Consider the following 57671-nt stretch of genomic DNA (forward strand, 5'->3'; position numbering starts at 1 on the left):
TGACGGTCACCGGCGTCTGCGCCGGGTTGGTCAGGGTGGCGGTGTAGGTGATCTGGCCGCCTTCGGTGACGCTCGGCCCGGCCGTCAGGGTGACGGTGGTGGTGTCGATGGTGTCGGTGACCTGGGTCGTGGCCGGGGTGGTCGGCGTGGTCACGGTGATGCCGTTGCCGCCGGTGGTGCCGGTGACGGTCACGTCGATCTGTTTCGGGTCGTTGTAGACGGTGTCGTTCGGGGCCAGCGGCACGTTGACGGTGCCGGTGGTGGAGCCGGCCGGAATCACGATCACCGCGCCGTTGGACAGGGTGACGGTCAGGTCGGTCAGCGGCGCCTGGGTCAGGGTCGCGGTGTACACCAGCACGCCGCCGGCTTCGGTGATGGTCGGCGTGGCGCTGAGAGTCAGGGTCGAGTCGCGCAGCGCGTTGGTGGTGGTGTCGGCGGTCTGCCCGCCGGTGGTGTTCTGGGCGGCCTGGCCGGCACCGCCGATGCCTGCGGTCGGGAAGCCGATGGTCGGATCGACGCGGCCTGCGGTCGCATCGAGCATCACGAAACTGTGGCCGCCGCCGGCCGCGCCGCCCGAGCCTGCGGCGCTCGGGCCTGCTGCGGTGGCTTCAAGGGCGGTGGTCGGGTCGGCGCCGGCGGCGATGGCCTGCTGCAGTTCCTCGACGGACGGCGCCGCTTGCGCGGTGGCCTCGGCCAGGTCGGTGCTGGAGTCCGGAGCGTTGGCGCTCCACTGCGTGTCGCGGCCCAGATCGAGAGTGCGGCCGTCGGCCAGCTCCAGGGACACCGCGCCGGCGACGCCGGTGTCGACCTGATCGCCGGCGAACAGCCGGTCGCCTTCAACGAGCACGCGGCGCACGCCTTCCGGCGACACCACGAATACCTGACCGACAATGCTTTTGACGATGGCAACAACACTGCTCATTGAAGACTCTCCGGGTGTCACGTTCAGTTGACTTCCATAGACCTGATGGTTCTTAGCCGATTCAGTCTGGACGTACTTTCAAATAAATGTGGTGAAACATGTTTGACGCTGATCTATGTCAATATTTTGGCTAGATTCTTTCGCTATTAACTTTATGCCAAACTATTGACCTTCTGGGAGCCATCCTAAACAATCGTCCCGGTAATGTCACATTGATATTTATGCGGCGACCCGTCCGTCAGCGTGTGACCCAGTTCCGGTTTTCAACTTTCCGACATACGGTCATCACGGTTGCCATCTTCCGACGCAGCACCCCGTTTTGCTGTGATTCAAGACAAGAAGTCCTGGGAAACATTCACCATGCGTTCGTACCTGTTCAAGGCACTACCCTTCGCCCTCGCCGCCTCTTTCGCACAAGCCCAAACCCTGCCGCAAGCCATGCAGCAGGCGCTGGATGTCCATCCGGAGATCCAGGCAGGGGTCAATAGTCGATTGGCTGCGGATTATCAATTAAAGGCGGCAAAAGGTGGATACCTGCCCAAGGTCGATCTGCTCGGCGGTTACGGCCGTGAAGGCACCGACAGCGTCACCACCCGCGCCAACGGCGGCGGCAACCACTGGGAAACCCTGAACCGCAGCGAGTCAAGTTTGCGTCTTTCGCAGATGGTCTTCGACGGTTTTGCGACGTCCAGCGAAGTCGGGCGTCAACAAGCCACCGTCAATTCCCGCGCCTATGCCTTGCTCGGCACCTCCGAGCGCACCGCGCTGACCGTGGCCCAGGTGTACCTGGACGTGCTGACCCGCCGCGAGTTCGTGCGCCTGGCCGAGGAAAACCTCAAGAGCCACCAGCGCATCTACGACCAGATCCAGCTGCGCACCCAGCGCGGCGTCGGCAGCGGCGCCGACTTGGACCAGGCCGAGGCGCGGATGGCCCAGGCGCGCAACAACCTGATCACCGAGCAGACCAACCTCGCCGACTCGGAGACCAACTACCTCAGCGCCGTCGGCCAGATGCCCGACCAGCTGGAGCGTCCGGCGCCGTTCATGGCGATGCTGCCGGCCAACCTCAACGAAGCCCGCGCGCAGATGCTGGAGAACAGCCCGATCCTGCGTTCGGCCGAGTCCGACATCGCCGCGGCCGAGAAGCAGTACGAAACCGCCAAGTCGACCTTCTACCCGCGCTTCGACGCCGAGCTGGGCCGCACCGCCGACAACGATCTCGACGGCCAGAACGGCCACAACAACGAATGGCAGGCCATGCTGCGCATGCGCTTCAACCTCTATTCGGGCGGCAGCAACAAGGCTGACCTGGAATCCAAGGCCTACCTGTCGAACCAGGCGCTGGACATCCGCAACAACGCCCTGCGCCAGTTGAACGAAGAACTGGGCCTGGCCTGGAACGCCCTGAACAACGCCAACGCCCAGGTGCCGATCGCCCAGCAGTACGTCGATCACAGCACCGCCGTGCGCACCGCCTACCAGCGCCAGTTCAGCCTCGGCGAGCGCACCCTGCTGGATCTGCTCGACAGCGAGAACGAATTGTTCACCGCTTCGCGCCGTCTGGCCGAGATCAAGAACATTCAGTTATTTACTCAATACCGAATCAAGGCGACCATGGGCGAGTTGCTCAAGAGCCAGGGAGTGGTCGCACCGATGGCGTCCGTCGTGCAGAACGACGTGAAGCCCAAGGTCCAACTGCCCGGGATGAATTGAGTTGTCCCTTTTCAATCGTTAAAGAGTGTCGAGCGTGGAATCAGAAGTCAGTCGAGTTCAACTCAGCCATGATCCACGCGCGATGCACGACGACCCGTTGCTGGACGGTCTGCTCGCCCTGTGCGTGCTGCACCAGAAGCCCGCCAGCGCGGCGATGCTCACCACCGGCCTGCCGCTGCCCAAGCAGCGCCTGAGCGTCGAGCTGCTGCCCCGCGCGGCGGCCCGCGCCGGCCTGCAGGGGCGGGTGCTGCAACGCAAGCTGGAGGAGATCCCGGCCATCGCCATGCCGGCGCTGCTGCTGCTCAAGGACGGCCGCAGCGCCGTCCTGCTCGGCTGGCAGGGCGAAGGCCAGGCCCGGGTGCTGCTCAGCGAAAGCGACGGCGGCGAATCCCTGGTGGACCGCGACCTGCTGGCCGACGACTACACCGGCAAGGTCTTCTTCGCCCAGCCCCAGCACAAGTTCGACGTCAACCACGGCACGCTGATCCCGCGGGCGCGCTCCTGGTTCCGCGACACCCTCAAGCGCTCGCGCTGGCTGTACGCCGACGCCATCGCCGCCAGCCTGCTGATCAACATCATCGCGATGGCCGCACCGCTGTTCGTGATGAACGTCTACGACCGCGTGGTGCCGAACCAGGCCGAGGCGACCCTGTGGGTGCTCGCGCTGGGCATCACCGGGGCCTACATTTTCGACCTGATCCTCAAGAGCCTGCGCAGCCTGTGCCTGGACCTGGCCGGCAAGAAAACCGACCTGATCATCTCCGCCACGCTGTTCGAGCGGATCGTCGGCATGGCCATGAAATACCGGCCGGCGCGGGTCGGCAGCTTCGCCCAGAACATCCATGAGTTCCAGAGCCTGCGCGACTTCCTCGCCTCGCTGACGCTGACCAGCGTGATCGACCTGCCGTTCACGATCCTGATCTTCATCGTGATCGCCATCCTCGGCGGGCACCTGGTGTGGATTCCGGTGTTGGCCTTCCCGATCGCCCTGGCCATCGGCTACGCCTTGCAGAAGCCGCTGGTGGCGACCATGGAGCGCACCATGGCGCTGGGCGCCGAGCGCCAGTCGAGCCTGATCGAGACCCTCGCCGGCCTCGACGCGGTGAAAGTCAACAACGCCGAGAGCGAACGCCAGTACCAGTGGGAGCAGACCATCGGCACCCTCAGCCGCCTCGAACTGCGGGTGAAGATGCTCTCGGGCCTGGCGATGAACATCACCCTGCTGATCCAGCAGCTGGCGGGCGTGGTCATGATCGTCTTCGGCGTGTACCAGATCATCGCCGGCAACCTGAGCATGGGCGGCCTGATCGCCTGCTACATGCTCAGCGGCCGGGCGCTCAGCCCGCTGGCGTCGCTGTCGGGCCTGCTGACCCGCTACCAGCAGGCGCGGGTGACCATGACCTCGGTCGACCAGATGATGGAGCTGCCCCAGGAGCGCAATTTCGAGGAGCGTCCGCTGAGCCGCAAGGTGCTGCAGGGCGCCATCGAGTGCCGCCAGCTCAACTTCACCTACCCGGAGCAGCAGAACCCGGCGCTCAAGGGCATCAACCTGGTGGTCCGCCCCGGCGAGAAGATCGGCATCATCGGCCGCAGCGGTTCGGGCAAGAGTTCGCTGGCCAAGCTGCTGGTGGGCCTGTACCAGCCGGACGACGGCGCCTTGCTGGTGGACGGCGTGGACATCCGCCAGATCGACGTCAGCGAGCTGCGCTACAACATCGGCTACGTGCCCCAGGACATCCAGCTGCTGGCCGGCACCCTGCGCGACAACCTGATTTCCGGCGCCCGCTACGTCGAGGATGAACTGGTGCTGCAAGCGGCCGAGCTGGCCGGCGTCCATGAGTTCGCCAGATTGCACCCCAAAGGCTACGAACTGCAGGTCGGCGAACGCGGGCAGAACCTGTCCGGCGGCCAGCGCCAGAACGTGGCCCTGGCCCGTGCGCTGCTGCTCAACCCGCCGATCCTGCTGCTCGACGAGCCCACCAGCGCCATGGACAACACCGGCGAGGAGCGCCTCAAGCAACGCCTGGCGGCGGTGATTGAAAACAAGACCGTGGTGCTGGTGACGCACCGGGCGTCGCTGCTGTCGCTGGTGGATCGCCTGCTGGTGGTCGACCGTGGCCAGATTCTCGCCGACGGCCCGAAGGCCGCGGTGATGGAAGCGTTGAAGAAGGGGCAGATCAGTGTTGCTTAAGTCGGGTGTCAAGGAGTCGATCCGCCGCTACTTCAAAGGCTCCGCGTCGTTGCAGGGCCAGCCGCTGCCGGAGGTCAACAAGGCGCTCATCGAGGACGCGCCGAGGGTGGTGCGCCTGACGATCTGGGCGATCATCGGCTTCTTCCTGTTCCTGCTGCTGTGGGCCAACTTCGCGGTCATCGACGAAGTGACCAAGGGCGACGGCAAGGCGATTCCGTCGTCGAAGATCCAGAAGATCCAGAACCTCGAGGGCGGGATCGTCTCCGAGCTGTTCGTCAAGGAAGGGCAGATCGTCGAGGCCGGCGCGCCGCTGATCCGCCTGGACGACACGCGGTTCGCCTCTAACGTCGGCGAGACGGAGGCCGACCGGCTGTCGATGCTGCTGCGGGTCGAGCGCCTGAGCGCCGAGGTCGAGGACCGTGCGCTGAACTTCCCCGAGGACGTGCTCAAGGCCGTGCCGGGCCAGGCCAAGAGCGAGGAGTCGCTGTACCTGAGCCGCCGTCAGCAGCTGCATGACGAGATCGGCGGGTTGCAGGAGCAACTGATCCAGCGCCAGCAAGAGCTGCGCGAGTTCACCTCCAAGCAGGCGCAGTACCGTCAGCAGCTGGGCCTGCAACGCCAGGAAATCAACATGTCCGAGCCGCTGGTGGCCCAGGGCGCGGTGTCGCCGGTCGAAGTGCTGCGGCTCAAGCGCGCCGAAGTGGAGACCCGAGGTCAGCTCGACGCCACCACGCTGGCGATTCCGCGGGCCGAATCGGCGATCAAGGAAGTGCAGCGCAAGATCGACGAGACCCGCGGCAAGTTCCGCAGCGAGGCGCTGACCCAGCTCAACGAGGCGCGCACCGACCTGAACAAGGCCCAGGCCACCGGCAAGGCGCTGGAGGACCGGGTCAGCCGGACGCTGGTCACCTCGCCGGTGCGCGGCATCGTCAACAAGATGCTGGTCAACACCATCGGCGGCGTGATCCAGCCGGGCAGCGACCTGGTGGAGATCGTGCCGCTGGACGACACCCTGCTGGTGGAGGCCAAGATCCGTCCGCAGGACATCGCCTTCCTGCATCCGGGGCAGGACGCAACGGTGAAGTTCACCGCCTACGACTACACCATCTACGGCGGCCTGAAGGCCAAGCTGGAGCAGATCGGCGCGGACACCATCACCGACGAAGACAAGAAAACCACCTACTACGTGATCAAGCTGCGCACCGAGCGCAGCCACCTCGGCACCGACGAGAAGCCGCTGCTGATCATTCCGGGGATGGTGGCGTCGGTGGATATCATCACCGGCAAGAAGACCGTGCTGAGCTACCTGCTCAAGCCGATCATCCGCGCGCGGGCCGAGGCGCTGCACGAGCGGTAGGCCTCTGCCGCAGGGTCGGCGCACGACGCCGATCCCCTGTGGGAGCAGGCCTGCTCGCGAAGGCGTCCGCCCGGCCGACGCAGCGCTGCGCCACAATCCCCATCGCCAGCAGGCTGGCTCCCACAGTGGTGTCCGGCCACATCCCCTGTGGGAGCGAGCCTGCTCGCGAAGGCGTCTGTCCAGGCACCGCATCCGGTTGGCCTGTGACAAGAACCGCCGCTGTCCCCAATCGCCATATCGTTATTCATTAATGGTATTTAAATTTCAATTTTTATACCTATAAAGTCACACCCCTGCGTACCTGCCGACCAATCGGCGCGCCGCACGACACGAACGAACACGCAATCCAGCGTGAGTTTCTTGATCGACGCGCGCGCCCTTGAGCGTGCCGCATGTGGGAGTGATCCATGTCCGCCGCCACCGCCTCACCCGGCATCGCGCCGCAAACCTTTGAAGTCCGCCCGTTCGAGGGCGCCGTCGGCGCCGAAATCATCGGCCTGGACCTGGCCCGTCCGGTCAACGACCAAGACTTCGCCCGCATTCACCGCGCCCACCTCGATCACCACGTGGTGGTGTTCCGCGACCAGCGCATCACCCCGCAGCAACAGATCGACTTCAGCCGCCGCTTCGGCGTGCTGCAGATCCATGTGCTCAAGCAGTTCCTGTTGGCCGGCCACCCGGAAATCCTCATCGTTTCCAACATCGTCGAGAACGGCCAGAACGTCGGCCTGGGCGATGCCGGCAAGTTCTGGCACTCCGACCTCTCCTACAAAGAGCTGCCGAGCCTCGGTTCGATGCTGCATGCCCAGGAGCTGCCGTCCGAAGGCGGCGACACCTTGTTCGCCGACATGCACAAAGCCTGGGACAGCCTGCCGCAAGCGCTGCGCAACGCGGTCGAGGGCCGTTCGGCGGCGCATTCCTACACCGCCCGCTACAGCGAAACCAAGTTCGAAGGCAACTGGCGCCCGACCCTGACCCCGGAGCAACTGGCCCAGGTCGCGGAAGTGGTGCACCCGGTGGTGCGCACCCACCCGGAAAACGGCCGCAAGGCGTTGTTCGTCAGCGAAGGCTTCACCACCCGCATCGTCGGCCTGCCGGAGGACGAGAGCCGACAGCTGCTGGCCGAGCTCTACGCCCACAGCGTCCTGCCGCAGAACATCTATCGCCACCGCTGGCAGCCCCACGACCTGGTGTTCTGGGACAACCGCTCGCTGATCCACCTGGCCGCCGGCTGCCCCGCGCACCTGCGCCGCAAGCTCTATCGCACCACCATCCAGGGCGACGCGCCTTTCTGAATTGCCGGAGAACCGATCATGTCCAAACGTCTTCCATTCGCGCCGCTGGCCGCCGCCGTCGGCCTGGGTTTCAGCCTGATCGCCGGCAGCCTGGCGGCGCCGTCCGCGGCCCATGCCGAAGGTGAAATCCGCATCGCCGAACAGTTCGGCATCGTTTACCTTTTGCTCAACGTCGTGCGCGATCAGGGACTGATCGAGAAGTACGGCAAGCAGGAAGGGATCGACATCAAGGTCGACTGGACGCAGCTGTCCGGCGGCGCGGCGGTCAACGATGCGTTGCTGTCCGGTTCCATCGACATTGCCGGTGCCGGCGTCGGCCCGCTGCTGACCATCTGGGACCGCACCCACGGCAAGCAGAACGTCAAGGCCGTGGCCTCGCTGGGCAACTTCCCGTATTACCTCGTGAGCAACAATCCCAAGGTCAAGACCATCGCCGACTTCACCGAAAAGGACCGCATCGCGGTGCCGGCGGTCGGGGTTTCGGTGCAGTCGCGGTTCCTGCAGTACGCGGCGGCCAAGCAGTGGGGCGACAAGGAATTCAACCGCCTCGACAAGTACACCATCGCCGTTCCGCACCCGGACGCGACCGCTGCGCTGATCGCCGGCGGCACCGAGCTGACCGGGCATTTCTCCAACCCGCCGTTCCAGGATCAAGCCCTGGAAAACCCCAACGTCCACGTCGTGCTCAATTCCTATGACGTGCTCGGCCCGAACTCGCCGACCGTGCTGTTCGCCACCGAGAAATTCCGCAACGACAACCCGAAGACCTACAAAGCCTTCGTCGAGGCCCTGACCGAAGCCGCGCAGTTCGCCCAGAACGACAAGGGCGCGGCGGCGGACACTTACCTGCGCGTGACCAAGGCCAAGATCGACCGCGCCGCGCTGCTGAAGATCATCGACAACCCGCAGTTCGAGTTCAGCGTCACGCCGAAGAACACCTACCCGCTGGCCGAATTCCTCTACCGCGTCGGCGCGATCAAGAACAAGCCGGATTCGTGGAAGGACTACTTCTTCCAGGACGCCAAGCCGCTGCAGGGGAGCTGACCGCCATGAACGCCCCTTTGCAAGGCCACACGGCCAGCAACCCCGCCGCCGGCACCGAAGCGCTGCTGGCGGTCGATCAGGTCAGCCTCGAATACCGCACGCCGCAACGGGTGGTGCGGGCTACCCACCAGGTCAGTTTCGAGGTCGATCCGGCGGATCGCTTCGTACTGCTCGGCCCCTCCGGCTGCGGCAAATCCACGCTGCTCAAGGCGGTGGCCGGGTTCATTGCGCCGCGCGAAGGCGAGATCCGCCTGCAAGGCCGGCGCGTGGAGGCGCCGGGGCCGGACCGGATCGTGGTGTTCCAGGAATTCGATCAGCTGCCGCCGTGGAAAACCGTGAAACAGAACGTGATGTTCCCGCTTTTGGCCTCACGCACGCTGAAGAAAAGGGAAGCGCAAGAGCGTGCCTTGCATTACCTGGAGAAGGTCGGCCTGGCGGCGTTCGCCGATGCCTATCCGCACACCCTGTCCGGCGGCATGAAGGCGCGGGTGGCGATTGCCCGGGCGCTGGCGATGCAGCCGAAGATCCTGCTGATGGACGAACCCTTCGCCGCGCTGGATGCGCTGACCCGGCGCAAGATGCAGGAAGAGCTGCTGCGGCTCTGGGAAGAGGTGCGCTTCACGCTGCTGTTCGTCACCCACTCCATCGAGGAGGCGCTGGTGGTCGGCAACCGCATCCTGCTGCTGTCGCCGCATCCGGGCAGGGTGCGGGCCGAGGTGCACAGCCATCAGTACGATCTGCACAGCCTGGGCGGCATCGCGTTCCAGGAGTCGGCGCGGCGCATCCACCGCCTGCTGTTCGACGAAGGCCAGTCGCCGGAGACCGCGCAGGCCTTGGACTTCACCGACATCCGCATCGCCTATTGAGCGGCCAGGAGCATTGCCCGATGAACCCTTCATCTTCTTCGCGTCATGAGTTCGAAACGGTGCTGGAGCCGCTGACCCGTGTGCCGGTCGAGCGCGAACTGGCGCTCGGCCAGCGGTTGTGGCAACAGGGTTGGCTGCGCAAGAGCCTCATCCTGCTGGTGCTGGCGGTGCTTTGGGAGGCGGTCGCGCGGGTGCAGAACAACGATCTGCTGCTGCCGGGCTTCCTCCAGACCGCCCACGCCCTGTACGACGGCCTGCTCAGCGGCGAGCTGCCGGGCAAGGTGTGGATTTCCCTGCTGGTGCTGCTCAAAGGCTACCTGATCGGCATCGTGCTGGCCTTTGCCCTGACCACCCTGGCGGTCTCGACCCAGCTGGGGCGGGATCTGTTGAGCACGCTGACCTCGATGTTCAACCCGCTGCCGGCCATCGCCCTGCTGCCGCTGGCGTTGCTGTGGTTCGGCCTGGGCCAGAACAGCCTGATCTTCGTGCTGGTGCATTCGGTGCTGTGGGCGCTGGCGCTGAACACCTACGCCGGGTTCCTTGGCGTGTCGGAAACCCTGCGCATGGCCGGGCGCAACTACGGCCTCAAAGGCATGCGTTTTGTGCTGTCCATCCTGATCCCGGCGGCGCTGCCGTCGATCCTCGCCGGCCTGAAGATCGGCTGGGCGTTCGCCTGGCGCACACTGATCGCCGCCGAACTGGTGTTCGGCGCCACCAGCGGCAAGGGCGGCCTGGGCTGGTACATCTTCCAGAACCGCAACGAGCTGTACACCGACAAGGTGTTCGCCGGGCTTGCGGTGGTGATCCTGATCGGGCTGCTGGTGGAGAACCTGGTGTTCGACACCCTGGAGCGGGTGACCGTGAAGAAGTGGGGCATGCAGCGGTAGGCTCAGGGTGCCTGGACTGGGCCCATCGCCAGCAGGCTGGCTCCCACAGGGTTCCGCTCCGACGCAAACCCATTGTGGGAGCTAGCCTGCTGGTGATGGCGCCTGTGGAGCCGCCGCCGGCCCTGAAGGATGTCTGCTAGCATTGCGCCCGAATCAATCCTGATCAGCCATGAGTGCTTGCGATGCAACTCCCGGACATGAACCTGCTGGTCGCCCTCGACGCCCTGCTCAACGAAGGCAGCGTGGTCGGCGCGGCGCGGCGGATGAACCTCAGCCCGGCGGCCATGAGCCGCACCCTCACGCGGATCCGCGAGGCCATCGGCGACCCGATCCTGGTGCGCGCCGGCCGGGGCCTGGTGCCGACGCCCAAGGCGCTGGAGCTGCGCGAACAGGTGCGCGACGTGGTCGAACAGGCCGCGCTGCTGTTCCGCTCGGCGGATGCCGTGGAGCTGGGCACCTTGCGCCGGCGCTTCAGCATCCGCGCCAACGATTTCTTTGTCGGCGTCTATGGCGGCAAGCTGTTCGACACCCTCGACCGGCAGGCGCCGCACTGCGAACTGCGCTTCGTCCCCGAAGGCGACGGCGATGATGAGGCGCTGCGCGAAGGGCGGATCGACCTGAGCGTGAGCAACACCCGGCCGGTGACGCCGGAGGTGAAGGTGCAGAACCTGTTCTCCACCCACTTCGTCGGCCTGGTGCGCGAAGACCACCCCTTGTTCGACGCCGAAATCACCGCCGAGCGCTACGCCGGGTTCTCCCACATCAGCATGTCCCGCCGGGGCATCGCCCGCGGCCCCATCGACACGGCGCTCAACGCCTTGGGCCTGGAGCGGCGGGTGGCGGTGATCGCGCCGAGCTTCCATGCGGCGATGTTCGCCTTGCCGGACTCCGACCTGATCCTGCCGGTGCCCAAGGAAGCCTTGCTGAGCGTGCGGCGGCTGGGGCTGAAGCTGCGTTCGTTCGACTTGCCGATTCCGCTGCCGACCCTGATGCTGACCCAGGCCTGGCACCCGCGCTTCGACAAGGATCCGGCCCACCGCTGGCTGCGCGAGACCCTCAAGGCCTGCTGCGACGAGACCTGGCGTGCCGCGCAGTCCTGACCGTTCGGCCTGCCAGCCTGTGGCGAGGGAGCTTGCTCCCGCTGGCCTGCAAAGCAGGCCCTTTTCGGGAGGGGCCGCTGCGTACCCGGCGGGAGCAAGCTCCCTCGCCACAATGATACTAATGGTGCGTCAGATGCACTTATAAGCTGCCGATAAGTCAATTTTCGTCAGCATTAAGCCCCACTACCATGCTCCGGTATCCATTCAACCGGAGTGTGCGTTCATGACATCCCTGACGGTGCCGGCCCCAGCGGCCGCGACCGCTGCGGCGCCGGCCGCCGCGCCGCCGGTGTTCGGGGCGCGGATCGTCATCGGCCTGGTCGGCGTGCTGCTGGCGGTGCTGGTGTCGGGCCTCAACGAAATGGTGACCAAGGTCGCCCTGGCCGACATCCGCGGCGCCCTGGGCATCGGCTACGACGAAGGCACCTGGCTCGTCGCCAGCTACACCGCGACCTCGGTGGCGGCGATGGCGTTCGCGCCGTGGTGCTCGGTGACGTTCTCGCTGCGGCGCTTCACCCTGTGCGCCATCGCTGTGTTCACCCTGCTCGGCGTGCTTTGTCCGTTCGCCCCCAACTACGAAAGCCTGCTGCTGATGCGCACCCTGCAAGGACTGGCCGGCGGCGCGTTGCCGCCGATGCTCATGACGGTGGCGCTGCGCTTTCTGCCGCCTAGCATCAAGCTCTACGGCCTGGCCGGCTACGCGTTGACCGCCACGTTCGGCCCGGGCCTGGGCACGCCGCTGGCCGGGCTGTGGACCGAGCACGTCGGCTGGCAGTGGACGTTCTGGCAGATCATCGTGCCGTGCCTGATCGCCATGGCCGCCGTGGCCTACGGCTTGCCGCAGGATCCGCTGCGCCTGGAGCGCCTCAAGGCATTCAACTGGAAGGGCCTGCTGCTGGGGTTCCCGGCGATCTGCATGCTGGTGATCGGGCTGCTGCAGGGCAACCGGCTGGACTGGTTCGAGTCCGATCTGATCTGCGGCCTGCTCGGCGCCGGCGCGCTGCTGCTGGTGGCGTTCCTGGTCAACGAGTGGTCGCAGCCGATCCCGTTCTTCAAACTGCAGATGCTGGGCATCCGCAACCTGTCGTTCGCCCTGCTGACCCTGGCCGGGGTGCTGGTGATCCTGCTGGCGGTGATCCTGATTCCTTCCAGTTACCTGGCCCAGGTGCAGGGTTACCGCCCGGTGCAGACCGCGCCGATCATGCTGCTGGCGGCGTTGCCGCAACTGATCGCGCTGCCGCTGGTGGCGGCGCTGTGCAACCTGCGCTGGGTCGATTGCCGCTGGGTGCTGGGGCTCGGCCTGAGCATGCTGGCGCTGTCGTGCCTGGGCGGCTCGCAGCTGACGTCGGCGTGGATCCGCGACGACTTCTACGTCCTGCAATGGCTGCAGATCTTCGGGCAACCGATGGCGGTGCTGCCGCTGCTGATGCTGTCCACCGGCAGCATCACGCCGCTGGACGGGCCGTTCGCCTCGGCCTGGTTCAACACCGTGAAAGGCCTGGCGGCGGTGATCGCCACCGGGGTGATCGACGCGCTGACCACCGCGCGGCTGCATTTCCACTCGACGATGCTGGTCGACCGCCTCGGCAACTCGCCCCTGGCCGAGCGCGACGGCGCCGGCCTTGCCCACCGCTTGCACGAGCAGGCGGTGGTGCTGACCTCCTCGGATCTTTACCTGTGCATGGCCGGCGTCGCGGCGGCGCTGATCCTGCTGATTTTCTGGCTGCCGACGCGGATCTTTCCGCCCCGTGCGCCGACCTGACTGGAACTGAAGGTTTTTATGACGACTCAAGCAAAGCAAAAACTCGCGGTCGCCGTGGCGGCCGCACTGGCCGTCGGCGTGCTGCTGCATCTGGCGGCGCCGGGCCTGTTCGGCAAACGCACCCAGCAGAACACCAACGACGCCTACGTGTCCGCCGACTACACCCTGGTGGTGCCGCGGGTGGCGGGGTTCATCAAGCAAGTGCTGGTGGAGGACAACCAGCAGGTCAAGGCCGGGCAACTGCTGGCGCTGATCGACGACCGCGACCTGCGCGCCGCCGCCGAAGCCGCCGATGCGCAGACCCAGGTCGCCCGTGCGCAGCTGCAGAACGCCAAGGCCACCCTGGAGCGTCAGGTGTCGGTGATCGCCCAGGCCCAGGCCTCGGTGGTGGCGGCCAAGGCGGAAATGGCTTTCGCCCAGCAGGAACTCAACCGCTACAGCCATCTGGCCGGCGTCGGGGCCGGCACCGTGCAGAACGCGCAGCAGGCGCGCACCCGCATCGATCAGGCCACGGCGCGGCTGGACACCGCCACGGCGGTGCTGGCGGCGGAACGCAAGCAAGTGGAGATCCTCACCGCCCAGCGCGACGCCGCCGACGGTGGCCTGAAACGTGCGCAGGCCGCTCTGGAGATCGCCAGTTTCGACCTCTCGTACACCCGCATCACCGCGCCGCAGGACGGCATGATCGGCGAGCGCGCCGTGCGGGTCGGCGCCTATGTGACGCCGGGCAGCAAGCTGCTGGCGGTGGTGCCGCTGCAGCAGGCCTACGTGGTGGCCAACTTTCAGGAAACCCAGCTGACCGACGTGCAGCCGGGGCAGGACGTGCAAGTGCGGGTCGACAGCCTGGGCGGCGAAGCCCTGAACGGGCGCGTGGAAAGCATCGCCCCGGCCACCGGCGTGACGTTCGCGGCGGTGAAGCCGGACAACGCCACCGGCAACTTCACCAAGGTGGTGCAGCGGATTCCGGTGAAGATCCTGCTGGAGCCTGGCCAACCATTGGCCGAGCGGCTGCGGGTGGGGATGTCCGTGGAGGCGAGCATCGACACCAACAGTTCGGTGACGTCGGTGCGCGAGGTGACCCAGCGATGATGAATGTCGAACCGGCCGGCGCCTGCGCGAACGGCCTTGCACCCATGTCCCTGCGGGAGCGAGCCTGCTTGCGGATCGGCCAGTGGCCGCACCGCCTTTCGAGCGTTCTGCTCGCCGTCAGTCTCAGCGCCTGCACCGTCGGGCCGGACTTTCGCAAACCCGAGGGCGTGCAGATCGGCGAATGGGCCAAACCCGCCCGGAGCGCCCCGAGCCAAGCGGTTGCCGAGCCCCTGACCGAACGCTGGTGGGAGGTCTTCCACGACCCGCAACTGACGGCCCTCACCCAGCGTGCGATGAACAGCAACCTCGACCTGCAGCGTGCCGCCAGCCGTCTGCAACAGAGCCGCGCGGCCCGTCAGGCGATCACCGCCGACCGCTACCCGACCACCGCCGTCACCGGCAGCTATGCACGCAAGCGCAACAGCGGCGAGGGCCTCAACGACCCGTCGGGGCGCAACGGCGATTCCGCCTTCAATTTGTGGGACGCCGGGTTCTCCGCCTCGTGGGAGCTCGACTTCTGGGGCCGCGTGCGCCGGGAGACCGAAGCCGCCGACGCCAATCTGGCGGTGGCGGAAAACGACCGCCGCGGCGTGCTGCTGGCGGTGCTGGCCGACACTGCGCAGAACTACATCCAGTTGCGCGGCGTGCAGAACACCCGCGCGGTCACCGAGCAGAACCTGGACGTCGCCCGGCACAGCCTGAATCTGTCGCAGCTGCGCCTGAACGATGGGGTGGCCACCGACCTGGATGTCGCCGAAGCGGCGGCGCAGGTCGCCGCCATCGAGTCGCGGCTGCCGGCGCTGGAGCAGCGCCAGGCGCAACTGATCAACGCCATCAGCCTGCTGATGGGAGAGCCGCCGCAGGCCCTGTCCAAAGCGTTGTCCGCCGATGCGCCGGTGCCGCAGTCGCCGCCCCAGGTCGCCATCGGCCTGCCGTCGCAACTGGCCGAACGCCGCCCGGACATCCGCCAGGCCGAAGCCCGGCTGCATGCCGCCACCGCCAGCATCGGCGTGGCCGAGGGGGATTTCTATCCGCGCATCACGCTGTCCGGCAACCTCGGCTCCCAGGCCATGCAGTTGAGCGACTTCGGCTCCTGGGGCTCGCGGGCCTTCGCCATCGGCCCGCAGCTGAGCCTGCCGCTGTTCGACGGCGGCCGCCTGCGCGGCGTGCTGCACCTGCGCGAAGCCCAACAGCAGGACGCCGCGATCGCCTACCAGCAGACCGTGCTGCGCGCCTGGCATGAGATCGACGACCAACTGACGGCCTACAACGCCAGCCAGCGCCGCCGCGACAGCCTGGCCGAAGCCGTGCGCCAGAACCGCATCGCCCTGCGCACCGCGCAACGGCAGTACGTCGAAGGCGTGGTCGATTTCGTCAACGTCCTCACCGTGCAGAGCGCGCTGCTGACGACGCAGGAACAATGGGTGGAAAGCTCCGCCGGGGTGTCGCTGGCGATGGTCGGGCTGTACCGGGCGTTGGGCGGGGGGTGGGAGTCGGTGTATCCGGAGGGGGAGGTAGTGCAGCGCTAAGGCTCACGTGATCGGGCAGGGATTGCCTCACCCGGAAGGGCAGCGGATGCGGAACCCGAAAGCCTCGCAGGTTCAATTGAGCCTAGAGGCCTCAACCTGCGAAGTTTTCGATTTTGATCTGCCCGTCGGGAAATGTGGCGATGATTTCGAGCTCGCCGCCCATTGCGCGGATGTAGTTGCGCAAGGTGCTGATGTACATGTCGGTCCGGCGTTCCATTTTCGAGATCGCCGCCTGGTTGACGTGCAGTGTTTCGGCAAGCGTCGCCTGGCTCAGGGCTTTGGCCTGCCGCAACTCATTGAGAGGCATTTCCTTGATGTGTTGTTCGTAGATCGATTCGGCGCGTGCCCGGGCTTCGGGAGTCATGCGCGCTTCGAGTTCGGCAAATTTCTTAGCCATCGTGATAACCCTCTTTGCGCAATGTATCGAGATGCTCGTCGTACAGTCGATCGGCGAGCGGGACATTGACTTCATACCAGCGATCCTGACCGGTTTTGTCTCCGCCGATCAACAGCAATGCGCAGCGCCGCGGATCAAATGCATACAGGATGCGGTAAGGCCGTCCGGCATGTTGAATCCGCAACTCGCGCAGATGGCCATGTCGTGATCCATTGATGGCGCTGCTGTGCGGGAAGCGCAGGCCCGGCCCGAACTGGCCCAGCAGTTTGACGCTTGCGGCCACAGAGCTCTGCTCGCTTTCCGTGAGGTCGTCCCACCAGTTGCCGAACTCGTCGGTGTATTCGATTTCCCAATTCATGGGAGGAAAATATAAGCGTCATGGAATATTCCATAAAGGTTATATTTTCGATGGGTCGACCATAGTCTGTTTCATGGGATTACGCCAGTCTTCGTCGCAATGATGGCCTTTCGCTTGACGCTAAACCCCGCTGTCGTAGACTCCGCACATCCGACAGGGAGTAGCGGTCATGCAGCGTTTTCGTGGTTGGGTTCTCGGAATGTCCCTTGCAGCGAGTGCAGTTCAGGCGCAAACCCCCGCGCCAGACGATCCGCTGTTGGAAAACGGTGTGGCCGCCCAGGCTGTCGCCAGCGGCAGCGAGGCCCGCGGCGTGCTGCGCGCCCGCGATCAGGCGGTGCTGGCCAGCGAGCTGTCCGGGCGCATCGTCGAGCTGCCGTTCAGCGAGGGCGAGTCGTTCAAGAAGGGCGACACCCTGGCGCGATTCGACTGTTCGGCCTACCAGGCCCAGCTCAATGCGGCGCAGGCCGCCAGCCGCGGCGCCGGCGAGGAGCTGGCGCACAACCGGCAACTGGCGGCGCTCAATTCCGTCGGGCGGTTCGAGGTGGCGCGGGCCGAGGCCAAGGTCAGCGAGACCCAGGCGCAATCCCAGGTGTACCAGGTGCAGGTCAAGCGTTGCAGCGTGATCGCGCCGTTCGACGGGCAAGTGGTCGAGCGCAAGGTGCAGCGCTACGAAAGCGTGCCGGCGGGGGCGCCGCTGCTGGATGTGGTCGACAACCGCACCCTGGAGATCCACCTGCTGGTGCCGTCGCGCTGGATGGACAGACTCAAGCCTGGCCAGACCTTCAGCTTCGTCCCCGATGAGACCGGCAAGCCGATCGATGCCACGGTCAAGCGCCTCGGTGCGCGGATCGATGAAGGCAGCCAGACCCTGCTGCTGGTGGCCACGCTGCCGAACGCCACCGGCCTGCTCGCCGGCATGAGCGGCACCGCGCGTTTTGCGGAGCTCAATTGAACGCCCCGGCGGGGGGCGGCGCGGAGCAGGTGTTCGCCCGGTTCCTTGACCTCGAACGGCAGATCCGTGCGGCCCGCGATGTTCCTCAACTGGCCTACAGCCTGGTCAATGACGGGCAGTCGCTGTTCGGCTACCGCCACGCGACCCTGTTGATCGCCGGCAAGGTGCAGGCCGTGACCGGGGTCAGTGCGGTGGAGCCGAACGCGCCGTTCGTGGCGTTCGTCGAGCAGGCGGTGGCCCAGCTGTTCAAGCAGGATGTGCTGAAGCAGGCGCGGGTGATCGCGCCGCAAATGGTCAGCAAACCGGTGCGGGCCGACTGGCAGGGCCTGTCGGCGCTGCAGGTGTTCTGGCTGCCGCTCATCGACCGCCAGGGCGAAGTGTTCGGCGGTTTGTGGCTGGCCCGGGATGTGCCGTGGAACCCCTCCGAACAAGTCCTGCTGTCGCAGTTGGGCGACACCTGCAGCCATGCCTGGCTGGCCTTGCAGCCGCGCAAGCCGTGGCGGTTGCGCTGGACGCGCAAGTGCCAGGCGGCGCTGGCGGCGGTGGTGCTGCTCGGCCTGTTGGTGCCGGTGCGCCAGTCGGTGCTGGCGCCGGCCGAAGTGGTGCCGCTGGGTGGCCGGGTGGTCGCCGCGCCGCTGGACGGGGTGATCGCCGAATTCCGGGTCAAGCCCAATCAAAGCGTGAAGGCCGGCGACCTGCTGCTGCGCTTCGACAGCACGACCCTCAAGGCCCAGGCCGACGTCGCCGAGCGTGCATTGGGCGTCGCTGAAGCCGAACTCAAATCCAATTCCCAGCGCTCGTTCGCCGATGCCGAATCCAGCTCCCGGGTGGATCTGCTGGCTGCCCGGGTCGAGCAGAAGCGCGCCGAGCGCGATTACGCCCGCGAACTGCTCAACCGCAGCGAAGTGCGCGCCGAACGCGACGGCATCGCCGTGTTCGCCGACGCCGAACGCTGGACCGGCAAACCGGTGCAGACCGGCGAACGGCTGATGGAAATCGCCGACCCGAGCCAGGCCGAATTGCGCATCGAACTGGCGGTGGGCGACGCCATCGCGCTGGAGCCCGGCGCGCAGATTTCGCTGTTTCTCGACAGCGACCCGCTGCAACGCCATCTCGCGACCCTCGAACGCTCGGCCTACGAGGCGCAGCCCACCGCCGGCGGCCAACTGGCCTATCGGCTGGATGCCGGCTTCACCGAGGCGCCGCCGCGCATCGGCTTGCGCGGCACGGCGAAGATTTTCGGCGACCGTGCGCCGCTGGCGCTGTACCTGCTGCGCCGGCCGCTGGCGGGCCTGCGCCAGAGCGTGGGCCTGTAAATGATCCTGCCGAGCCTGCGCGCCGACCTGCAACTGTCGCCCGCGGCGCCGGCCCTGGACGGTTCGCCGCGCTGGACACTGGCGGATCCGGTGAGCGGTCGCTACTTCAAGCTCGGCGCAGCGGCCATGCGCCTGTTGCGTCACTGGGCGCTGGGCGACGCCGAGCAAGTGCTGCGGGCGGCCAACCGTGAGCCGGGCCTGGCCCTGGACGGCGCCGAGCTTGAGCAGTTGCTGGCGTTCCTGCGCAGCCACGACCTGATCAGCGCCCTCGACGACCAGCAGCGCGCCAGCTATCGGCTCAAGGCGTTGGCGCGGCGCCAGAGCCTGTGGCAGATCCTGCTCCACCAATACCTGTTTTTCCGCATTCCCCTGTGGCGTCCGGATGCGTTCCTCAACCGCGCCTGGCCGTGGCTTGCGCGTTTCGGCCCCAGGCTTCTGCGCTATGGCTTGCCGGCGACGCTGGGGCTCGGGGTGTTTCTGGTGTCGCGGGACTGGCAGCGTTTCGTCGGAACGTTCCCGCACCTGTTCAGCCTCGGCGGGGCGATCGCGTTCGGCGTGTCGCTGTTCTTCGCCAAGCTCTGCCACGAGTTCGGCCATGCGTTCATGGCCAAGCGCGCCGGCTGCCGGGTGCAGAGCATGGGCGTGGCGTTCATGGTGCTGCTGCCGATGTTCTACACCGACGTCAGCGATGCCTGGCGGGTCAACGACCGGCGCGCCCGGCTGCTGATCGGCGCCGGCGGGGTGCTGGCGGAGCTGCTGCTGGCCTGCCTGGCGTTGCTGGCCTGGTCGCTGTTGCCCGACGGGCCGGGCCGCACGGCGGCGTTCATGCTGGCCAGCGCGACGTGGATCACCACGCTGGTGGTCAACCTCAACCCGTTCATGCGCTTTGACGGCTACTTTCTGCTCAGCGATCTGTGGGAGGTCGACAACCTGCAGGGCCGGGCGTTTGCCCTGTGCCGCTGGCGCCTGCGCGAGTTTCTGTTCGGTTACGGCGCCCCGGCGCCGGAGCCTTGGTCGCCGGCGGTGCAGCGGCGTTTGCTGATCTGGGGGTACGGTTCGTGGCTATGGCGCGCGGCGTTGTTTTTCGGGATCGCGCTGGCGGTCTATCACCTGTTCTTCAAGGTGTTGGGGATCTTCCTGATGCTGGTGGAACTGGTGTGGTTCATCTTCCTGCCGATCATGCGTGAGTGGCGCCAGTGGTGGAGCCGCCGCGAACAGGCCCATGCCCCCCGGGTGCTGCTCAGCGGCCTGGCGCTGCTCGGGCTGTTGCTGCTGCTGACCGTGCCGTGGCGCAGCGCCGTGGAACTGCCGGTGATGCTGGAGGGCGGCCGCGCCAGTGCCTTGCATGCGCCGGTGGCCGCGCGGGTCAAGACGGTGAACGTGCGGGACGGGCAGCAGGTGGCCCAGGGCGATGTGCTGATCGAACTGGAGTCGCCGGACCTGGATTCGCGCCAGGCCATCGTGCGCAAGGAGATCCAGATCCAGCAGTTGCTGATGCGCCGTCAGGCCGGGCGCAGCGAAACCGCCGCCGATGCCGGCATCGTCGAGCAGCGGCTGGCCGAGGCCGTGGCGGATTACCGCGGCTTGAGCGCCCAGCGCGAGCGCCTGCTGCTGCGCGCGCCCCATGCCGGCACCGTGCGCGACCTGCTGCCGAACCTTGTGCCCGGCCGCTGGCTGTCCACCAGGGACGCGTTGGCCCGGGTGGTCGAGGACGGCACGCGCCTGCGCGGCTATCTGGCGGAGGCCGAGCTGTGGCGGGTCAAGCCCGGCGCCACCGGCCGGTTCATCGCCGACGATCCGATGCACCCGGCCCTCGCCGTGCGGCTGGATGACATCGACACCAACGGCGTGGCCTACGTCGACCAGGAGGCGCTGACCTCCGATCACCACGGGCCGATCGCCGTGCGCCGCGACCCGCAGCAGCGGGCCGAGCCGGTGCAGGCGCAGTACGGCGCGCGCCTGGAGGCGTTGGATCGGCTGCCGGCACCGGCGCAGCCGCTGCGCGGCGTGGTGGTGCTGCAGGGCAGCGGCGAGTCGCTGCTGGGGGTGGCCTGGCGCCGGCTGGCGGCGCTGGGCGTCAGGGAAAGCGGTTTCTAGGAGGGCATGACGATGGCGGACAACACGAATGTCGCGGCGGACGGTCTGGTGGTGCGGCCTTCGCGGCCCACCGACGGGCCGTTCCTGCACAGCCTTTACCAGTCGGCGCGGCCGGACCTGCAATGGATCGACGGCGAGCAGGAGTTCGTCCAGCAGATCGTCGGCCAGCAGTTCCGGGCGCAGGAACAGGGCATGGGCGAACACTACCCCAACGCCATGCACTACGTGGTCGAGAAACTCGGCACGGCCATCGGCTCGTTGAGCACCGACTTCGGCGCCAACGAAATCCGCGTGCTGTACCTGGCCTTCATCCCCCAGGCCCGCGGCCAGGGCTACGGCCGCGCCGTGCTGCAAGGGGTGCAGAAGGCCGCGCAGCAGATCCGCTGCCCGGTGGCGACGGTGGTGTGGGCGAACAACCCCCATGCGCGCCAGCACTACCTGGCGCTCGGGTTCTCCGTGGAGGAGCGCTCGCCGACGGCGGAGCGGCTGGTGTGGTATCCCCAGGGCTGAAACTGCTCCTGCAACGGGCGTCAGTTGAAGGAAATGCAGAAATAGCCCAGTTGCGGATCCCGCCCCATCGGCGGCACCCGCGACACGAAGATGTCGTCCACCCGGCCGAGTTCCGGCAGCTCCAGGGCGCACAGGCCGTCGACGAAGCCGGTGGGCTCCAGGCTGTCGAACTCCAGGCTGAACGGCATGCGTTCGCTGTGGCGCAGTTTGGCCGAGGGGATTTCCTCGTAGTGCCGGATGTGGATCGCCAGGGTCGATCCGTCGGGCAGGTGCAGGGTGCCGGTCTGCCCCAGCAGGGCCTGGAAATGGCGGTTCTGGACCGATTGCAGCATGGTTGGGCTCCGGTGACGGGAAAGCGGCCGGGGGCTTGCGCCCCCGGCGCCCTTTCAGTTGCGCGACGGGAAGATGCCGTTCAGGGCGACGCTGAAGTTCACCACCAGGAACGGGTTCATCACGCCCATCGGCTGGCTGCCGCCCGCTGGGGAGATGTCCCCGGTGACGGTGGTGGTCAGGCCTTTGAGCGGCACCGGCGTGGCGCCTTGCGCGTCGGAGTAGATGTTGGCCGAGCCCGGGCCGCCGCCGGAGGCGCCGAGGTAGGCGTTGGTGGCGGTCGGCGTGGTGGCCGGGTTGCTGGCGGGCACGGCCAGCTGCAGGGCGCTGTTGGCCGTCAGCCCGGTCATCGCGTGGGTGTGGTTGGGCATGTTGGCGATGGTGGCGGTGACGCTTTCGACGCCGGCCACCTCGCCGATGGTGCGCGGCGTGAGGCCCAGCCCGTTGCCTTGCGACATGGGCATGCGCCCCTGCAGGTTGGGCAGCGCGAAGTTGGTCTGGCCGTTGCCGCCGTAATAGGTGCCGAGCAAGGCGAACAAGGCGTTGTACTGTGCGATCGAAAGAATCTGTCCGTTGCACCAGGCCCAGTCACGTGGAGCGAACTGGAAGGCGAACGGCTGAATCGTACCCATAAATACTTCCATGGTTCCTCATCCTTCTGTTGTGTGGTCGGCGCGCCGCGCATCGGCCCTTGTCGCCGGGCAGGTCAGGATGATCCGCCGGTTCCTTCCCGTTGCGCGGGCAGGTCACGCCAAGCCGTAGCGTAGACCCGGATCGGCGGACCTGCCGGATGTCGTCGCGATTGCGCATGGGGGGGGGCGCTGGCCTACAGTGAGCGTTCCGGGGGACAGGTTTTCAGTGGCAAGCACAAGGGGAGGGCGATGGAAGCGCGTCGTGAAACACCGTTCGGGGACGCTCAGGAGCCGTTCGCCGCTCCGGGTGCGCACCTGCGGCGGCTGCTGCGCTGGGTGCGCCGCAACGGCCTGATACCGATCTTGCTGTTGGCGGCGGTGGTGCGGTTCTACGGCCTGACGGCATCGGCGATCTGGGGCGACGAAGGGTCAAGCGTGCTGCTGGCGCGGTATCCGTTGGCCGAGATCTGGCGCCATGCCGCTTTCGATGTGCATCCGCCGCTGTACTTCATGCTGCTGCACGGTTGGATCGGGCTGTTCGGCGACGGGGTCTTTGCGATCCGTTGCTTCAGTGCGCTGGCGGGGGTCGCCACGGTCGGGCTGGGCATGTGGCTGGTGGACCGGCTGGCCACCCGCCGCGCTGCCGTCATGGCCGGCGTGCTGCTGGCGCTGCTGCCGACGGCGGTGGGCTACAGCCAGGATGTGCGCATGTATGCGATGCTCGGGCTGTTGCTGACCGCCGCCACGCTGGCGTTGGCGTATTGGGTCCGGCAACCGCGGCGCAAACGTTATCTGGTGTTTTACGCGCTGCTGATGGGCGCCGCGCTCTATACCCACTATTTCGCCGTACTGGCGGCGCTCAGCCATTGGTCCTACCTGGGACTGATCCGCCTGCTCCCCGGTTTTCGCCTGCGGCACATCCAGCGGCGGGACTGGTGGCTGGCCAATCTGGGCATCGCCGTGCTCTTTCTGCCATGGTTGCCCAATCTGCTCGATCTGCTGCGGCACATGGAGGATCTCAAGGTCGGCGGCGATGTGGGATGGGAAGATCCGGTCACGTTCGCCTCCCTGCCGTCGATGATCTGGACGTGGATGATCCTGGACGACGGCATGCAACTGCCGTTGCTTGTGTTCGGTGCCCTGCCGCTGGCGCTGCTGGGGCTGGCGGGGGTCGCCGTCGTCCGTGACCGCAGCGTGAGCCACGCCAGTGTGCTGCTCGCGCTCTACACGGGCCTGCCGCTGTTCCTGGTGTTTGCGGTGTCGTTCGTCACCCCGATGTTCATCGACCGCTACTTGACGGCCTATGCGTTGGGCCTGCCGATGTTGGCGGCAATGGCCGTCGACCGTCTGTACGCCCGTTTGCGGGTACTGGCGTTGGCGGTGCTGGCTTCACTGATCGGCGTGGAACTGATAGGCCTGGACAACAATGCCTCGGTCGACCGCAATGACCAGTTCAATGTCCTGGTCGATTACGTCAACCGGCATTTCGCCCCCGGCGACCGGATCGTCACCAGCGACATGCTCTGGTATTTGAGCTACGTGTACTACGACCGCACCGGCGCCCAGGTGCGGCTGTTCACTCCGCCCGCCGCCGACGGCCGGTCGACCCGCCCGAACGAGTACGGCTTCGGCACCCTGGTGAGCGCCGACGTGTACCTGGATCGCCTCACCGACCTGCCCGAGCGCAGTCAGCGGGTGTGGCTGGTCGGATCGCTGGATGAACCGCCCGAGTTCGACCCGTTGCCCGAAGGATGGCAGAAAACGGACGATATGCAGGCCAGCGGCGCCTACGCTCGCCTGTATCGGCGGCCAAGTGCCGATAAACCGGGGGGATGAGCGCTTAAACGATTCACCGGCCCGGTCATTCGCCAAAAGGATGGCCAAGGTCGATTTAGCTTCGATTTGATATCAAAACACCACTAGTCGAAAGGTTATTGATGGGCTACGCTCTGTCCGACAAAAGGACTTAACCATTTGGTGAAGGGATGCAGCAGTTCCACTTTATCTCCGGCTTGCCGCGATCAGGTTCGACCCTTCTTTCTGCGATCCTGCTGCAGAACCCGCGCTTTCATGCCGGCATGACCAGCCCGGTGGGCGCGCTGTTCTCAGGGGTCCTGGAACAATGCAGCGCCGGCAGCGAGTTCGGCGCGGTGATCGACACCGACATGCGCCGCCGCCTGCTGCGCGGCCTGTTCCAGTCCTACTACGCCGACAAGGCCGACAAACCGGTGGTGTTCGACACCAACCGCCAGTGGAGCGCCCGCCTGCCGGCGATCAACGACCTGTTCCCCAATGCCAAAGTGATCGCCTGCGTGCGCAACGTCGCCTGGGTGATGGACAGCCTGGAGCGGCTGTACCGCGCCAATCCCTTCGAGAACACCAAGCTGTTCGGCGACGCCGGCGAGCGCAACACCGTCTACAGCCGCTGCGAGACCCTGGCACAGCGCAACCGCCTGGTGGGCTTCGCCTGGGCGGCGCTCAAGGAAGCCTATTACGGCGAGCACGCCGATTCCTTGCTGATCATCGACTACGACCTGCTGACCCAGGCCCCGGAGCGGGTGCTGCGGCTGGTCTACGAGTTCATCGGCGAGCCGTGGTTCGAACACGATTTCGAGCATCTGGCCTACGACGCGCCCGAGTTCGACCAAGCCCTGGGCGTGTCCGGCCTGCACAAGGTCAAGCCCAGGGTCGCCCTGCAGTCCCGGCGCACCATCCTGCCGCCGGACCTGTTCAAGCAATACGCCGATCTGTCCTTTTGGCTCGATGGCTCAGCCAGCGCCGCCAATGTCATTCGTATGAAGTCCGACGCCGCGATCAGTTGATCGCGGCGTTTTTCATTGATGCGTCACAACTGTTCGAGTCCGGGTGAGCAACATGTGGTGGAGCAAGAAACACGCGCGGGTAACCGAGGGTGCACGGACGCTGGCCGCGCCGATGATCATGTCGCTGGAGCCGCGCATGCTGTTCGACGGCGCCGTGGCGGCGACCGTCGCCGACACCGCCGCCCAGGCTGACAGCCACCCCGCCGCCGACGCCGCCAAGGCGCCGGCCGCCGACCACCCGGTCGCCAGCAAGGACACCCACGGCCAGGCCGATGCCGCGCCCGCCGCCAGCCCCGTCGCGGTGCCCGGCCAGAGCGTGGTGTTCGTCGATTCCCGGGTCAAGGACGCCGACAGCCTGCTCCAGGGCGTCGCCCCCGGCACCCAGGTGGTGAAGCTCGACGCGGGCAAGGACGGCCTGCAGCAGATCGCCGACTACCTCGACCAGCACCATGGCGTGAGCTCGGTGCAGATCATCGCCCACGGCAACGCCGGCGACCTGTGGCTGGGCAACAGCTACCTGTCGGCGGACAACGTCGCCCAACGCAGCGCGGTGCTGGCGCAAATCGGCAAGGACATGAACGCCGGCGGCGACATCCTGATCTACGGCTGCTACACCGCCGAGGGCGACCGCGGCCTGAGCTTCGTCGATTCCCTGGCGCAGCTGACCGGGCGCGACGTGGCGGCGTCGAGCAACCGCACCGGCGTGGGCGGCGACTGGGACCTGGAAATCGCCACCGGCACCATCGAAAGCGCCAACGTGCTGTCGGCCAAGTCGATGAGCGAGTACCAGTGGGGCCTGGCCACCTGGACCGCGACCAACAACCTCGACACCGGCGTCGGCTCGCTGCGGGCGGCGCTGGTCTCGGCGCAGAACGGCGACATCGTCACGTTCAGCTCCGGCATGACCGTGCAGCTCACCTCCGAGCTGCTGATCAACAAGAACATCACCGTCGACGGCGACCTGAACAACGACGGCGTGGCCGACGTGACGCTCGACGGCCAGTACAAGACGCGGGTGGTGGAAATCGCCTCCGGCAGCACGGTGACGCTGGACGGCCTGGTGATCACCCGCGGGCTGGTGTCGGGCAACGGCGGCAACGGCGGCTACGGCGCGGCCGGCGCCATGGGCGGCGGGATCTTCAACGCCGGCATCCTGACCCTCAGCAACGTTTCGGTCACCAGCAACGCGGCGGCCGGCGGCGGTGGCGGCGGCGGTGTCACGGGCGCGTTCTACGGCGGCGGCGGGGGCGGCGGCGGCGGCATCGGCGGCCAGGGCGGCGGCCATGGCGGCACCGCAGGCCCCGGCGTCGGTACGCTGGGCGGCGGGGCCGCAACCGCCGGCGTCGGCGGCTACGGCGGCGGCTACGACGCGGTCAAGATGGGCGGCCGTGGCGGCGGCACCACCGGCGGCACCGGCGGCCTGGGCGTGTCCAACTACAGCAACGGCGGCAACGGCGGCACGGCGAGCAACGGCACCATTTCCATCGGCGGCGGCGGTGGCGGGGCCGGCTGGGACAAGGTCGGCGGGGCCGGCGGCAACGCGGCCGGCGGTATCTACAACGCGGCCAGCGGCACCCTGAAGATCGTCGGCACGTCCGTCATCAGCAACAACATCGGTGCGGGCGGCGGCGGGGGCGGCGGCGGCGGCCAGGGCAGCAACGCCAGCAACGGCGGGATCGCCGGGCGCGGCGTCGGCGCCATCTGGAACCAAGGCGGCACGGTGCTGATCACCGCCGCCAACTTCGCCGCCATCAGCGGCAACGCCGCCGGCAGCGGCGCGGGCGGCACGGCCCAGGGCGGCGGCTCGACGGGCGCGTCGCCGACGGCTTTCGCGGCGATCTTCAACAACGGCGGTACCCTCAACACCGCGTACGTGGAACCGCCGACCGCCACCATCGTGGTGTCCGACACCGCGCTGAAGATCGGTGAGACCTCGCTGGTGACCATCACCTTCAGCCGGGCGGTGACCGGTTTCACCAACGCCGACCTGACCATCGCCAACGGCACCCTGAGCGCGGTGAGCAGCGCCGACGGCGGCATCACCTGGACGGCGACGTTCACCCCGACCAACGGCATCACCGACACCACCAACCTGATCGTCCTGGACAACACCGGGGTGACGGCGGTCTCCGACGGCGCGGCGGGCGTCGGCACCACCTCGTCGAACAACTACGCCATCGACACCCAGCGGCCGACCGCGACCATCGTGCTGGCCGATTCGGCCCTGAAGGTCGGCGAAACCTCGCAGGTGACCATCACCTTCAGCGAAGCCGTGAGCGGCTTCACCAACGCCGACCTGACGATCCCCAACGGCACCCTGAGCGCGGTGAGCAGCAGCGATGGCGGCATCACCTGGACGGCGACGTTCACGCCGACCGCGAGCATCACCGACACCACCAACCTGATCACCCTGGACAACACCGGCGTCGTCGACCTGTCGGGCAACGCCGGCAGCGGCACCACCGACTCGGCCAACTTCACCATCGACACCCAGCGCCCGACCGCGACCATCGTCGTGACGGACACGAGCCTGGCGGCCGGCGAGACCTCGCTGGTGACCATCACCTTCAGCGAAGCGGTGACCGGCTTCACCACCGCCGACCTGACCGTGGCCAACGGCACGCTGTCGGGCCTGAGCAGCAGCGACGGCGGCATCACCTGGACGGCCACCCTGACGCCGAACGCCAACATCACCGACACCACCAACCTGGTCACCCTGGACAACACCGGCATCGCCGACCTGGCCGGCAACGCCGGCAGCGGCACCACCAACTCCAACAACTACGCCATCGACACGGCGCGCCCGACCGCCACCATCGTGGTGGCCGACACTGCGCTGAAGATCGGCGAGACCTCGCTGGTGACCATCACCTTCAGCGAGGCGGTGACCGGCTTCACCAACGCCGACCTGACCATCGCCAACGGCACCCTGAGCGCGGTGAGCAGCAGCGACGGCGGCATCACCTGGACGGCGACCTTCACGCCGACCGCCAACATCACCGACGCCACCAACGTCATCACCCTGGACAACACCGGGGTCACCGACGCGGCGGGCAACGCCGGCATCGGCACCACCGACTCGAACAACTACGCCGTCGACACCCAGCGCCCGACCGCCACTGTCGTGGTCGCGAACCCCACCCTGGCCGTCGGCCAGACCTCGCTGGTGACCATCACCTTCAGCGAGGCGGTGACCGGCTTCACCAACGCCGACCTCACCATCGCCAACGGCACCCTGAGCGCGGTGAGCAGCAGCGACGGCGGCATCACCTGGACGGCGACCTTCACGCCGACCGCCAACGTCACCGACGCCACCAACCTGATCACCCTGGACAACACCGGGGTCGCGGACACGTCGGGCAACGCCGGCAGCGGCACCACCGATTCGAACAACTACGCCATCGACACCCAGCGGCCGACGGCGACCATCGTCATGGCCGACAGCAACCTCGCCGCCGGCGAGACCTCGCTGGTGACCATCACGTTCAGCGAAGCCGTCACCGGCTTCACCAACGCCGACCTGACCATCCCCAACGGCACGTTGAGCGCGGTGAGCAGCAGCGACGGCGGCATCACCTGGACGGCGACCTTCACCCCGAGCACGGGCATCAACGACGCCACCAACGTGATCACCCTGGCCAACACCGGCATCGCCGACCTGGCCGGCAACGCCGGCAGCGGCACCACCAACTCGGGCAACTTCACGATCAACACGCAGGTGCCGACGGCCACCATCGTGGTCGCCAACACCAGCCTGGGGGTCGGCGGCACCTCGCTGGTGACCATCACGTTCAGCGAAGCGGTCACCGGGTTCACCAACGCCGACCTGACCGTCGCCAACGGCACCCTGAGCGCGGTGAGCAGCGCCGACGGCGGCGTCACCTGGACGGCGACGTTCACCCCGACCGCGAACATCACCGACACCAGCAACCTGATCACCCTGGACAATTCCGGGGTGCAGAACGGCGTCGGCAACGCCGGCAGCGGCACCACCGACTCGAACAACTACGCCATCGACACCCAGCGCCCGACCGCCACCATCGTGGTGGCCGACACGGCGCTCGGCGTCGGCCAGACCACCACGGTGACCATCACCTTCAGCGAAGCGGTGACCGGGTTCAGCCTCGCCGACCTGACCGCGGAAAACGGCACGCTCAGCGGCCTGACCACCTCGGACAACATCACCTGGACGGCGACCTTCACCCCGGCGGCGGGCATCACCGACACCACCAACCTGATCACCCTGGACAACACCGGCGTCGCCGACCTGACGGGCAACGCCGGCAGCGGCAGCACCGACTCGAACAACTACGCGGTCGACAGCCAGCGCCCGACCGCGACCATCGTCATGGCCGACACCGACCTGCGCCCGGGCGAGACCACCACGGTGACCATCACCTTCAGCGAGGCGGTGACCGGGTTCGACAACAGCGACCTCAGCATCCCCAACGGCACCCTGAGCAACGTCACCTCGAGCGACGGCGGCATCACCTGGACGGCGACCTTCACGCCGGCCCTGGGCGTGACCGACAACACCAACCTCATCGTCCTCAACAACGCCGGCTACACCGACGTGGCGGGCAACGCCGGCCTCGGCACCACCAGCTCGGCCAACTTCACGGTGAACACCCTGGTGCCGACCGCGACCATCGTCGTCGCCGACACCGCCCTCAAGGCCGGTGAAACGTCCCTGGTGACCATCACCTTCAACGAGGCGGTGAGCGGCTTCGACAACAGCGACCTGACCCTCGCCAACGGCACGTTGAGCAACGTCAGCAGCAGCGACGGCGGCATCACCTGGACGGCGACGTTCACCCCGACCGCCAACATCACCGACACCACCAACCTGATCACCCTGAACAACGCCGGGGTGACCAACGCCTCGGGCAACAGCGGGGTGGGCACCACCGACTCCAACAACTTCGCCATCGACACCGCGTTGCCGACCGCCACCATCACGGTCGCCGACAACCGCCTGGGCATCGGCGAGACCACCACCGTGACCATCACCTTCAGCGAGGCGGTGAGCGGTTTCGACCTGTCGGACATCAGCGTCGCCAACGGCGTGCTGTCGAACCTGAGCAGCAGCGACGGCGGCGTGACCTGGACCGCCACGCTGACGCCGACCGCCGGCATCAACGACGCGACCAACCTGATCGTGCTCGACACCGCCGGCGTGCAGGACGCGGCCGGCAACCTCGGCGCAAGCATCGCCCTCTCCAACAACTACATCCTCGACGCGACCCGGCCGACGGTGAACATCGTGGTGGCCAACCCGCACCTGGGCATCGGCCAGACCACCACCGTGACCTTCACCTTCAGCGAGGCGGTGAGCAACTTCGACCTGTCGGACCTCAGCGTCACCAACGGCGACCTGAGCAACCTGAGCAGCAGCGACGGCGGCAAGACCTGGACGGCGACCTTCACGCCGACCGCGAACGTCACCGACCCGAGCAACTTCATCGCCCTCGACACCAGCAACGTCACGGACCTTGCGGGCAACGCCGGCAGCACCGTGGCGGTGTCGAACAACTACGCCCTCGACGCCGAACGGCCCACCGCGACGGTAGTGGTGGCCAACCCGAGCCTGGGCATCGGCCAGACCTCCCAGGTGACCATCACCTTCAACGAGGCGGTCAGCGGCTTCGACCTGGCGGACATCAGCGTCGCCAACGGCACCCTGTCCAACCTGAGCAGCAGCGACGGCGGCAAGACCTGGACCGCGACCCTGACGCCGAACGCCAACGTCAACAGCGCCAGCAACGCGATCAGCGTCAACGCCGCCGGGGTCAGCGACCTGTCCGGCAACAGCGGCAGCGGGGTCAGCCAGTCCGGCAACTACGTGATCAACACCGTGCCGCCGGCGCCGACGTCGCCGACCGTGGTGGTGACCCCGGATCCGGAGTTCCGCAGCAGCGACCCGGTGACCGTAGCGCCGCCGCCTTACGTGCCGCTGCAACCGATCGTGTTCGCCCCGCCCACCGGCAACCTCGGCTCGCCGCTGACCTTCTCGCCGCTGTTCGAGCAACGGGTGATCGGCGACGGCATCCGTCCGCTCGGCGACATCTTCATCAACCGCGGTGCGCTGAGCCCCAGCTTCATCGCCCAGGTGTTCGGCGACAGCACCTACGGCGACGGGACCGGCCACGGTTTCCTCGGTTTCGGCGGGGGCGACGGCGGGGTGTTCGGCAGCAGTACCTTCGCCGGCCTGTTCAATCAGGCCAGCGATGCCGAGCGTGAGGCGATCAACGCCTTCGACGGCCATTCGGTCAAGGGCGGCGACATTTCCCAGGGCCTGCGCGGCGTGTTCGGCGCGCCGACCCTGGGCCAGCAACTGCAGGAGTTCAAGGACAGCGAGCAGCACCGGGTCGACAGCCTGGCGGCGGCGCTCAAGCAGATCGGCGTCAGCGAAACGCCGGCCGCATAAAAACAACACACCATTTGTTGGACCCAAGGGGCGATCCAGGGATGAAGAAGAGTCAGAAGTTGTTCGGCGCCAGCCTGCTGGCGCTTGCGATCAGCGGATGTGCGGTCACCAGCGAGCCGATCGAGCGCAGTGTCAGCGAGCAGCGGGCCAGGAGCGATCTGCAGAACATGTACAAGGGCCAGGAGCCGCTGCACGGTCCGCTGACCCTGCACCAGGCCATGGCCCGCGCGGTGAAGTACAACCTCGAAGGCCGGCTCAAGGTCATGGAGGAGGCGCTGGCCAAGCGGCAGCTCGACCTCGCCAGCTTCGACATGCTGCCGCGCATGGCGCTGGACGCCGGCTACGTGGGGCGCAACAACGTCAGCGCCTCCAGCAGCCAGAGCGTGCGCACCGGCACCCAGTCCCTGGAACCGTCGACCTCCCAGGACCGCGACCGCGACGTCGCCGACCTGACCATGGTCTGGAACGTCCTCGACTTCGGCGTCAGCTACATCAGTGCCAAGCAGCAGGGCGACCAGCGCCTGATCGTTCAGGAGCGCCGGCGCAAGGTGATCAACACCATCGTCCAGGACGTGCGCTCGGCCTATTGGCGGGCAATGGCCGCCGAACGCCTGCTCAAGCAGATCGATGCCTTGATGGCCCGGGTCGACGCCGCCCGGCGCAACAGCCAGAGCATGAGCGACCAGCGCATCGGCGACCCGGTGCAGGCCCTCGGCTACCAGCGTTCGCTGATCGAGGCGACCCGCCAGCTGGAAGAGCAGCGCCGTGCGCTGTCGCTGGCCAAGACCGAACTGGCGACCCTGATCAACCTGCCGATGGGCTCCGAGCTGACCCTGGCCACCGACGACGGCTACCAGATCCCGGAACTCAAGGTCGACCTGGCCAAGCTGGAACAGGAAGCCCTGACCAACCGTCCGGAACTGCGCGAGCAGGACTACCAGACCCGCATCAGCGCCGCCGAGACCCGCAAGGCCATGCTGCGCATGCTGCCGGGGCTGGAGTTCTCCGCCGGCGGGCATTACGACAGCAACTCGTTCCTCGTCGAACAGGGCTGGGCCGACTACGGCGTGAAAGTCACCTGGAACCTGTTCAACGTGATCTCCGCCCCGGCGGCCATCGACGTGGCCAAGGCCGGTGAAGAAGTCGCTGCCGCCCGTCGCCAGGCGATGTCGGTGGCGGTGCTGGCCCAGCTGTACGTGGCCAACGCCAACTATCAGGAGGCGCTGCGCCAGTTCAAGACCAGCCAGCAACTGTCGGAGATCGACGGCCAGATCGTCGGTCAGCTGCGCAACCGTCACCAGGCCGCCGGCCTCGGTGAGCTGGATCTGATCCAGGGCGAGCTGAACAACCTGCAGGCCGACCTGCGCCGGGACCTGTCCTATGCCGACCTGCGCAACGCCTACGGCCAGATCTTCGCCAGCGCCGGTCTCGACCCGCTGCCGGACCAGGTGCAGTCGACCGAGGTGCAGTCGATCGCCACCGCGCTGGCCAACCGCGAAGCGGCGTGGGCGTCGGGCGACATCTCGGTGCCGGTGGCCCATGCCCCAGCGCAGTGACGTGCTGGCGCCGGTCGCCAGCATCAGCCGTGCGCAACGGGAGGCCCGCAACGGCCACCGCGGCGCGGCCATCTTGCTGACCGGCCTGCCGGCGGCGGGCAAGTCCACCCTGGCCCAGGCGCTGCACGCCGACCTGTTCGGGCGCGGCCTGCACAGCGTGGTGCTCGACGGCGACGGCTTGCGCACCGGGCTCAACCGGGATCTGGGTTTTGCCGACGCCGACCGGCTGGAGAACATCCGCCGCGCCAGCGAGCTGGCGGCCTTGCTGGTGGAGAACGGGCAGATCGTGATCCTGGCGATGATCGCGCCGCTGGCGGAGCTGCGCGACGTGTTCGTCCGCCGGTTGGGCGACGATTACCGCGAAGTCTGGTGCAGCGCGTCGCTGGCGATCTGCGAGCAACGCGACCCGAAAGGGCATTACGCCCGGGCGCGGCGCGGCGAACTGACGGGCTTCACCGGCGTCTCGGCGCCTTACGAGCCGCCGGCGCAGGCGTCGCTGGTGCTCGACACCGGCGCGCTGCCGGTCGCGGCCTGCCTGGACCGTCTGCTGACCTGGCTCGCAGAGTCGGCGGTGGTGCCCAAGGCATGAGCCGGCCGGCGTTCTCCCGGCTGCCGGTGGCGGTGGATCTGCCGTTGCTGCTGCAGGCGCTGGCGGCGATTGACGAGGGCGCCTGGCGGGGGCATTTCAACACCGCGTACTTTGCCGGCGACTGGAGCGGCGTGGCGCTGATTTCCCCCTCGGACGCGCTGACCGAGCTGTCGCCCGGCTACGCCGAGCCTGTGCAACGGGCCCCTTGGCTCAACGATCGCCGCTGGCGCCAGGCGCTGCGTGAGCTGCCGCTGGAGATCGTGAGCGCCCGGTTGCTGCGGCTGGGGCCGGGCGGGCGGATTCACGAGCACCGCGACTACGACCTCGAAGGGGCCGATGCGGATCTGCGCCTGCACATTCCGCTGCTCAGCCCGCCCGCCGTGGATTTTTGGCTGGACGGCCAACGCATGCCGATGCAGGCCGGGGAGTGCTGGTTCCTCGACCTCTCGCGACCTCACCGGGTCGACAACCGCGACAGCGCTGCGCGGATCCATCTGGTGCTCGATTGCCGGCCAGGCCCCTGGCTGAACCGCATGATCGGCGAAGGTCTGCCGAGCACGCCGTCCCCCGGCGCCGAAGACACGGCCCTGCAGCGTTTCCGGCGTCTGGTGGCCGATGACCCGGCGCTCTGCGCGAGATTGCAGGCGTTGGCCGATCCCGAACAGTTCATCGACTGCACCGTGGCATTGGCCGCCGAACACGGCTTGTCGCTTTCGCCGCAGGAGCTGCGCGCCGCGATGCGCAACGGCCGCCGGACATGGAGCGGGCAATGGCGGGCATGAATCTCGACGGCTGGCTGCCGATCCGCATCTGGAACGAGGCCGGGCATTGGCAGGTGGACTGGTGCTGGTTCGGCGATGCGCCGTTGCGCCAGCCGTTTTTCCGCGATGCGGTGGACGATGCGTTGCGGCTGCCGTTCAACCAGGCCTTGCGCCGGCAGACGCCGCTGTCGGCGCTGACGGACTGGCAGGCGGACAGCCCCGGCCTTGCGCCGAGCGCGTTCGTCCTGCATGCCTCGCGTTGCGGTTCGACCTTGATCAGCCAGATGCTGGCCCGGCTCGATGATCACATCGTCGTGTCCGAACCGCCGCCGCTCGACGCCCTGCTGCGCAGCGACCTGCCGGCGCCTGAACGCCGGGCGGCCATCGCCGGGTTGCTGTCGGCCTACGGCCAGCGGCGGCGCGGCAGCGAACAGCGGCTGGTGATCAAGCTCGATGCGTGGAACATCGGTGAATGGCCGCTGCTGCGCGAGTGCTTTGCGCAGGTGCCGTGGCTGTTCGTCTACCGCGACCCGCTGGAGATCGCCGTTTCCCACCTGCGCCGGCCCGGCATGCACATGGTGCCGGGGATGCTCGGCGACTGCGTGCTGGACGACGGCCTGCCGTTCGAGGGCCGCGAAGACTTCATCGCCCGGCGCCTGGGGCGCCTGCTGGAAGCCGGGTGGGTGCACTGCCGCGATTCCGGCGGGCTGGCGGTGAACTACAGCGAGTTGCCCGAAGCGATGGGCGGGCGCCTGGCGACGTTGTTCGGCCTGAATGCCGAACAGTGCCGGCGGGCGCTGACGGCGACCTTGCAGCACGCGAAACAGCCGTCGCAGGTGTTCGTCGCGGATGGCGAAGGCAAGCGCCGCGAGGCGTCGGCGCCGTTGCGCGCGAGGGTGGAGCATTACGCCAGGGCGCCTTACCGGGCGCTGGAGGCGCTGCGGCTGGACACCGCCTGCGGCGAGGTCAAGGCGTCTTTGCCGGGTCGGTCATCCCTTTGAGCAGCTCGATCGGCAGCGGAAAGACGATCGTCGAGCTCTTGTCCCCGGCGATCGAACTCAAGGTCTGCATGTAGCGCAATTGCATGGCGCCCGATTGGCGGCCGAGCATCTCGGCGGCCTGCATGAGCTTTTCCGAGGCCTGCAGTTCGCCTTCGGCGTGGATCACCTTGGCCCGGCGCTCCCGTTCCGCCTCGGCCTGCTTGGCGATGGCGCGCACCATCGACTCGTTGAGGTCGACGTGCTTGATCTCGACGTTGGCGACCTTGATGCCCCAGGCGTCGGTCTGGGCGTCCAGCACCTGCTGGATGTCGATGTTCAGCCGCTCCCGTTCGGCCAGCAGTTCGTCCAGCTCATGCTTGCCGAGCACCGCGCGCAGGGTGGTCTGGGCCAGTTGGCTGGTGGCCATGAGGAAGTCTTCGACCTGGATGATCGCCTTCTGCGGGTCGAGCACGCGGAAGTACAGCACCGCGTTGACCTTCACCGACACGTTGTCGCGGGTGATCACGTCCTGGGGCGGCACGTCGAGGACGATGGTGCGCAGGTTCACCCGCACCATCTGCTGCACCACGGGAATCAGCAGGATCAGCCCCGGCCCCTTGACCTGCCAGAAGCGCCCGAGCTGGAACACCACGCCCCGTTCGTATTCGCGCAGGATGCGGAACGTCGAGCCGGCCAGGGCAATGAGCAACAGCAGCAGCGCGACAAAACCGATTTGCAGACCCATGATCACTCTCCGAGCGGTGCCGCGTCAGCCGCGGCCACTTGCAGCAACAGGCCCCTGCGGCCCACCACCCGCACCGGTTGCCCGGTGCGCAGCGGCGTGGGGCTGAGCACCTGCCAGCGTTCTCCCTGCAATTGCACCCAGCCGCTGCGGCCATCGCCCGGCTCCACGACAGTGACCGCGGTCACGCTGCCGAGCAGGCCGGCGTCGCCGCTGACCGGTTGGCGCGGCCGGGTCTTCAGGGCCCGCCAGAGCAGCGCGGCCAGCAGCACCGCGCTGACCAGGCCCAGGCCGATCATCATCGGCACCGGCGGTTCGGCGTTGCCCAGGATCAGCGCGCCGATCACGAACATGACGATGCCGCCCAGCCCGATCACGCCGTAGTTGGGCAGCGCGGCTTCGGCGATCAGAAACGCGATGCCCAGGGTGATCAGCCACAGGCCCACCGGGTTGACCGCCGGCAACGGGACATCCGCCGCCAAGGCCGATCCGCTCAGCAGCATCAACAGGGCAAGCGCACAGCAACGGGTGTTCACGTGGCCCTCCGGGAAAGTCAGGGGCTCCTCCTACAGTTTAGTTGAGCCTCGGCCTGGATGATTTCTGATCAATCCGGGCACGCCGCCAGTGGGCGGAATTCCCGGCGCGGACGCCTCGCCGGACTAGACTTTGGGGACGGCAACAGCATTCATGACCGTCCGCCGCGCAACTCCGGCGGGCACCGAGGTGCATCATGCGTATGGCAAGAAAGGTGCAGAGCAGCCTGAAACGGGCGCAATGCGAATACGACATCGTCGCCCATCCGCACTCCTCCAGCAGCCTGGAAACGGCGCGGGTCGCCGGGGTGCCGGCGGAGCGGGTGGCCAAATCGGTGATCCTCGACGATCGCCACGGGCACTACCTGATGGCCGTGCTGCCCGCCAGCCATCATCTGGACTTGAGCAAAATGCCGGACAGCGGGGAATGGCAGATCACCCGCGAAAGCAACCTGGCGCACCTGTTCGACGACTGCGAGCGCGGCGCGGTGCCGCCGCTGGGCGACGCCTACGGGCTCGACATGGTGATCGACCCGCTGCTGACCCGGCAGAAAGACATCTACCTGGAAGCCGGCAACCACAACAACCTGCTGCACATGAGCCTGCCCGAGTACCTCAAGGCGGTGCCCCATGCACAGGTGCGGGAATTGAGCGATTAGTCCCCGCCCTGCTGTGCACGCCAAAGAACCTGCGGGAGCGGGCCTGACCGCGATGACGGCGGCAGGCGGGCTCCCGCAGTCTTTCTCTTGTCCGCGATTTTTAAAGGAGCCAGACATGGAAAACCCCACCCACAGCCTTTCAGCGTTGTTCAAGCAGCTCGGCCTGGCCAGCGATCCGGCCGGCATCGACCAGTTCATCGCCACCCATTCCCCGCTCAAGCCGGAACTGCACCTGGCCGATGCGTTTTTCTGGAACGAGGCGCAGAAGGCCTTTCTGCGGGACGAGATTCTGGATGACGCGGATTGGGCGGAGGTGGTGGATCAGTTGGATGTGATGTTGAGAAAGGGGCGCGCTGGCTGACCGGGTGCATGCCGTGAGTGGCAGGTGTCGGGCTGACTTGTTGGTGGTGCATTTTTAGACCAGAATTACGACCTCATTTGAGGTCTTTTATTATGCAAAGTGTATTGGCCGACATGGCCGTCAGCGTTTCTGAACTGAAGAGAAACCCTTCCGCGGTGCTTAGCGGCGCGCACGGGGGGGCCGTTGCTGTCCTCAATCATAATCGGGTCATGGGTTACATGGTGCCGGCTGATGTCTACGAGGCTTTGATGGAGCGGCTCGATGATCTTGAGTTGGCGGAAATCGTCCGCTCCCGCAGCCACGAAACCCCTATACCGGTAAGCCTGGATGACCTATAAGCTCGAATTCCTGCCGTCTGCGCAAAAAGAATGGAACAAGCTGGGTCATACGCTACGCGATCAATTCAAAAAGAAACTGGGTGAGCGTCTTGAGCGACCGCGCATTCCGGCGGACGCGCTGCATGGAATGCCTGACTGCTTCAAGATCAAACTCAGGGCCTCCGGTTACCGACTGGTCTATCAGGTGATCGATGAGCGGATCGTGGTGTCGGTCGTCGCGGTGGGTAAGCGTGAGCGCAGTGACGTCTACGAAAACGCGAAAAAGCGTTGATCTGAGGCCTGACCAGTAATTTGTTTCAAAACTTGACTGAAATTCCCCGCCAATGCCATATTGATAGTTAGCAAACTAACAGTATGTGCCTCGCCCGTGTCCGACAACCTCGACATCCTCCAGATGAACATCAGCAGTGCCATGGTGGTGGCCGCCCGTCATTGGCGCAAAATCTGCCAGACCACGCTGGTCAACTACGGCATCTCCGAAGCCTGCGCCGTCCCGCTGCTGATGATCGGCCGCCTGGGCGAGGGCGTGCGTCAGGTGCAGGTGGCGCAGGCGGCGGGGATGGAAAGCCCGTCGCTGGTGCGCCTGCTGGATCAGCTGTGCCACGCCGGGTATGTCTGCCGCAGCGAAGACCCCCAGGACCGCCGCGCCAAATGCCTGAGCCTGACCGACACCGGCCGCGAGCTGGTGCAGGCGGTCGAGGCCGAACTGGTGCGCCTGCGCCATGAGGTGCTGGAAGGCATCGACCGGCGCGATCTGGAAGCTACGCTTCGGGTATTGAAGGCTTTCGAGGCGGCGAGTCCGCTGGCGGTGACCCATCCGTGAACGGCTTCTTTTCCGGCTTTCCTCCGGCCCGGGACTGGTTCTACGGGATCCGCACCTTCGCCGCTTCGATGATCGCGCTGTACATCGCCCTGCTCATGCAGATGCCGCGTCCGTATTGGGCGATGGCCACGGTGTACATCGTCTCCAGCCCCTTCCTCGGGCCCACCAGTTCCAAGGCCCTGTACCGCGCCATCGGGACATTCCTCGGCGCGGCGGCGGCGGTGCTGTTCGTGCCGATGTTCGTCCAGAGCCCTTACGTGCTGGTGGTGGTCATCGCGCTGTGGACGGGGATCCTGCTGTTTCTCTCGCTGCACCTGCGCACCGCCAACAACTATGCGCTGATGCTTGCCGGCTACACCTTGCCGCTGATCGCCCTGCCGGTGGTGGACAACCCGTTGGCGGTGTGGGACGTGGCCGAGGCGCGCACCGAGGAGATCTTCCTCGGCATCGCCGTGGCGGCGGTGGTCGGGGCGATGTTCTGGCCGCGCCGACTGGCTCCGGTGTTCAACAACGCGGTGGGCAAGTGGTTCGCCGACGCGACGACCTACAGCCTGCGCTTCCTGGGCCGCGACGTGCGCCCGGAAGAGATCGGCGCCCTGCGCATGGCCATGGTCGGCAGCTTCAACAGCCTCGAACTGATGATCGGCCAACTGCCCCACGAAGGCGCCCGGCCCCAGACGGTGCGCAACACCAAGGAGCTGCGCGGGCGGATGATCCACCTGCTGCCGGTGATCGACGCCCTCGACGATGCGCTCTATGCCCTTGAGCGCCGCACGCCGGAGCTGGTGGACCGGTTCGCGCCGCTGCTGGCGGCCACCAGCGAGTGGCTCGGCCACAAGGACGCCGACCTTGAGCGTTGGCAGGCCCTGAAAGACCGGCTCGACGCCCTGCAGCCGGACGCGCAGGCCCTGGACGAGCGCAAGCAGTTGCTGTTCTCCAACGCGCTGTACCGCCTGGCCGAGTTCATCGACCTGTGGCAGGACTGCCGCTCGCTGCAGGACGCGATCCTCTGCGAGCGCCAGGACAGCTGGCGTGCGGTCTACCGGCACTGGCGCCTCGGTCGCCTGACGCCGTTCCTCGACCGCGGGCTGATGCTGTATTCGGTGGCCTCGACCATCCTGGCGATCATCGTCGCGTCGGTGCTGTGGATCCTGCTCGGCTGGACCGACGGCGGCAGCGCGGTGATCCTGGCGGCGGTGTCGTGCAGCTTCTTCGCCTCGATGGACGACCCGGCGCCGCAGATCTACCGGTTCTTCTTCTGGACCGCGATGTCGGTGCTGTTCGCCAGCCTGTACCTGTTCCTGGTGCTGCCCAACCTGCATGACTTCCCGATGCTGGTGCTGGCGTTCGCCGTGCCGTTCATCTGCGTCGGCACTCTGACGGTGCAGCCGCGCTTCTATCTCGGCATGCTGCTGACGCTGGTCAACACCTCGTCGTTCATCAGCATCCAGGGCGCCTACGACGCGGATTTCTTCGCCTTCGCCAACTCCAACCTGGCGGGGCCCATGGGGCTGCTGTTCGCGTTCATCTGGACGCTGGTGGCCCGGCCGTTCGGCGCCGAGCTGGCGGCCAAGCGCCTGACCCGGTTCAGCTGGAAGGACATCGTCCGCATGACGGAGCCGGCGAACCTCGCCGAACACCGGCAACTGGGCGTGCAACTGCTCGACCGCCTGATGCAGCACCTGCCGCGCCTGGCGCTGACCGGCCAGGACACCGGCATCGCCCTGCGCGAAGTGCGGGTGGGGCTGAACCTGCTCGACCTGCTGGCCTACACGCCGCGGGTGCCCGGCACGCCGCAGGCGCTGCTGCAGCAGGTGGTGGCGGAAGTCGGCGACTACTTCCGCGCCTGCCTCAAGGCCGGCGAACGCCTGCCGGCGCCCAGCCCCCTGCTGATGACGATGGACCGCACCCGCCGGGCCCTCAGTGGCCAGGGCGATGACGAAACCCGGCTGCACCTGTTGCATGCCCTGAGCGGCCTGCGCCTGGCGCTGCTGCCCGGCGTCGAGTTTCTCGGCAACGCCGAACCCGAAGAACCGTTGCCTCACGGCATCGATGGAGCGCCCCTATGATCGGTGACCTGGACATCAGCGGCATCTTCCTGCCCACGCTGCTGATCCTGATGGGCATCACGTACCTGTTGTTCCTGCTGGTGCACGGCGTGCTCACGCGCCTGCATTTCTACCGCCTGGTCTGGCACCGGGCGTTGTTCAACGTGGCGCTGTACGCCTTGCTGCTGGGCGCCGTGGATTCCCTCAGCCGATACCTGATGACATGAAAAAACCGTTTTTGACGCTCGGCCGCACCGTGCTGACCCTGTTGATCGTGACGTTCGCCGTCGTGGTGGTGTGGCGCATGGTGATGTACTACATGTTCGCGCCCTGGACCCGCGACGGCCACATCCGCGCCGACATCGTGCAGATCGCCCCGGACGTGTCCGGGCTGATCCAGCAGGTGGAAGTGAAGGACAACCAGCCGGTCAAGCGCGGCCAGGTGCTGTTCAGCATCGACCCGGACCGTTTCCGCCTGGCCCTGCGCCAGGCCAAGGCCGCCGTCGCCGACCGCGAAGAGACCCTCGCCCAGGCGCAGCGCGAGGCCAAGCGCAACCGGGGCCTGGGCAGCCTGGTGCCGGCCGAGCAACTGGAGGAGAGCCTGTCCAAGGTCGCCCGTGCCCAGTCGGCGCTGACCGAAGCGCTGGTGGCGGTGGACAGCGCCCAGCTCAACCTCGACCGCTCGGTGATCCGCAGCCCGGTGGACGGCTACGTCAACGACCGCGCGCCGCGTGCCCAGGAGTTCGTCACCGCCGGGCGTCCGGTGCTGTCGGTGGTCGACAGCAACTCCTTCCACATCGACGGCTATTTCGAGGAGACCAAGCTGGACGGCATCCGCGTCGGCCAGGCCGTGGACATCCGGGTGATCGGCGACCGGGCGAAGCTGCGCGGGCATGTCGAAAGCATCGTGGCCGGCATCGAGGACCGCGACCGCACCAGCGGCAGCAACCTGCTGCCCAACGTCAACCCGGCCTTCAGCTGGGTGCGGCTGGCGCAGCGGATTCCGGTGCGCATCGCGTTCGATGACGTGCCGGAGGATTTCCGCATGATCGCCGGGCGCACCGCCACGGTGTCGATCATCGAGGACGGCCGGCAGGAGTCCGCGCAATGAACCGGGCGCTGATGGTCGCCGGGCTGGGCGCGTTGCTGTCGGCCTGTCAGGTGGTCGGGCCCGACTACCGCCTGCCGGGCGAAGCGGCGGTGCAGCGCCACGACCTGCAGGGCGAGTTGGCGGTGGACGGCAAGCCGGTGGTGTCGGCGCCGGTGCCGGCCGACTGGTGGCGCCTGTATCAGGATCCCCGGCTCAACGAGCTGGTGCAGCAGGCCGTGGCCTCCAACACCGATCTGCGGGTGGCGGCGGCCAACCTGTCGCGGGCCCGGGCCCGGGTCGACGAGGCCGAGGCGGCCGGCGGCTGGAGCGGCGGGGTGAAGATGGGCGCCCAGCGCCTGCAGGAGTCCGGCGAAGCGTTCCTGCTGCCGGAAAAGGTGCCGGTGGACAACATCGGCGAGATCGCCATCAGCGCCTCTTACCAGTTCGACCTGTTCGGCAAGCTGCAGCGCGGCATCGAAGCGGCCAAGGCCAGCGCCGACGCGACCCAGGCCGCCGCCGACACCGCCCGCATCACCCTGGTGGCGGATGTGGTGCGGGCCTACACCCAGGTCTGCGCCGCCAACGAAGAGCGCGAAATCGCCCAGCATTCCCTCGACCTGCAGGACCAGAGCACCCGGCTCACCCAGCGCCTGCGCGACGCCGGCCGGGGCGACGAGACCCAGGTCACCCGCTCCCAGACCCAACTGAAATCCCTGCGGGCCGACCTGCCGCGCTACGAGGCTGCGCGGCAGGCCGGGCTGTTCCGCCTGTCGATGCTGCTGGCCAAGCCGGTGGCGCAGCTGCCGGCCGGCACCGCCGGGTGCGCCGAGCTGCCGAAGGTCGCGCAACTGATGCCCGTCGGCGACGGCGCCGCGTTGCTCAAGCGCCGCCCCGACGTGCGCCAGGCCGAGCGGCAACTGGCCGCCGCGACCGCCGGCATCGGCATCGCCACCGGCGAGCTGTACCCGGACATCAGCTTCGGTGCGACGATCGGCACCGTCGGCCTGCTGGACGACCTCGGCAAACCGTCCACCAACCGCTGGGGCTTCGGCCCTTCGTTGAGCTGGAACGTGCCGACCAACGGCGCCCGGGCGCGCATCCGCGAGGCCGAAGCGTCGACCCAGGGCGCCCTGGCGCACTTCGACGGCGTCGTCCTGAACGCCGTCCGCGAGACCCAGACCGGCCTGGCCCAATACAGCGCCCAACTGCAGCGCCGCGAAGCCTTGGCCGATGCCGAGCAGTCGGCGAAGCAGGCGGCGGAGCAGACCCACCGCTTCTACCAGGCCGGCCGCGCGTCGTTCCTCGCCGACCTGCAGGCCACCCGCACCTACACCGATGTGCGGGCGCAGCTGGCGTCGGCCAACACCCAGGTCGCCCTGAGCCAGATCGATCTGTTCCTGGCCCTGGGCGGCGGCTGGGAAAGCGGACGAACGCAAGCGTCGGGCACCGGCAAACCCTGAGGCCGTTGCTATGCTTTGAAGTGTTGGAAGGGCGCCCGGTGCAAGGCGCCCTTGCAGCGCACTGGGCTTGCGCAGGTCGGGGAAACCAATAATGAAAAACCCTTACGCTCTTGGCTTCTGGTGCGCCGTGGTAGCGCTGGTGCTGCTCTCGGCCACCTATTTCTACGGCATCATGCTGGCCCACCAGATCGATAAGGCCATGGTGTTCCTCGACAGCACCGTGGCCCTGATCGCGGTCATGGGGATCGTGGTGGTGGCCTGGTCTCTGGTGCAGGTCCGGCGGCTGAAGAAGCGCCAGCTGGAGCAAAGCAAGGTGCTGCTGCTGATCTGGGACACCAAAGTCGCGCTGCGCCGGGTCGAGACCGTGTTCGACCGGTATTTCTGGGGCAGCTACTGGCAACCGGGGCGCACCTTCGCCGAAGTCATGGGCGAACTCACCGGCACGCCGCTGGAAAAAAGCCTGGATGCCCTGAAAAAGCAGTGCCTGGAGCTCGACAAGCAAGTCGCCAGCGACGGCTGGCACTGGCTCAACAACGCCCGTGAGCTGTCCGACGTCGCCACGGCCATGGCCCGCGAGCGCTACCAGCTGGACTTCTGCGACCCGCGCAACGACGGCCCCGGCGGCGCGGTGATCGACCGGGACTTCGAAGTGCTGGTGTTCACCTGGACGGCGCGGCTCAAAAGCTTCGACCATCAACTGGACGAGATCGAGGTGCAGTATTCCTGAGGCCGAGGCGAGTGCCCGGCCCTCTGCGCCCGCCACCATTCCCCCTCGCCATGGACACTCTTTAACCTTTAAACACTGGGCCCTGCCGCGCCGGCGGTGCTAATCTGCACCGCTAAATCCAGCGGAGTCGTGCCGCGGCCCGATCACGGGTTCAAGGAAGACGACCACACTTTCAGCCACGGAAATCGATCGGGTCATTCATGAATAAATCAGCAGGCGTGCTTCTGGGAATCGTTGTTGCCATCGGCGCCGTCAGCGCCGGCGGGGCGTGGTACACCGGCACCAAAATCGAAGGCGTGCTGAACAACGCCGTCGCCAACGCCAACAAGGAACTGCAGGCCGCCATGGCCGGTTCCAACGGCAGCGCGTCGCTGGAGCTGGTGTCCCTGGAGCGCCACACCTTCAGCAGCACCGCGCAGTACCGCCTCAAGGGCGAGGGCGAAATGTTCGGCGAGGCGCCGGTCGAGCTGCTGTTCACCGACCGCATCGAACACGGCCCGCTGCCGTTCTCGCGGCTGGCGTCGTTCAAGTGGCTGCCGGTCATGGCCAGCAGTCACTACGCGCTGGAAAAGACCCCGCTGACGGAAAAATGGTTCGCCGCCACCAAGGGCGCCGCGCCGCTCAAGGGCGTGGTCAACATCGGCTACGACGAATCCACCACCGGCACCCTCGAACTGCTGCCGCTGGAGACGGCCCTGGACGACAAGTCGAGCCTCAAGTTCTCCGGCCTGAACATGGACATCTCCGCCAGCGCCCAGGCCCAGAAGGTCAAGGCCAACGGCTACATGGACAGCCTGCACCTGACCACCGTCGCCGAAGACGAAGCGCCGGTGCAGGTCGAGCTCAGCGGCCTGACCCTGGCCAGCAACCTCACCAAGAGCACCTACGGCTACTACACCGGGGAGAACACCCTGGAGCTGACCAACAGCAAGACCACCTTCGGCGCCAAGCAGTCGGTGCTGGGCATCAAGAACTTCGAGATGAAGAACCTCACCGAAGAGACCGGCTCCAGCGCCTCGGGCCGCGCCGACTACAAGATCGGCGAGGTCACCCTCAACGACAAGAAGATCGGCTCGGCCAACCTGGCCATGAGCCTGAAGAACCTCGACATTCCGTCGACGATGTCGCTGATGCAGATCTACCAGACCAAGCTGCAGCCCTACGAGAAGGCCGCTGCCGAAGCCGCCGAAGCCGGCCTGCCGTCGCCGGAGCTGAACCTGACCCCGGCCGAAGAGGCCCAGGTCAAGGCCGACCTGCAGAAACTGCTGGCCGCAGGACCCCAAGTGGCGCTGGAGAACCTGTCGCTCAAGACCGCCAACGGCGAAAGCCGCGCCAACCTGGTGATCGACCTGGCCAAGCCGCAGTCGATGGACCTGCCGCCGGACCAACTGGGCAAGCAACTGATCGCCCTGCTCGACCTCAACGTGCTGGTGTCCAAGCCGATGCTGGTGGACCTGATGAGCGTTCAGGCGCAGCTCGACGGCCAGACCGACGCCAAGGCCATCGTCGACCAGGCCAGCGCCGCCACCGACATGTTCGCCGGCATGGCGGTCGGCTCGCAGTTGGCGACCCTGGACGGCACCAACGTCACGACCAAACTGCACTACGCCGCCAACCAGGTGGAGTTCAACGGCCAGAAGATGACCGTCGAGCAGTTCGTCGGCTTCCTGATGGGCAAGTTCGCCGGCGTCAGCCAGGTTCAGTAACCGCCCCGCAACGCCACGGCGCCCGGCCTCTGCGTACCGCAGACGCCGGGCGTTTTGCTGTCTGGCGTCCGGGTTTTCGGCCGGTAGGGGAACCGTCACGGCAATTCTGAATAATTATTGCGTTGCCGATATTGGTCTACGCTTGCGTGCAAGACTGCCTGGATAAGCTTGGCCGGGTCTGCGATCCGGCCATCGTTACGAATGGGCAAGGAGGGCATTGCGACCCGGCTGGCCATGTAAGGATGCTGACGAATGCCGCGTATTGATGTTCCCGTATTACATCGTGGTTTACGCCCATTGTTCCGAGTCGCGCTGTGCAGCCAGTTGCTCTGGCCGGCACTGGCGGTCGCCGATACGGCTTACGACCGAATGGTGCTCGACGCCCGGGCCGGCCATTACGCGCCTGCGCTCGACGCCCTGCGCCAGGTGCCGCCGGCCCAGGCGACCGCCGGCCAGGTCAGCGATCACCTGCAGATCGCCAGTTGGGCCGGGCTCGACGCCGAAGTGGTGCAGGTCTACGAGACCCAGGGCCGCGGCCGCACGCTGCCGGTCCAGGCGCTGACCGCCACCGCCCGGGCCTACCGCAACCTCAAGCGTTGGGATCAGGCGACCCAGGTCTACAACCAGGCCCTGGCGCTGGATCCGGGCAATGCCGACCTGCAACTGGGGCTGGCCCTGACCCAGGCCGACGCCGGCAAGCCCGACGAAGCGGTGACCCGCGCCAAGGCGCTGGTCGCGGCCAAGCCTGACGATCCCTCCCGCCGGCTCGCGCTGGGCTACGCCCTGACCCGTGCCGGCAAGCAGTACGACGCGCTGCACGAATACGACCAGGCGTTCATCCGCGCCGGCAGCAAGCCGGAAGTCGCCCGCGAATACGTGGTGGCCCTGCAGAAGGCCCGTCTGCCGGAGCCTGCGCTGCGCCTGGCCGACCAGCGTCCGGGCCTGATCGACCCGGTCACCCGGCGTCGCCTCGAAGGCGACCTGGCCGCCGAGCGGGTGCGCCTCGCCGACCTGGCCACCCGCAGCGAGAAAGAGCGTTACGTCATCGCCGACCGGGCGCTGGCCGACTACGACAAGCTGCTGACCACCTGGACGCCGGACGCCAGCGCCCACGACGACGTGACCCGCTGGCGCATCGACCGCATGGGCGCGCTCCGGGCCCGGGCGCGCACCGCCGACGTCATCGGCGAATACCAGAAGCTGCAAGGCGAGGGCGTGAAGATCCCGACCTACGCCCTGCGCTGGGTGGCGGCGTCCTACCTCGACCAACGCCAGCCGGAAATCTCCACCGACCTTTACCGCCAGGTGCTGACCGCGCCGGACGCCGATGTCGGCGACCGCCTGGAAGACACCACCGGCCTGTACTACTCGCTGCTCGAAAGCGACCGCGCCGAAGAGGCCCGCAAGGTCGCCGAGGACCTGGCCAAGTCCCAGCGGCCGCGCATCGAGCTCAAGGGCCTGCCGGTGGGCAACCCCAACGACGAATGGATGGACGCCCAGCAGCTCGCGGCGCAGGCCGGCACCTACGGCTCCGACCTGCCCCACGGCGAAGAGCGCCTGCAGGCGTTGGTCGACCAGGCGCCGGGCAACATCGGCCTGCGCCTGGCCCAGGCCGACCTGTACCTGGCCCGCGACTGGCCGCGCCGCGCCGAGAACCAGCTCAAGGAAACCGAAAGCCTGGTGCCGCGGGACATGGGCCTGGAAGTCGCCCAGGCCCACACCGCCATGGACCTGCAGGAATGGCGGCAGATGGATGCGCTGACCGACGACGTGGTCGCGCGCTTCCCCGACAACCGTCAGGTGCAGCGCCTGGCCCGTCAGCGCGAAGTGCATGACATGGCCGAGCTGCGCGTCGAAAGCTACGGCGGCAAGGCTTACGGCGGCGGCAGCGGCGATGCCGGCGCGGTCAGCGGCAGCCGGGACTTCGGCATCGAAAGCACCCTGTACAGCCCGCCCATCGATGAAGACTGGCGGGTGTTCGCCGGCGTCGGTTACGCCACCGGCGACTTCACCGAAGGCACCGGGCACCACCGCTTCCAGCGCGTGGGCCTGGAGCGCCGCACCCGCGACATGACCCTGGAGGCGGAAATCTCCAACCACTCCTACGGTTTCGGCGACAAGCAGGGCGCGCGCCTGGCGATCGCCCGGGACATCGACGACCACTGGCAGTACGGCGGCAGCCTCGAGTACCTCTCGGCGCAGACCCCGCTGCGCGCGCTGAACAGCGGCATCAAGGCCAACGGCGGCAGCGGTTTCATCCGCTGGCGGGCCAACGAGAGCCGGGAATGGAAGCTGGCGGTCAGCCCGTCGCACTTCAGCGACGGCAACAACCGGGTCGAGGCGCTGCTCACCGGCCGCGAGGGCGTGTACAGCGCGCCGAACCTGCAGGTCGACGCCGGCCTGGAAGTGGGCACCAGCCACAACTCCAAGTCCGATGACGTGCCGTACTTCAACCCGAAGGCGGACCTGAGCGTCATGCCGCTGCTGAACGTCAACCACGTGCTCTACCACCGTTACGAAACGGTCTGGAGCCAGCAGTTCCAGCTGGGCGCCGGCACCTACAGCCAGCGCGACCACGGCACCGGCGGCATGGCGCTGATCGGCTACGGCCAGCGCTACGCCTGGAACGACGTGTTCGAAGTGGGCGGCCTGTTGAGCGCGATCAACCGGCCCTACGACGGTGATCGGGAAACCGATCTGCGTCTGCTCGTCGACCTCACTTTCCGCTTCTAGAAGAGTCTGAAGATGCCTCTGATTTCGCGATTCATCCTTTTGCTGGGCGCGCTGCTGGCCAGCGCCTGCGCCCAGCAGGCCCCGGCCTTCCTGCCGCCGTCCGAGCGCCCGGTGGCGGCCAGCGAGAAGCCGTGGCCGAAGAACCACGTGCTGGGCATCGCCTACCACGACGTCGAAGACCGCGACCCCGACCAGGCCGTGGTGGCGGTGCGCACCGAACGCATGATCGAGCAGTTGGCGTGGCTGCGCGAGAACGGCTACCGGCCGGTCACGGTCGATCAGATCATGGCCGCGCGCAAGGGCGGGCCGGAACTGCCGCCCAAGGCGATCCTGCTCAGCTTCGACGACGGCTACTCCAGCTTCTACACCCGCGTGCTGCCGGTGCTGCGCGCCTACAACTGGCATGCGCTGCTGGCGCCGGTCGGCACCTGGATCGACACGCCCCTCAACCAACCGGTGGACTTCGCCGGCACCCCGCGCCAGCGCTCGGACTTCCTGACCTGGGACCAGGTGCGGGAAATCTCCCGGTCGGGGCTGGTGGAGATCGCTGCCCACACCGACGCCAACCACAAGGGCATCCTCGCCAACCCCCAGGGCAACCTGCAGCCGGCGGCGGCGACCCGGCAATACAACGCGGTCACCAAGCGCTACGAGACCGAAGACGAATTCCGCGCACGGATCCGCACTGACGTGGCCGCCATTTCCGAGAAGATCCGCAAGGTCACCGGCAAGAAGCCGCGCATCTGGGTCTGGCCGTACGGCACGGCGGACGGCACGTCGCTGACGGTGGTGGGCGAGCAGGGCTACGAAATGGCCCTGACCCTCGACGACGGCCTCGACGCCCTCGACAACCTGATGAGCAGCCCGCGCTTCCTGGTGGCCTCGGACCCGGACGGCGAGCACTTCGCCAACAGCATCGTCTCGGTGCAGGCCGAATCGCCGATGCGCGTGGTGCACGTGGACCTGGACAACGTCTACGACCCGGATCCGGCGCAGCAGGACGCCAACCTCGGCAAACTGGTGCAGCGCATGGCCGACATGGGCGCCAACACGGTGTTCCTGCAGGCCTTCGCCGACCCCCAGGGCGACGGCCTGGTGCATTCGCTGTACTTCCCCAACCGCCACCTGCCGGTGCGCGCCGACCTGTTCGACCGCGTCGCCTGGCAACTGCGCACCCGTGCCCACGTGAAGGTCTTTGCCTGGATGCCGGTGCTGAGCTTCGCCCTCGATGCGAAGCTGCCGCGGGTCACCCGCTGGGATCCGCAGACCGGCGCCGTGTCGGTCGACCCGGACCAGTACAAGCGTCTGTCGCCGTTCGACCCCGAGGTGCGGCGGGTCGTGGGCGAAATCTACGAGGACCTGGCGCGCCTGACGTCGGTGGACGGCATCCTCTATCACGACGATGCGGTGCTTTCGGACTTCGAGGACGCCGGCCCGCAGGCGCTCAAGGCCTACGCCGCCAACGGCCTGCCGGGCTCGATCGGCGCACTGCGCGACGATCCGGCGACGATGCAGCGCTGGACGCGCTTCAAGAGCCGCTACCTGATCGACTTCACCCAGGAACTGACCGCCAAGGTGCGGGCGATCCGCGGCCCGCAGGTGCTGACCGCACGCAACATCTTCGCCGAGCCGATGCTCAACCCCGCGAGCGAGGCGTGGTTCGCGCAGAACTTCGACGATTTCCTCGTCACCTATGACTGGACGGCGCCGATGGCCATGCCGCTCATGGAGAAACAGACCCACGCCCGTTCCGGCCCCTGGCTGGAGTCGCTGGTGGCGACGGTCAAGGCCCGCCCGGGCGCGCTCGAGCGCACGGTGTTCGAGCTGCAGGGCCGGGACTGGACGAAAAAGGACCAGGCCGAAATCGACGGCGCGCAACTGGCCGAATGGATGAGCCTGCTCAAGCGCCAGGGCGTGACCAGCTTCGGCTACTACCCGGACAACTTCCTCGAGAACCTGCCGGACCTGAAAGCCGTGCGGCCAGCGCTCTCCAACAAATGGAACCCATGACATGCTGGATAGACTGTTGGCCCTGCTTGTTCTGGCGCTCGTCCTCGGCGTACCGCTGGGGCTGATCTTCCTGGTCACCGGGCAGTTCCTGATGGACTTCGTGTTCTTCTACCCGCTGTTCATGTCCGGGCTGTGGATCTCCGGCGGCCTGTATTTCTGGCTGCACTGGGAGCGGCACTGGCCGTGGAAGGACGACACGCTGCCGCCGCCCCTGGCCGGCGAGCCGCTGATCTCGATCCTGATCCCTTGCTACAACGAGGGCGACAACGCCGCCGACACCATTCACGCGGCGCTGGCCCAGCATTACCCGAACATCGAAGTCATCGCGATCAACGACGGCTCCAAGGACAATACCGCCGAGGTGCTCGACGCCCTGGCCAAGGAAGACCCGCGCCTGCGCGTGCTGCACCTGGCGGAGAACCAGGGCAAGGCCGTGGCCCTGCGCATGGGCGCCGTCGCGGCGCGCAGCGAATACCTGGTGTGCATCGACGGCGACGCGCTGCTGGCGCCGAACACCGCGGCTTACCTGGTGGCGCCGATGCTCGACAACGCTCGGCTCGGGGCGGTCACCGGCAACCCGCGGATCCGCACCCGTTCGACCCTGGTCGGGCGGGTTCAGGTCGGCGAGTTCTCCTCGATCATCGGCCTGATCAAGCGCACCCAGCGGGTGTTCGGGCGGATCTTCACCGTGTCCGGGGTGATCGTCGCCTTCCGCCGCACGGCGCTGCACCGGGTCGGCTACTGGAGCCCGGACATGATCACCGAGGACATCGACATCAGCTGGAAGCTGCAGCTGGATCACTGGAGCATCTTCTACGAGCCCCGCGCGCTGTGCTGGATCCTCATGCCCGAAACCCTGCGCGGCCTTTGGAAGCAGCGCCTGCGCTGGGCCCAGGGCGGCGCCGAAGTGCTGTTCAAGAACATCCGCGGGATCTGGCAGTACCGCCACCGCTACCTGTGGCCGCTGCTGTTCGAATACTGCCTGTCCACCGGCTGGGCGTTCACCTTCCTGCTGTCGGTGATCTTCTGGGCGGTCGGCAAGTTCGTGGTCTTGCCGGAAGCCATCGCGGTGCACCACCTGATGCCGCCGGCGTTCACCGGGCTGCTGCTGGCGTTCGTCTGCCTGGTGCAGTTCGCGGTCAGCATCGTGATCGACCGGCGCTACGAGCCGGGGCTGGGCAAGACCATGTTCTGGGTGGTTTGGTATCCGTTGGTGTTCTGGTTCATCAGCCTGCTGACCACGCTGGTCAGCTTCCCCAAAGTGCTGTTCGGCCAGCATCAGAAGCGTGCGCGCTGGGTCAGTCCCGACCGGGGGATCAAACCGGTCGGCGACGACGAAGAGGAGGTCATCAAATGAAAATCATCCGGACCCGCCAACGGCCCTTCCTGGTGGTGGTCGACGTGTTCATCACCGTGCTCGCCTGGGTCGGCCTGCTGTACCTGCTGGTGCGCGGGCTGTGGCCGCTGATCGACACCCACGAAGGCGGGCCGCGGATCGACAATTCCGCGTTCGAGGCCCTCGGCACCTTGCAGATCTACCTGTGGGTGGCGCTGGTCAACGCGGTGATCCTGATCGGCTGGGCGCGCTACCAGCAGCGCAAGAGCAAGAGCTTCGCCCAGCGCCGGCTGCCGGCGCCGGTGGTGGACGATGAAGGCCTGAGCAGAAGCTTCAAGCTGTGCGACGACCGCCTGCAGAAACTGCGCGGCACCGGGGTGATGACCATCCACAACGATCAGGAAGGCGACGTCAGCCATGTGGTGCCGCACTTCTGGCCGGTGACGGCCGAGGAACTGCCGCCGCCGCTGGCGCCGCTGGAGCATCCGCGGGTGATCTTTCTGCACGCCGAGGACGACGACAACCGCGGGCCGACCAACCGGATCACTTGAGCCTGCGGATCAGCCGCCAGGCCTCCTCCATCGGCAGCGGCTGCTTCATGCGTTCGGCCAGCAGCGCCATGGCCCGTTCCTCCTCGCAGGCCACGGCGGCCACCACCACGCCGCCGCTGCCGAACAGGCCGATGAAGGGCGGCTGGCCGGGTTCGCCGTTGAATCCCACCTCATCCCAATGCGCGGCATGGCCGAGGCAGTCGTAGCTCCTGCCGAAATGCCAGGTCCAGAAGTACGGCACGTCCAGGTAATGTTCCTCGCCGCCGAGCATGTTGGCCGCCGCGATCCGCGCCTGCTGCTGGGCCAGGCGCCAGTGCTCGATGCGCTGGGGCCGGCCGTTGAGCGGGAACGTGGCGATGTCGCCGATGGCCCACAGGTTCGGGGCGATGCGCATGCCGTCGTCGACCCGCAGCGACAGGTCCGCTTCCCTCGGCAGCGACGCGAAGGCCTCGGTGGCCGGATGCACGCCGATCCCCGCCAGCACCAGGTCCGCCGACAGGCGCAGGCCGTTGTCGAGCAGCACGGCCTCGACCTTGCCGTCGCCGATGATTTCGCGCGCCTCATGCCCGGTGATGAACCTGACGCCGTTGTCCTCGTGCAGCGCCCGGATCGCGCGGCCCACGGCATCGCCGAAGCGGGCCGCGAAGGGCACGGCGTGATGGGCGATCACCGTCACGTCGAGGCCGAGCTGGCGCAGGGCCGAGGCGCACTCGAGGGCGATGAAGCCGTCGCCGACGATCACCGCACGCTGGCCGGGGCGGGCGCTGTCCAGGATGCATTCGGCCTGGAGCCGGGAGCGCAGCACGAAGACCTGCGGCAGGTCGGCGCCGGGCAGCGCCAGCCGGTTGGGCGCGCCGCCGGTGGCCAGCACGGCGGCGTCATAGGCCAGGTTCGCGCCGTGCTTCAGGTGCAGGGTCTTTGCCGCGCTGTCGAGGGCGATGACTTCGTCTTCGAGCCGTTCGATGCGCTGCGTCCGGTAAAACCCCTCATCGCGCAGCGGCGGGGTTTCCTCGGGCGGCATTTCCCCGGCCAGCACGTACTTGCTCAGCACCGTGCGGTCGTACCCGGCGCCGTGTTCACGGTCGACCATGACGATCCGTCCGCCGAACCCGTTCTCCCGCAGCGCGGCGGCGCAGGCCGTGCCCCCGGCGCCCGCGCCGACGATGACGAAGGTGCGCGGGTCATCCGCCGGCGGCGTGTGCGGATCCGCCAACGGCTGGTCGTCGACCCACACCTCGTCGCCGCGCAGCTCAAGCGGATAGCGGACGAGGCCGTCGAGGGCCGGCGGCTCGCACAGCGCACCGTCCTCGAGGCGAAACGCCCCCTTGTGCCAGGGACAGATCAGGCGTCCGTTGCAGATCGCCCCATCGGCCAGCGGCGCTCCGGCGTGGGGGCATTCACCCTGGAACGCGCGCAGTTGCCCGGCGGCGCGCACAAGAAGGATGTTCTGGTCGCCGATCCGCACCGGCAGGCCACGGTCTTCGGGGACATCGGCGAAACGGGCGACACGGTGCAGGGACATGATCGTGCTCCACGCAAGTGTTTCTCTTACGAGTTTGGCGCCGATTCCCAGGTTCAGCCAATTGCCACTGCCACGGCACGAACGGTACGGCTATAGTTTGCAGGCCGACGAAGGCCCAACCGCACAAGGTGCTCCCGGAATGACCCGATCGATGTCTCTCAACCCTTGGCTGGCGGCCCTTGCCGTCGCCCTTTGCGTGCAGTTGCCGGCGCAGGCCCAAGAGCGCTTCACCCTCAGCATCCCCGGCGTGTCGGACAACCGCCTGTTCACCTCGGCGGCGGCCAGCGACGCCAGCGGCTGCGGCGGCAAGAACCAGTCGCCGGCCCTGAGCTGGAACGCGGGCCCCGCCGGCACCCAGAGCTACGCCATCGTCATGCACGACCCGGACGGCCAGAAGGGCCTGGGCGTCGATCACTGGATTCATTACGGCATCAAGGCCACCACCCGGCAGATCCCGGCGGGCGTCGGCGCCAAGTCGGCCCTCGAAGGCGTCGGCGGCACCAACAGCAAAGGCACCACCCACTACATCGGCCCGTGCCCGCCGGTCGGCGACAGCGCCCACCACTACATCATCCAGATCTACGCCCTGGACCTGGCCCCGGACGCCTTGCCCGCCGGGCTGACCCGCGCCGAGCTGATGGACAAGATCAAAGGCCATGTGCTGCGCAACAGCAGCGCGGTGCGGCGCTACCACCGCTGAAAAAAAGTTTTCCGGGGTTAACCCGAACGCGAGGGGCTGCCCGTCTCACGGGATGAATGGATCAATTTCCTCCCGAGGTCAGCCCCCATGTCCTTTCCTGCCTTGTTTCTGCGCCCCGTCGCCGCCGCTGTGATGCTGGTCGTCGCCGGGTGCGGCGCGTCCTCCACACCGGATTCCGCCGCAGTGGCGCCGCCGGTTCCCTCCGCCCCTCAAGTCACCGCCCCTCAAATCCGCGAGGAAGCGGCCATGGCGGACAGCGCGATGGCCAAGCGCAGCCTGCGCGCCGCACCGGTGGCCGCTTTTGCGCCGATGCCCGCCGCGGAAAGTTATCCACAGGGCTACCGCGACGAGTACCGCGAGCAGTACCAGACCCTGGCCGACAACCCTGTCCACAGCGTCGCCGAGGCGCCGGTCTCGACCTTCAGCGCCGACGTCGACACCGGCGCCTACGCCAACGTTCGCCGCCTGCTCAACCAGGGCCGCCTGCCGCCTGAAGGCGCGGTGCGCCTGGAGGAGATGGTCAATTACTTCCCCTACGACTACGCGCTGCCCGCCGACGGTTCGCCGTTCGGCGTGACCACCGAACTGGCCGCGACGCCGTGGAACCCGCACACCCGCCTGCTGCGCATCGGCATCAAGGCATCCGACCGCGCGGTGGCGCAACTGCCTCCGGCCAACCTGGTGTTCCTGGTGGACGTGTCCGGCTCGATGGATCGCCGCGAAGGGCTGCCGATGGTCAAAGGCACCCTGAAACTGCTGGTCGATCAGTTGCGTGAGCAGGACCGGGTGTCGCTGGTGGTGTATGCCGGCGAATCGCGGGTGGTGCTGGAACCCACGTCCGGACGGGACAAGGCGAAGATCCGCAACGCCATCGAGCAACTGACGGCAGGCGGCTCCACGGCCGGCGCCTCGGGCATCGAACTGGCCTACCGGATGGCGCAGCAGGCGTTCATCCCCAACGGCATCAACCGCATCCTGCTGGCCACCGACGGCGACTTCAACGTCGGCGTCAGCGATTTCGACAGCCTCAAGCAATTGGCTGTGGATAAACGCAAGACCGGCATCTCCCTGACCACCCTGGGTTTCGGTGTGGATAACTACAATGAACACCTGATGGAACAACTGGCCGACGCCGGCGACGGCAACTACGCCTACATCGACAACCTGCGCGAGGCGCGCAAAGTGCTGGTGGATCAGTTGGGCTCGACCCTGGCCACGGTGGCGAAGAACGTCAAGCTGCAGGTGGAGTTCAACCCGGCGCAGGTCAGCGAATACCGGTTGCTGGGCTACGAGAATCGGGCCCTGAAGCGTGAGGACTTCAGCAACGACAAGGTCGATGCCGGGGAAATCGGTGCGGGGCATACGGTGACGGCGCTGTACGAAATCGTTCCGAGCGGCGAAAAAGGCTGGCTGGAGCCGCTGCGCTACGGCAAGGCGGGCTCGGCGGCGTCGGAAAAGAACGGAGAATTGGCGATGCTGCGTGTGCGTTATCAACAGCCGCAAGGTGGGAAGAGTCTGCTCATCGAACGGCCGATCACCGGCCGGGATACGCCGGCCAGCGAAGACCTGCGGTTCGCCGCTGCCGTCGCCGCGTTTTCCCAACAGCTCAAGGACGGGCGCTACACCGGTGATTTCAGCCTGAAGGACAGCGAAGACCTGGCCCGTGGCGCCCGGGGCGATGACCGCTTCGGCCTGCGCAACGAATTTGTGCAACTGGTGGAGCTGACCCGGAGCCTGCGCGACACCACCGCATCGGCCCCTGAAGCCACCGAGCGACGGATCGAATAGTGAGCGGCCTGAAAGGCTTCATCAGTCAGCTGTTCGCGCCGAAGGACAGCCTTGCCGCCAGCAGCGATGAATCGCTGCTGGCGCGCTACCGCGAGGGCGACGGCGCGGCGTTCGAGATTCTGTACGCCCGCCACCGTCAGGGCCTGTACCGTTTTCTGCTGGGCCTGAGCGGCCAGCCCGAACTGGCCGAGGAGGTGTACCAGGAAACCTGGCTGAGCCTGATCCGCAGCGCCAGCCGGCCGCAGGGCCGGGCGACGTTCCGCACCTGGCTGTTCCAGATCGCCCGCAACCGCTTGATCGACCACTGGCGCAAGCACGGCACCCGTCAGCCGCTGCACGACAGCTACGACGAGCAGGCGCACGCCGTCAGCGACGAAACCACCGACCCTGAACAACTGTTGAGTTTGAGCCGCGACAGCCAGCGCCTGGAGAACGCCCTGCAGGCCCTGCCCGCCGACCAGCGCGAAGTGTTCCTGCTGCGTGCCCACGGCGACCTCGACCTGGCGCAGATCGCCAGCCTCACCGAAACGCCGCTGGAAACGGTCAAGAGCCGCCTGCGCTACGCCCAGCAAAAACTGCGTCGGCTGCTGGCCGAGGAGGTACTGACATGACTGACGCCCGCCGGACACCCGAAGACCCGGTGATTTCGCACGTGCGCGAGCACCACGCTGGCGAACCGCCGCCGCCCCTGGATGCATTCATCCTCGACGCCGCCCGCCGACAGGCACCGGCGGCAAAACCGGGCCTGTGGCAGCGCTGGCTGCGGATTTGCCGTCAGCCGCGTTATCAGGTGGCGTTCGCCAGCCTGGTTGGCGTGGCGCTGATGCTGTCGATGGTGCAGCAGGCGCCCGAGCCGGTGCCGCGCTACGATTTCGCCCCCGCCGCCAAGCCTGCTGCGCCTGCGGCCCGCCAGGAAGCGGCCGAATCCCGTTCGCTGGCCGCGCCGGCCGCCGCGCTGTCGGCCCCTGCGCCGGCGCCGATGGCTGAAATGGCGGCGCCGATGGAGAGCGAAGCGTTCAGCGCCGACAGCGCTGACGAGGCCAAGGCCAGCAAGCGCGCCGC

General features: G+C 67.2%; 49 protein-coding genes (1 of these 49 running past the window's edge). 41 read left to right on the top strand and 8 right to left on the bottom strand.

The annotated features are described in order from the left end of the window. Positions 1 to 922: retention module-containing protein (locus ACIP0B_RS02455; protein ID WP_400829545.1), on the bottom strand; the 922-nt coding region annotated here is incomplete at its 3' end. A 360-nt stretch (positions 923 to 1282) separates the two neighbouring features. Here ACIP0B_RS02455 and ACIP0B_RS02460 point away from each other — a divergent pair. The 11 genes from ACIP0B_RS02460 to ACIP0B_RS02510 all read left to right on the top strand — a co-directional run bounded on the left by ACIP0B_RS02460 (position 1283) and on the right by ACIP0B_RS02510 (position 15755). After that, the gene (locus ACIP0B_RS02460; protein WP_400829546.1) at positions 1283 to 2635 is read left to right on the top strand and encodes a TolC family outer membrane protein; all 1353 of its coding nucleotides are present in this window, start codon (positions 1283 to 1285) and stop codon (positions 2633 to 2635) included. A gap of 34 nt (positions 2636 to 2669) precedes the next feature. Further along, positions 2670 to 4826, top strand: a complete 2157-nt coding sequence (locus tag ACIP0B_RS02465) for a type I secretion system permease/ATPase (protein ID WP_400829548.1) — start codon at positions 2670 to 2672, stop codon at positions 4824 to 4826. After that, positions 4816 to 6183 (top strand): HlyD family type I secretion periplasmic adaptor subunit, encoded by a 1368-nt coding sequence (locus ACIP0B_RS02470; RefSeq protein ID WP_400829549.1) that lies wholly within the window; start codon positions 4816 to 4818, stop codon positions 6181 to 6183. Before ACIP0B_RS02465 ends, ACIP0B_RS02470 begins: the two co-directional genes overlap by 11 nt. A gap of 407 nt (positions 6184 to 6590) precedes the next feature. Next, complete coding sequence (locus tag ACIP0B_RS02475) at positions 6591 to 7478, top strand: TauD/TfdA dioxygenase family protein (protein WP_400829550.1); 888 nt, start codon at positions 6591 to 6593, stop codon at positions 7476 to 7478. An 18-nt stretch (positions 7479 to 7496) separates the two neighbouring features. Continuing rightward, positions 7497 to 8522 carry an ABC transporter substrate-binding protein gene (locus ACIP0B_RS02480; RefSeq protein ID WP_400829552.1) on the top strand — a complete coding sequence of 342 codons (1026 nt, stop codon included), beginning with the start codon at positions 7497 to 7499 and terminating at the stop codon, positions 8520 to 8522. Between the two features lie 5 nt (positions 8523 to 8527). Then, on the top strand, positions 8528 to 9388 hold the full coding sequence (locus tag ACIP0B_RS02485; RefSeq protein ID WP_400829553.1) for an ABC transporter ATP-binding protein: 861 nt from the start codon (positions 8528 to 8530) through the stop codon (positions 9386 to 9388). A 20-nt stretch (positions 9389 to 9408) separates the two neighbouring features. Beyond that, the gene (locus ACIP0B_RS02490; protein WP_400829554.1) at positions 9409 to 10275 is read left to right on the top strand and encodes an ABC transporter permease; all 867 of its coding nucleotides are present in this window, start codon (positions 9409 to 9411) and stop codon (positions 10273 to 10275) included. 182 nt (positions 10276 to 10457) lie between these two features. Beyond that, positions 10458 to 11375 (top strand): LysR family transcriptional regulator, encoded by a 918-nt coding sequence (locus ACIP0B_RS02495; protein WP_400829555.1) that lies wholly within the window; start codon positions 10458 to 10460, stop codon positions 11373 to 11375. Positions 11376 to 11598: 223 nt separating this feature from the next. Further along, positions 11599 to 13137 carry an MFS transporter gene (locus ACIP0B_RS02500; RefSeq protein ID WP_400829557.1) on the top strand — a complete coding sequence of 513 codons (1539 nt, stop codon included), beginning with the start codon at positions 11599 to 11601 and terminating at the stop codon, positions 13135 to 13137. Positions 13138 to 13155: 18 nt separating this feature from the next. Further along, positions 13156 to 14226, top strand: a complete 1071-nt coding sequence (locus tag ACIP0B_RS02505) for an HlyD family secretion protein (RefSeq protein ID WP_400829558.1) — start codon at positions 13156 to 13158, stop codon at positions 14224 to 14226. Beyond that, complete coding sequence (locus tag ACIP0B_RS02510) at positions 14223 to 15755, top strand: efflux transporter outer membrane subunit (RefSeq protein ID WP_400829559.1); 1533 nt, start codon at positions 14223 to 14225, stop codon at positions 15753 to 15755. The genes ACIP0B_RS02505 and ACIP0B_RS02510 overlap by 4 nt, the downstream gene beginning before the upstream one ends. Positions 15756 to 15846: 91 nt before the next feature. Here ACIP0B_RS02510 and ACIP0B_RS02515 read toward each other — a convergent pair whose 3' ends face one another. Next, complete coding sequence (locus tag ACIP0B_RS02515; RefSeq protein WP_085582173.1) at positions 15847 to 16152, bottom strand: XRE family transcriptional regulator; 306 nt, start codon at positions 16150 to 16152, stop codon at positions 15847 to 15849. Next, positions 16145 to 16510, bottom strand: coding sequence for a type II toxin-antitoxin system RelE/ParE family toxin (locus ACIP0B_RS02520; RefSeq protein ID WP_400829561.1), 366 nt, complete (start codon positions 16508 to 16510; stop codon positions 16145 to 16147). Before ACIP0B_RS02520 ends, ACIP0B_RS02515 begins: the two co-directional genes overlap by 8 nt. Positions 16511 to 16679: 169 nt before the next feature. On the opposite strand from ACIP0B_RS02520, the gene ACIP0B_RS02525 reads away from it, so the two are divergent. The 4 genes from ACIP0B_RS02525 to ACIP0B_RS02540 are packed head-to-tail and all read left to right on the top strand — an operon-like array spanning position 16680 to position 21385. Beyond that, positions 16680 to 17462, top strand: coding sequence for an efflux RND transporter periplasmic adaptor subunit (locus ACIP0B_RS02525; RefSeq protein WP_400829562.1), 783 nt, complete (start codon positions 16680 to 16682; stop codon positions 17460 to 17462). Next, entirely contained in the window at positions 17459 to 18778 is a 1320-nt protein-coding gene (locus ACIP0B_RS02530; protein ID WP_400829563.1) for an efflux RND transporter periplasmic adaptor subunit, read from the top strand. The genes ACIP0B_RS02525 and ACIP0B_RS02530 overlap by 4 nt, the downstream gene beginning before the upstream one ends. Then, a complete protein-coding gene (locus ACIP0B_RS02535) occupies positions 18779 to 20875 on the top strand; it encodes a biotin/lipoyl-binding protein (protein ID WP_400829565.1) in 2097 nt (698 codons plus the stop codon). 12 nt (positions 20876 to 20887) lie between these two features. Continuing rightward, positions 20888 to 21385 (top strand): GNAT family N-acetyltransferase, encoded by a 498-nt coding sequence (locus ACIP0B_RS02540; RefSeq protein ID WP_400829567.1) that lies wholly within the window; start codon positions 20888 to 20890, stop codon positions 21383 to 21385. Between the two features lie 20 nt (positions 21386 to 21405). Here the strand turns inward: ACIP0B_RS02540 and ACIP0B_RS02545 are convergent, their stop codons facing one another. Both ACIP0B_RS02545 and ACIP0B_RS02550 read right to left on the bottom strand, forming a co-directional pair. Then, complete coding sequence (locus ACIP0B_RS02545) at positions 21406 to 21717, bottom strand: DUF6916 family protein (protein ID WP_400829568.1); 312 nt, start codon at positions 21715 to 21717, stop codon at positions 21406 to 21408. 54 nt (positions 21718 to 21771) lie between these two features. After that, positions 21772 to 22359, bottom strand: a complete 588-nt coding sequence (locus tag ACIP0B_RS02550) for a phage tail protein (protein WP_085582151.1) — start codon at positions 22357 to 22359, stop codon at positions 21772 to 21774. A gap of 237 nt (positions 22360 to 22596) precedes the next feature. Here ACIP0B_RS02550 and ACIP0B_RS02555 point away from each other — a divergent pair, with 237 nt between their 5' ends. From ACIP0B_RS02555 to ACIP0B_RS02585, 7 genes are all read left to right on the top strand, one after another. Further along, on the top strand, positions 22597 to 24183 hold the full coding sequence (locus ACIP0B_RS02555) for a glycosyltransferase family 39 protein (RefSeq protein WP_400829570.1): 1587 nt from the start codon (positions 22597 to 22599) through the stop codon (positions 24181 to 24183). A gap of 149 nt (positions 24184 to 24332) precedes the next feature. Beyond that, positions 24333 to 25169, top strand: coding sequence for a sulfotransferase family protein (locus ACIP0B_RS02560; protein WP_400829571.1), 837 nt, complete (start codon positions 24333 to 24335; stop codon positions 25167 to 25169). A gap of 52 nt (positions 25170 to 25221) precedes the next feature. Next, positions 25222 to 31596, top strand: a complete 6375-nt coding sequence (locus tag ACIP0B_RS02565; protein ID WP_400829658.1) for an Ig-like domain-containing protein — start codon at positions 25222 to 25224, stop codon at positions 31594 to 31596. A 41-nt stretch (positions 31597 to 31637) separates the two neighbouring features. Further along, positions 31638 to 33152: a TolC family protein gene (locus tag ACIP0B_RS02570; protein WP_400829573.1), complete on the top strand. Its 1515-nt coding sequence runs from the start codon at positions 31638 to 31640 to the stop codon at positions 33150 to 33152. Further along, positions 33136 to 33741 carry an adenylyl-sulfate kinase gene (cysC, locus tag ACIP0B_RS02575; RefSeq protein ID WP_400829574.1) on the top strand — a complete coding sequence of 202 codons (606 nt, stop codon included), beginning with the start codon at positions 33136 to 33138 and terminating at the stop codon, positions 33739 to 33741. Before ACIP0B_RS02570 ends, cysC begins: the two co-directional genes overlap by 17 nt. Then, positions 33738 to 34523: an aspartyl/asparaginyl beta-hydroxylase domain-containing protein gene (locus ACIP0B_RS02580; RefSeq protein WP_400829576.1), complete on the top strand. Its 786-nt coding sequence runs from the start codon at positions 33738 to 33740 to the stop codon at positions 34521 to 34523. Before cysC ends, ACIP0B_RS02580 begins: the two co-directional genes overlap by 4 nt. Continuing rightward, positions 34511 to 35503, top strand: coding sequence for a sulfotransferase family protein (locus ACIP0B_RS02585; RefSeq protein ID WP_400829577.1), 993 nt, complete (start codon positions 34511 to 34513; stop codon positions 35501 to 35503). The genes ACIP0B_RS02580 and ACIP0B_RS02585 overlap by 13 nt, the downstream gene beginning before the upstream one ends. Here the strand turns inward: ACIP0B_RS02585 and ACIP0B_RS02590 are convergent. Continuing rightward, positions 35469 to 36227 (bottom strand): slipin family protein, encoded by a 759-nt coding sequence (locus ACIP0B_RS02590; RefSeq protein WP_400829578.1) that lies wholly within the window; start codon positions 36225 to 36227, stop codon positions 35469 to 35471. The genes ACIP0B_RS02585 and ACIP0B_RS02590 overlap by 35 nt on opposite strands. Positions 36228 to 36229: 2 nt before the next feature. Continuing rightward, positions 36230 to 36760 (bottom strand): NfeD family protein, encoded by a 531-nt coding sequence (locus tag ACIP0B_RS02595; protein ID WP_400829579.1) that lies wholly within the window; start codon positions 36758 to 36760, stop codon positions 36230 to 36232. Between the two features lie 194 nt (positions 36761 to 36954). Here ACIP0B_RS02595 and ACIP0B_RS02600 point away from each other — a divergent pair, with 194 nt between their 5' ends. The 15 genes from ACIP0B_RS02600 to pgaD all read left to right on the top strand — a co-directional run bounded on the left by ACIP0B_RS02600 (position 36955) and on the right by pgaD (position 52599). Then, on the top strand, positions 36955 to 37416 hold the full coding sequence (locus tag ACIP0B_RS02600; protein WP_400829581.1) for an aminoacyl-tRNA deacylase: 462 nt from the start codon (positions 36955 to 36957) through the stop codon (positions 37414 to 37416). 115 nt (positions 37417 to 37531) lie between these two features. After that, positions 37532 to 37777, top strand: a complete 246-nt coding sequence (locus tag ACIP0B_RS02605; protein WP_085631829.1) for a DUF2789 domain-containing protein — start codon at positions 37532 to 37534, stop codon at positions 37775 to 37777. Between the two features lie 92 nt (positions 37778 to 37869). Beyond that, on the top strand, positions 37870 to 38115 hold the full coding sequence (locus ACIP0B_RS02610; RefSeq protein ID WP_400829582.1) for a type II toxin-antitoxin system Phd/YefM family antitoxin: 246 nt from the start codon (positions 37870 to 37872) through the stop codon (positions 38113 to 38115). Continuing rightward, entirely contained in the window at positions 38105 to 38386 is a 282-nt protein-coding gene (locus tag ACIP0B_RS02615; protein WP_400829583.1) for a type II toxin-antitoxin system RelE/ParE family toxin, read from the top strand. The genes ACIP0B_RS02610 and ACIP0B_RS02615 overlap by 11 nt, the downstream gene beginning before the upstream one ends. 123 nt (positions 38387 to 38509) lie before the next feature. Further along, complete coding sequence (locus ACIP0B_RS02620; RefSeq protein WP_085582227.1) at positions 38510 to 38938, top strand: MarR family winged helix-turn-helix transcriptional regulator; 429 nt, start codon at positions 38510 to 38512, stop codon at positions 38936 to 38938. Beyond that, on the top strand, positions 38935 to 41007 hold the full coding sequence (locus tag ACIP0B_RS02625) for an FUSC family protein (RefSeq protein ID WP_400829585.1): 2073 nt from the start codon (positions 38935 to 38937) through the stop codon (positions 41005 to 41007). The genes ACIP0B_RS02620 and ACIP0B_RS02625 overlap by 4 nt, the downstream gene beginning before the upstream one ends. Continuing rightward, a complete protein-coding gene (locus ACIP0B_RS02630) occupies positions 41004 to 41213 on the top strand; it encodes a DUF1656 domain-containing protein (RefSeq protein ID WP_085582123.1) in 210 nt (69 codons plus the stop codon). Before ACIP0B_RS02625 ends, ACIP0B_RS02630 begins: the two co-directional genes overlap by 4 nt. Further along, positions 41210 to 42097, top strand: coding sequence for an efflux RND transporter periplasmic adaptor subunit (locus ACIP0B_RS02635; RefSeq protein ID WP_400829586.1), 888 nt, complete (start codon positions 41210 to 41212; stop codon positions 42095 to 42097). The genes ACIP0B_RS02630 and ACIP0B_RS02635 overlap by 4 nt, the downstream gene beginning before the upstream one ends. Further along, positions 42094 to 43536, top strand: a complete 1443-nt coding sequence (locus ACIP0B_RS02640; protein ID WP_400829587.1) for an efflux transporter outer membrane subunit — start codon at positions 42094 to 42096, stop codon at positions 43534 to 43536. The genes ACIP0B_RS02635 and ACIP0B_RS02640 overlap by 4 nt, the downstream gene beginning before the upstream one ends. A 91-nt stretch (positions 43537 to 43627) precedes the next feature. Next, positions 43628 to 44263: an NADH:ubiquinone oxidoreductase subunit N gene (locus ACIP0B_RS02645; RefSeq protein WP_400829589.1), complete on the top strand. Its 636-nt coding sequence runs from the start codon at positions 43628 to 43630 to the stop codon at positions 44261 to 44263. A 200-nt stretch (positions 44264 to 44463) separates the two neighbouring features. After that, on the top strand, positions 44464 to 45969 hold the full coding sequence (locus tag ACIP0B_RS02650) for a YdgA family protein (protein WP_400829590.1): 1506 nt from the start codon (positions 44464 to 44466) through the stop codon (positions 45967 to 45969). A gap of 252 nt (positions 45970 to 46221) precedes the next feature. Next, entirely contained in the window at positions 46222 to 48702 is a 2481-nt protein-coding gene (gene pgaA, locus ACIP0B_RS02655) for a poly-beta-1,6 N-acetyl-D-glucosamine export porin PgaA (RefSeq protein WP_400829591.1), read from the top strand. 12 nt (positions 48703 to 48714) lie between these two features. Continuing rightward, on the top strand, positions 48715 to 50712 hold the full coding sequence (gene pgaB / locus ACIP0B_RS02660) for a poly-beta-1,6-N-acetyl-D-glucosamine N-deacetylase PgaB (RefSeq protein ID WP_400829592.1): 1998 nt from the start codon (positions 48715 to 48717) through the stop codon (positions 50710 to 50712). A gap of 1 nt (position 50713) precedes the next feature. Then, positions 50714 to 52069, top strand: coding sequence for a poly-beta-1,6-N-acetyl-D-glucosamine synthase (gene pgaC, locus ACIP0B_RS02665; protein WP_400829594.1), 1356 nt, complete (start codon positions 50714 to 50716; stop codon positions 52067 to 52069). Beyond that, positions 52066 to 52599 (top strand): poly-beta-1,6-N-acetyl-D-glucosamine biosynthesis protein PgaD, encoded by a 534-nt coding sequence (gene pgaD, locus ACIP0B_RS02670; RefSeq protein WP_400829595.1) that lies wholly within the window; start codon positions 52066 to 52068, stop codon positions 52597 to 52599. The genes pgaC and pgaD overlap by 4 nt, the downstream gene beginning before the upstream one ends. Here the strand turns inward: pgaD and ACIP0B_RS02675 are convergent. Beyond that, positions 52592 to 54121: an FAD-dependent oxidoreductase gene (locus ACIP0B_RS02675; protein WP_400829596.1), complete on the bottom strand. Its 1530-nt coding sequence runs from the start codon at positions 54119 to 54121 to the stop codon at positions 52592 to 52594. The two genes, pgaD and ACIP0B_RS02675, sit on opposite strands and share 8 nt — an antisense overlap. Before the next feature lie 139 nt (positions 54122 to 54260). Here ACIP0B_RS02675 and ACIP0B_RS02680 point away from each other — a divergent pair, with 139 nt between their 5' ends. The 4 genes from ACIP0B_RS02680 to ACIP0B_RS02695 form a co-directional block, all read left to right on the top strand. After that, positions 54261 to 54821 carry a YbhB/YbcL family Raf kinase inhibitor-like protein gene (locus ACIP0B_RS02680; protein WP_400829597.1) on the top strand — a complete coding sequence of 187 codons (561 nt, stop codon included), beginning with the start codon at positions 54261 to 54263 and terminating at the stop codon, positions 54819 to 54821. A gap of 87 nt (positions 54822 to 54908) precedes the next feature. After that, complete coding sequence (locus ACIP0B_RS02685; RefSeq protein WP_400829599.1) at positions 54909 to 56609, top strand: von Willebrand factor type A domain-containing protein; 1701 nt, start codon at positions 54909 to 54911, stop codon at positions 56607 to 56609. A gap of 29 nt (positions 56610 to 56638) precedes the next feature. After that, positions 56639 to 57220, top strand: a complete 582-nt coding sequence (locus tag ACIP0B_RS02690; RefSeq protein WP_400829660.1) for an RNA polymerase sigma factor — start codon at positions 56639 to 56641, stop codon at positions 57218 to 57220. After that, positions 57217 to 57671: the 5' portion of a hypothetical protein gene (locus ACIP0B_RS02695; RefSeq protein WP_400829600.1), read on the top strand. Its footprint extends 157 nt past the window's final position; only the first 455 of its 612 coding nucleotides appear in the window; the start codon lies at positions 57217 to 57219; the stop codon falls past the right edge of the window. Before ACIP0B_RS02690 ends, ACIP0B_RS02695 begins: the two co-directional genes overlap by 4 nt.

Source organism: Pseudomonas sp. NPDC089534, from assembly GCF_044749305.1.
GTDB classification, from domain to species: domain Bacteria; phylum Pseudomonadota; class Gammaproteobacteria; order Pseudomonadales; family Pseudomonadaceae; genus Aquipseudomonas; species Aquipseudomonas ekonensis.

Excerpts from the sequence above, each read along its gene's own strand:
- ACIP0B_RS02460 (WP_400829546.1), top strand. The coding sequence starts at position 1,283 with ATGCGTTCGTACCTGTTCAAGGCACTACCCTTCGCCCTCGCCGCCTCT.
- ACIP0B_RS02475 (WP_400829550.1), top strand. The coding sequence starts at position 6,591 with ATGTCCGCCGCCACCGCCTCACCCGGCATCGCGCCGCAAACCTTTGAA.
- ACIP0B_RS02480 (WP_400829552.1), top strand. The coding sequence starts at position 7,497 with ATGTCCAAACGTCTTCCATTCGCGCCGCTGGCCGCCGCCGTCGGCCTG.
- ACIP0B_RS02485 (WP_400829553.1), top strand. The coding sequence starts at position 8,528 with ATGAACGCCCCTTTGCAAGGCCACACGGCCAGCAACCCCGCCGCCGGC.
- ACIP0B_RS02490 (WP_400829554.1), top strand. The coding sequence starts at position 9,409 with ATGAACCCTTCATCTTCTTCGCGTCATGAGTTCGAAACGGTGCTGGAG.
- ACIP0B_RS02495 (WP_400829555.1), top strand. The coding sequence starts at position 10,458 with ATGCAACTCCCGGACATGAACCTGCTGGTCGCCCTCGACGCCCTGCTC.
- ACIP0B_RS02500 (WP_400829557.1), top strand. The coding sequence starts at position 11,599 with ATGACATCCCTGACGGTGCCGGCCCCAGCGGCCGCGACCGCTGCGGCG.
- ACIP0B_RS02505 (WP_400829558.1), top strand. The coding sequence starts at position 13,156 with ATGACGACTCAAGCAAAGCAAAAACTCGCGGTCGCCGTGGCGGCCGCA.
- ACIP0B_RS02510 (WP_400829559.1), top strand. The coding sequence starts at position 14,223 with ATGATGAATGTCGAACCGGCCGGCGCCTGCGCGAACGGCCTTGCACCC.
- ACIP0B_RS02515 (WP_085582173.1), bottom strand. The coding sequence starts at position 16,152 with ATGGCTAAGAAATTTGCCGAACTCGAAGCGCGCATGACTCCCGAAGCC.
- ACIP0B_RS02520 (WP_400829561.1), bottom strand. The coding sequence starts at position 16,510 with ATGAATTGGGAAATCGAATACACCGACGAGTTCGGCAACTGGTGGGAC.
- ACIP0B_RS02525 (WP_400829562.1), top strand. The coding sequence starts at position 16,680 with ATGCAGCGTTTTCGTGGTTGGGTTCTCGGAATGTCCCTTGCAGCGAGT.
- ACIP0B_RS02535 (WP_400829565.1), top strand. The coding sequence starts at position 18,779 with ATGATCCTGCCGAGCCTGCGCGCCGACCTGCAACTGTCGCCCGCGGCG.
- ACIP0B_RS02540 (WP_400829567.1), top strand. The coding sequence starts at position 20,888 with ATGGCGGACAACACGAATGTCGCGGCGGACGGTCTGGTGGTGCGGCCT.
- ACIP0B_RS02545 (WP_400829568.1), bottom strand. The coding sequence starts at position 21,717 with ATGCTGCAATCGGTCCAGAACCGCCATTTCCAGGCCCTGCTGGGGCAG.
- ACIP0B_RS02550 (WP_085582151.1), bottom strand. The coding sequence starts at position 22,359 with ATGGAAGTATTTATGGGTACGATTCAGCCGTTCGCCTTCCAGTTCGCT.
- ACIP0B_RS02555 (WP_400829570.1), top strand. The coding sequence starts at position 22,597 with ATGGAAGCGCGTCGTGAAACACCGTTCGGGGACGCTCAGGAGCCGTTC.
- ACIP0B_RS02560 (WP_400829571.1), top strand. The coding sequence starts at position 24,333 with ATGCAGCAGTTCCACTTTATCTCCGGCTTGCCGCGATCAGGTTCGACC.
- ACIP0B_RS02565 (WP_400829658.1), top strand. The coding sequence starts at position 25,222 with ATGTGGTGGAGCAAGAAACACGCGCGGGTAACCGAGGGTGCACGGACG.
- ACIP0B_RS02570 (WP_400829573.1), top strand. The coding sequence starts at position 31,638 with ATGAAGAAGAGTCAGAAGTTGTTCGGCGCCAGCCTGCTGGCGCTTGCG.
- cysC (WP_400829574.1), top strand. The coding sequence starts at position 33,136 with ATGCCCCAGCGCAGTGACGTGCTGGCGCCGGTCGCCAGCATCAGCCGT.
- ACIP0B_RS02580 (WP_400829576.1), top strand. The coding sequence starts at position 33,738 with ATGAGCCGGCCGGCGTTCTCCCGGCTGCCGGTGGCGGTGGATCTGCCG.
- ACIP0B_RS02585 (WP_400829577.1), top strand. The coding sequence starts at position 34,511 with ATGGCGGGCATGAATCTCGACGGCTGGCTGCCGATCCGCATCTGGAAC.
- ACIP0B_RS02590 (WP_400829578.1), bottom strand. The coding sequence starts at position 36,227 with ATGGGTCTGCAAATCGGTTTTGTCGCGCTGCTGCTGTTGCTCATTGCC.
- ACIP0B_RS02600 (WP_400829581.1), top strand. The coding sequence starts at position 36,955 with ATGCGTATGGCAAGAAAGGTGCAGAGCAGCCTGAAACGGGCGCAATGC.
- ACIP0B_RS02605 (WP_085631829.1), top strand. The coding sequence starts at position 37,532 with ATGGAAAACCCCACCCACAGCCTTTCAGCGTTGTTCAAGCAGCTCGGC.
- ACIP0B_RS02610 (WP_400829582.1), top strand. The coding sequence starts at position 37,870 with ATGCAAAGTGTATTGGCCGACATGGCCGTCAGCGTTTCTGAACTGAAG.
- ACIP0B_RS02615 (WP_400829583.1), top strand. The coding sequence starts at position 38,105 with ATGACCTATAAGCTCGAATTCCTGCCGTCTGCGCAAAAAGAATGGAAC.
- ACIP0B_RS02620 (WP_085582227.1), top strand. The coding sequence starts at position 38,510 with ATGAACATCAGCAGTGCCATGGTGGTGGCCGCCCGTCATTGGCGCAAA.
- ACIP0B_RS02630 (WP_085582123.1), top strand. The coding sequence starts at position 41,004 with ATGATCGGTGACCTGGACATCAGCGGCATCTTCCTGCCCACGCTGCTG.
- ACIP0B_RS02635 (WP_400829586.1), top strand. The coding sequence starts at position 41,210 with ATGAAAAAACCGTTTTTGACGCTCGGCCGCACCGTGCTGACCCTGTTG.
- ACIP0B_RS02640 (WP_400829587.1), top strand. The coding sequence starts at position 42,094 with ATGAACCGGGCGCTGATGGTCGCCGGGCTGGGCGCGTTGCTGTCGGCC.
- ACIP0B_RS02645 (WP_400829589.1), top strand. The coding sequence starts at position 43,628 with ATGAAAAACCCTTACGCTCTTGGCTTCTGGTGCGCCGTGGTAGCGCTG.
- ACIP0B_RS02650 (WP_400829590.1), top strand. The coding sequence starts at position 44,464 with ATGAATAAATCAGCAGGCGTGCTTCTGGGAATCGTTGTTGCCATCGGC.
- pgaA (WP_400829591.1), top strand. The coding sequence starts at position 46,222 with ATGCCGCGTATTGATGTTCCCGTATTACATCGTGGTTTACGCCCATTG.
- pgaB (WP_400829592.1), top strand. The coding sequence starts at position 48,715 with ATGCCTCTGATTTCGCGATTCATCCTTTTGCTGGGCGCGCTGCTGGCC.
- pgaC (WP_400829594.1), top strand. The coding sequence starts at position 50,714 with ATGCTGGATAGACTGTTGGCCCTGCTTGTTCTGGCGCTCGTCCTCGGC.
- pgaD (WP_400829595.1), top strand. The coding sequence starts at position 52,066 with ATGAAAATCATCCGGACCCGCCAACGGCCCTTCCTGGTGGTGGTCGAC.
- ACIP0B_RS02675 (WP_400829596.1), bottom strand. The coding sequence starts at position 54,121 with ATGTCCCTGCACCGTGTCGCCCGTTTCGCCGATGTCCCCGAAGACCGT.
- ACIP0B_RS02680 (WP_400829597.1), top strand. The coding sequence starts at position 54,261 with ATGACCCGATCGATGTCTCTCAACCCTTGGCTGGCGGCCCTTGCCGTC.
- ACIP0B_RS02685 (WP_400829599.1), top strand. The coding sequence starts at position 54,909 with ATGTCCTTTCCTGCCTTGTTTCTGCGCCCCGTCGCCGCCGCTGTGATG.